General features: G+C 67.3%; 53 protein-coding genes (2 of these 53 only partly in view). 15 read left to right on the top strand and 38 right to left on the bottom strand.

All coding sequences use genetic code 11. The annotated features are described in order from the left end of the window. Positions 1-220 carry the 5' end (the start) of a serine hydrolase domain-containing protein gene (locus tag ABGI63_RS13225; RefSeq protein WP_349742835.1) on the bottom strand. The gene continues 1,475 nt to the left of window position 1, outside the view, so only the first 220 of its 1,695 coding nucleotides appear in the window; its start codon is at positions 218-220; its stop codon lies beyond the left edge, outside the window. Positions 221-422: 202 nt separating this feature from the next. Here ABGI63_RS13225 and ABGI63_RS13220 point away from each other — a divergent pair, with 202 nt between their 5' ends. Both ABGI63_RS13220 and ABGI63_RS13215 read left to right on the top strand, forming a co-directional pair. Further along, positions 423-995, top strand: a complete 573-nt coding sequence (locus tag ABGI63_RS13220) for an RNA polymerase sigma factor (protein ID WP_262971061.1) — start codon at positions 423-425, stop codon at positions 993-995. Beyond that, complete coding sequence (locus ABGI63_RS13215) at positions 992-1,972, top strand: FecR family protein (RefSeq protein ID WP_349742834.1); 981 nt, start codon at positions 992-994, stop codon at positions 1,970-1,972. The genes ABGI63_RS13220 and ABGI63_RS13215 overlap by 4 nt, the downstream gene beginning before the upstream one ends. A 22-nt stretch (positions 1,973-1,994) precedes the next feature. Here ABGI63_RS13215 and ABGI63_RS13210 read toward each other — a convergent pair whose 3' ends face one another. The 5 genes from ABGI63_RS13210 to ABGI63_RS13190 all read right to left on the bottom strand — a co-directional run bounded on the left by ABGI63_RS13210 (position 1,995) and on the right by ABGI63_RS13190 (position 7,708). Beyond that, positions 1,995-2,576 (bottom strand): GNAT family N-acetyltransferase, encoded by a 582-nt coding sequence (locus ABGI63_RS13210; protein ID WP_349742833.1) that lies wholly within the window; start codon positions 2,574-2,576, stop codon positions 1,995-1,997. Between the two features lie 12 nt (positions 2,577-2,588). After that, entirely contained in the window at positions 2,589-3,941 is a 1,353-nt protein-coding gene (locus ABGI63_RS13205; protein ID WP_349742832.1) for an MFS transporter, read from the bottom strand. 271 nt (positions 3,942-4,212) lie between these two features. Next, complete coding sequence (locus ABGI63_RS13200) at positions 4,213-5,046, bottom strand: GNAT family N-acetyltransferase (RefSeq protein WP_349742831.1); 834 nt, start codon at positions 5,044-5,046, stop codon at positions 4,213-4,215. Positions 5,047-5,108: 62 nt separating this feature from the next. Then, entirely contained in the window at positions 5,109-6,734 is a 1,626-nt protein-coding gene (locus tag ABGI63_RS13195) for a gamma-glutamyltransferase family protein (RefSeq protein WP_349742830.1), read from the bottom strand. A 5-nt stretch (positions 6,735-6,739) separates the two neighbouring features. Then, complete coding sequence (locus tag ABGI63_RS13190) at positions 6,740-7,708, bottom strand: Bug family tripartite tricarboxylate transporter substrate binding protein (protein WP_349742829.1); 969 nt, start codon at positions 7,706-7,708, stop codon at positions 6,740-6,742. A 98-nt stretch (positions 7,709-7,806) separates the two neighbouring features. Here ABGI63_RS13190 and ABGI63_RS13185 point away from each other — a divergent pair, with 98 nt between their 5' ends. From ABGI63_RS13185 to ureG, 3 genes are all read left to right on the top strand, one after another. Beyond that, a complete protein-coding gene (locus ABGI63_RS13185) occupies positions 7,807-8,703 on the top strand; it encodes a LysR family transcriptional regulator (protein WP_349742828.1) in 897 nt (298 codons plus the stop codon). Between the two features lie 86 nt (positions 8,704-8,789). Next, positions 8,790-9,128, top strand: coding sequence for a hypothetical protein (locus ABGI63_RS13180; RefSeq protein WP_349742827.1), 339 nt, complete (start codon positions 8,790-8,792; stop codon positions 9,126-9,128). Positions 9,129-9,261: 133 nt separating this feature from the next. After that, a complete protein-coding gene (gene ureG / locus ABGI63_RS13175; RefSeq protein ID WP_349742826.1) occupies positions 9,262-9,909 on the top strand; it encodes an urease accessory protein UreG in 648 nt (215 codons plus the stop codon). Between the two features lie 15 nt (positions 9,910-9,924). Here the strand turns inward: ureG and ABGI63_RS13170 are convergent, their stop codons facing one another. The 5 genes from ABGI63_RS13170 to ABGI63_RS13150 are packed head-to-tail and all read right to left on the bottom strand — an operon-like array spanning position 9,925 to position 14,352. Beyond that, positions 9,925-10,410 carry a DUF6265 family protein gene (locus ABGI63_RS13170; protein ID WP_349742825.1) on the bottom strand — a complete coding sequence of 162 codons (486 nt, stop codon included), beginning with the start codon at positions 10,408-10,410 and terminating at the stop codon, positions 9,925-9,927. 34 nt (positions 10,411-10,444) lie between these two features. Continuing rightward, a complete protein-coding gene (gene leuD, locus ABGI63_RS13165; protein WP_349742824.1) occupies positions 10,445-11,077 on the bottom strand; it encodes a 3-isopropylmalate dehydratase small subunit in 633 nt (210 codons plus the stop codon). Then, entirely contained in the window at positions 11,070-12,473 is a 1,404-nt protein-coding gene (gene leuC, locus ABGI63_RS13160) for a 3-isopropylmalate dehydratase large subunit (RefSeq protein WP_349742823.1), read from the bottom strand. The genes leuD and leuC overlap by 8 nt, the downstream gene beginning before the upstream one ends. A gap of 3 nt (positions 12,474-12,476) precedes the next feature. After that, entirely contained in the window at positions 12,477-13,373 is an 897-nt protein-coding gene (locus ABGI63_RS13155) for an alpha/beta fold hydrolase (protein WP_349742822.1), read from the bottom strand. Between the two features lie 7 nt (positions 13,374-13,380). Then, positions 13,381-14,352 carry a tripartite tricarboxylate transporter substrate binding protein gene (locus tag ABGI63_RS13150; RefSeq protein WP_349742821.1) on the bottom strand — a complete coding sequence of 324 codons (972 nt, stop codon included), beginning with the start codon at positions 14,350-14,352 and terminating at the stop codon, positions 13,381-13,383. A 98-nt stretch (positions 14,353-14,450) separates the two neighbouring features. Here ABGI63_RS13150 and ABGI63_RS13145 point away from each other — a divergent pair, with 98 nt between their 5' ends. Then, positions 14,451-15,362 (top strand): LysR family transcriptional regulator, encoded by a 912-nt coding sequence (locus ABGI63_RS13145; RefSeq protein WP_349742820.1) that lies wholly within the window; start codon positions 14,451-14,453, stop codon positions 15,360-15,362. Between the two features lie 23 nt (positions 15,363-15,385). Here the strand turns inward: ABGI63_RS13145 and ABGI63_RS13140 are convergent, their stop codons facing one another. Both ABGI63_RS13140 and bfr read right to left on the bottom strand, forming a co-directional pair. Then, positions 15,386-15,619, bottom strand: a complete 234-nt coding sequence (locus ABGI63_RS13140) for a (2Fe-2S)-binding protein (RefSeq protein ID WP_262971083.1) — start codon at positions 15,617-15,619, stop codon at positions 15,386-15,388. Between the two features lie 128 nt (positions 15,620-15,747). After that, positions 15,748-16,218 carry a bacterioferritin gene (gene bfr / locus ABGI63_RS13135; protein WP_137942997.1) on the bottom strand — a complete coding sequence of 157 codons (471 nt, stop codon included), beginning with the start codon at positions 16,216-16,218 and terminating at the stop codon, positions 15,748-15,750. 180 nt (positions 16,219-16,398) lie between these two features. Here bfr and hemP point away from each other — a divergent pair, with 180 nt between their 5' ends. The 3 genes from hemP to ABGI63_RS13120 all read left to right on the top strand — a co-directional run bounded on the left by hemP (position 16,399) and on the right by ABGI63_RS13120 (position 19,058). Further along, positions 16,399-16,614 (top strand): hemin uptake protein HemP, encoded by a 216-nt coding sequence (hemP, locus tag ABGI63_RS13130; RefSeq protein ID WP_137942998.1) that lies wholly within the window; start codon positions 16,399-16,401, stop codon positions 16,612-16,614. Between the two features lie 45 nt (positions 16,615-16,659). Continuing rightward, positions 16,660-17,916 carry a DUF2325 domain-containing protein gene (locus ABGI63_RS13125; RefSeq protein WP_349742819.1) on the top strand — a complete coding sequence of 419 codons (1,257 nt, stop codon included), beginning with the start codon at positions 16,660-16,662 and terminating at the stop codon, positions 17,914-17,916. 140 nt (positions 17,917-18,056) lie between these two features. After that, complete coding sequence (locus ABGI63_RS13120) at positions 18,057-19,058, top strand: choice-of-anchor A family protein (RefSeq protein WP_349742818.1); 1,002 nt, start codon at positions 18,057-18,059, stop codon at positions 19,056-19,058. On the opposite strand, the gene ABGI63_RS13115 is transcribed toward ABGI63_RS13120, so the two are convergent. After that, complete coding sequence (locus ABGI63_RS13115) at positions 19,059-19,952, bottom strand: universal stress protein (RefSeq protein WP_349742817.1); 894 nt, start codon at positions 19,950-19,952, stop codon at positions 19,059-19,061. Positions 19,953-20,044: 92 nt separating this feature from the next. Beyond that, complete coding sequence (locus ABGI63_RS13110) at positions 20,045-20,452, bottom strand: GreA/GreB family elongation factor (protein ID WP_349742816.1); 408 nt, start codon at positions 20,450-20,452, stop codon at positions 20,045-20,047. Positions 20,453-20,863: 411 nt separating this feature from the next. Between ABGI63_RS13110 and ABGI63_RS13105 the strand changes: the two genes are divergently transcribed. The 5 genes from ABGI63_RS13105 (at position 20,864) to ABGI63_RS13085 (ending at position 27,521) form a co-directional block, all read left to right on the top strand. Continuing rightward, positions 20,864-23,572, top strand: a complete 2,709-nt coding sequence (locus ABGI63_RS13105; protein ID WP_349742815.1) for a TonB-dependent receptor plug domain-containing protein — start codon at positions 20,864-20,866, stop codon at positions 23,570-23,572. A gap of 165 nt (positions 23,573-23,737) precedes the next feature. Then, entirely contained in the window at positions 23,738-24,754 is a 1,017-nt protein-coding gene (locus ABGI63_RS13100; protein WP_349742814.1) for a choice-of-anchor A family protein, read from the top strand. A 126-nt stretch (positions 24,755-24,880) separates the two neighbouring features. Then, entirely contained in the window at positions 24,881-25,609 is a 729-nt protein-coding gene (locus ABGI63_RS13095) for a type 1 glutamine amidotransferase (RefSeq protein ID WP_349742813.1), read from the top strand. A gap of 296 nt (positions 25,610-25,905) precedes the next feature. Further along, positions 25,906-26,205, top strand: a complete 300-nt coding sequence (locus ABGI63_RS13090) for a helix-turn-helix domain-containing protein (RefSeq protein WP_349742812.1) — start codon at positions 25,906-25,908, stop codon at positions 26,203-26,205. After that, positions 26,202-27,521 carry a type II toxin-antitoxin system HipA family toxin gene (locus tag ABGI63_RS13085; RefSeq protein ID WP_349742811.1) on the top strand — a complete coding sequence of 440 codons (1,320 nt, stop codon included), beginning with the start codon at positions 26,202-26,204 and terminating at the stop codon, positions 27,519-27,521. Before ABGI63_RS13090 ends, ABGI63_RS13085 begins: the two co-directional genes overlap by 4 nt. Positions 27,522-27,556: 35 nt before the next feature. On the opposite strand, the gene ABGI63_RS13080 is transcribed toward ABGI63_RS13085, so the two are convergent. The 13 genes from ABGI63_RS13080 to ABGI63_RS13020 form a co-directional block, all read right to left on the bottom strand. After that, positions 27,557-28,636 (bottom strand): PepSY-associated TM helix domain-containing protein, encoded by a 1,080-nt coding sequence (locus ABGI63_RS13080; protein ID WP_349742810.1) that lies wholly within the window; start codon positions 28,634-28,636, stop codon positions 27,557-27,559. Between the two features lie 5 nt (positions 28,637-28,641). Next, positions 28,642-30,744, bottom strand: a complete 2,103-nt coding sequence (locus tag ABGI63_RS13075; RefSeq protein ID WP_349742809.1) for a TonB-dependent receptor — start codon at positions 30,742-30,744, stop codon at positions 28,642-28,644. Between the two features lie 58 nt (positions 30,745-30,802). Then, the gene (kdpE, locus tag ABGI63_RS13070; protein ID WP_137943009.1) at positions 30,803-31,504 is read right to left on the bottom strand and encodes a two-component system response regulator KdpE; all 702 of its coding nucleotides are present in this window, start codon (positions 31,502-31,504) and stop codon (positions 30,803-30,805) included. Then, the gene (locus tag ABGI63_RS13065) at positions 31,497-34,205 is read right to left on the bottom strand and encodes a DUF4118 domain-containing protein (RefSeq protein WP_349742808.1); all 2,709 of its coding nucleotides are present in this window, start codon (positions 34,203-34,205) and stop codon (positions 31,497-31,499) included. Before ABGI63_RS13065 ends, kdpE begins: the two co-directional genes overlap by 8 nt. Then, positions 34,202-35,167: a magnesium and cobalt transport protein CorA gene (locus ABGI63_RS13060; RefSeq protein ID WP_349742807.1), complete on the bottom strand. Its 966-nt coding sequence runs from the start codon at positions 35,165-35,167 to the stop codon at positions 34,202-34,204. The genes ABGI63_RS13065 and ABGI63_RS13060 overlap by 4 nt, the downstream gene beginning before the upstream one ends. A 16-nt stretch (positions 35,168-35,183) precedes the next feature. Next, positions 35,184-35,756: a potassium-transporting ATPase subunit KdpC gene (gene kdpC, locus ABGI63_RS13055; RefSeq protein WP_349742806.1), complete on the bottom strand. Its 573-nt coding sequence runs from the start codon at positions 35,754-35,756 to the stop codon at positions 35,184-35,186. A 10-nt stretch (positions 35,757-35,766) separates the two neighbouring features. Next, the gene (gene kdpB, locus ABGI63_RS13050) at positions 35,767-37,866 is read right to left on the bottom strand and encodes a potassium-transporting ATPase subunit KdpB (protein WP_349742805.1); all 2,100 of its coding nucleotides are present in this window, start codon (positions 37,864-37,866) and stop codon (positions 35,767-35,769) included. Positions 37,867-37,868: 2 nt separating this feature from the next. Next, positions 37,869-39,647 carry a potassium-transporting ATPase subunit KdpA gene (kdpA, locus tag ABGI63_RS13045; protein ID WP_349742804.1) on the bottom strand — a complete coding sequence of 593 codons (1,779 nt, stop codon included), beginning with the start codon at positions 39,645-39,647 and terminating at the stop codon, positions 37,869-37,871. Between the two features lies 1 nt (position 39,648). After that, entirely contained in the window at positions 39,649-39,738 is a 90-nt protein-coding gene (gene kdpF / locus ABGI63_RS13040; protein WP_349742803.1) for a K(+)-transporting ATPase subunit F, read from the bottom strand. Between the two features lie 252 nt (positions 39,739-39,990). Further along, entirely contained in the window at positions 39,991-41,010 is a 1,020-nt protein-coding gene (locus tag ABGI63_RS13035; protein ID WP_349742802.1) for a S49 family peptidase, read from the bottom strand. Positions 41,011-41,023: 13 nt separating this feature from the next. Beyond that, positions 41,024-41,416, bottom strand: coding sequence for a Rieske (2Fe-2S) protein (locus ABGI63_RS13030; RefSeq protein ID WP_349742801.1), 393 nt, complete (start codon positions 41,414-41,416; stop codon positions 41,024-41,026). Next, on the bottom strand, positions 41,413-42,072 hold the full coding sequence (locus ABGI63_RS13025; protein WP_349742800.1) for an HAD family hydrolase: 660 nt from the start codon (positions 42,070-42,072) through the stop codon (positions 41,413-41,415). Before ABGI63_RS13025 ends, ABGI63_RS13030 begins: the two co-directional genes overlap by 4 nt. Continuing rightward, positions 42,069-43,019 (bottom strand): RluA family pseudouridine synthase, encoded by a 951-nt coding sequence (locus tag ABGI63_RS13020; protein ID WP_349742904.1) that lies wholly within the window; start codon positions 43,017-43,019, stop codon positions 42,069-42,071. Before ABGI63_RS13020 ends, ABGI63_RS13025 begins: the two co-directional genes overlap by 4 nt. A gap of 827 nt (positions 43,020-43,846) precedes the next feature. Between ABGI63_RS13020 and ABGI63_RS13015 the strand changes: the two genes are divergently transcribed. Next, positions 43,847-46,804 carry an Rne/Rng family ribonuclease gene (locus ABGI63_RS13015; RefSeq protein WP_349742799.1) on the top strand — a complete coding sequence of 986 codons (2,958 nt, stop codon included), beginning with the start codon at positions 43,847-43,849 and terminating at the stop codon, positions 46,802-46,804. Positions 46,805-46,894: 90 nt separating this feature from the next. On the opposite strand, the gene nagZ is transcribed toward ABGI63_RS13015, so the two are convergent. The 10 genes from nagZ to ABGI63_RS12965 all read right to left on the bottom strand — a co-directional run. Further along, entirely contained in the window at positions 46,895-47,959 is a 1,065-nt protein-coding gene (gene nagZ / locus ABGI63_RS13010; RefSeq protein WP_349742798.1) for a beta-N-acetylhexosaminidase, read from the bottom strand. Between the two features lie 10 nt (positions 47,960-47,969). Next, positions 47,970-48,365 (bottom strand): holo-ACP synthase, encoded by a 396-nt coding sequence (gene acpS, locus ABGI63_RS13005; protein ID WP_137943022.1) that lies wholly within the window; start codon positions 48,363-48,365, stop codon positions 47,970-47,972. Beyond that, positions 48,362-49,153: a pyridoxine 5'-phosphate synthase gene (locus tag ABGI63_RS13000; RefSeq protein ID WP_349742797.1), complete on the bottom strand. Its 792-nt coding sequence runs from the start codon at positions 49,151-49,153 to the stop codon at positions 48,362-48,364. The genes acpS and ABGI63_RS13000 overlap by 4 nt, the downstream gene beginning before the upstream one ends. Positions 49,154-49,158: 5 nt before the next feature. Further along, positions 49,159-49,938, bottom strand: coding sequence for a DNA repair protein RecO (recO, locus tag ABGI63_RS12995; protein WP_349742796.1), 780 nt, complete (start codon positions 49,936-49,938; stop codon positions 49,159-49,161). Then, positions 49,938-50,978, bottom strand: coding sequence for a GTPase Era (gene era / locus ABGI63_RS12990; RefSeq protein WP_432767411.1), 1,041 nt, complete (start codon positions 50,976-50,978; stop codon positions 49,938-49,940). The genes recO and era overlap by 1 nt, the downstream gene beginning before the upstream one ends. 24 nt (positions 50,979-51,002) lie before the next feature. After that, on the bottom strand, positions 51,003-51,707 hold the full coding sequence (gene rnc, locus ABGI63_RS12985; protein ID WP_272644675.1) for a ribonuclease III: 705 nt from the start codon (positions 51,705-51,707) through the stop codon (positions 51,003-51,005). Positions 51,708-51,721: 14 nt separating this feature from the next. After that, positions 51,722-52,087 carry a DUF4845 domain-containing protein gene (locus tag ABGI63_RS12980; RefSeq protein WP_349742795.1) on the bottom strand — a complete coding sequence of 122 codons (366 nt, stop codon included), beginning with the start codon at positions 52,085-52,087 and terminating at the stop codon, positions 51,722-51,724. 41 nt (positions 52,088-52,128) lie between these two features. Then, a complete protein-coding gene (lepB, locus tag ABGI63_RS12975; protein ID WP_349742794.1) occupies positions 52,129-53,103 on the bottom strand; it encodes a signal peptidase I in 975 nt (324 codons plus the stop codon). A 24-nt stretch (positions 53,104-53,127) separates the two neighbouring features. After that, a complete protein-coding gene (gene lepA / locus ABGI63_RS12970; protein WP_349742793.1) occupies positions 53,128-54,936 on the bottom strand; it encodes a translation elongation factor 4 in 1,809 nt (602 codons plus the stop codon). 506 nt (positions 54,937-55,442) lie between these two features. Beyond that, positions 55,443-56,311, bottom strand: partial view of a DegQ family serine endoprotease gene (locus ABGI63_RS12965; protein WP_349742792.1) — the 3' portion only. 586 nt of this gene lie beyond the right edge of the window; 869 of the gene's 1,455 nt are visible here — the last part of the coding sequence; the start codon falls outside the window, past its right edge; the stop codon is at positions 55,443-55,445.

Below are 56,311 nucleotides of genomic sequence, written 5' to 3'. Positions count from 1 at the left end.
GCTTGCTGGTCGAACCGATGCGCATGCGGGTCCAGGGCGTGTTGGCCACACCTTGCTCGACGCTGGCCAGCCCGATGCCGCGCCGGTAGAGGCTGCGGCCATGCTGAGCCACACCGACGACCAGGCCCGGCGCATCGCAGCGGGCCAGGGGAGTGAACAGGGCGTCGAGGGCGGCGGTGCGGGGATCGGCTTTCTGCGATGAGGACAGGGCTGCGGGCATATCGGATCGGCTCAAGGGCTGTGCTGCAAAACCAAGACGAGGCAGCGACCGAGATCCGCGGAAACCCTGGGTATCTACCAAGGCCGACCCGGCCTGCAAAAAATCTTTGCGCCGCGCGTACCGGATTTCCGCAGCTGCTTCGTCATCAGAAGCAGGCGGGCACCGCGGATCGTGGCAAGCTCCGCCGGCATGAGGAGCCGTGTTGAACACTGAAGAGTTGAACGCCTGGTTCGTGGACCAAGTGCTGCCGCTGGAAGCCATGCTTGAACGCTTTTTGCGGCGCAACTGGCGCGATATGGACGAGATCTCCGACCTGCGTCAGGAGGTTTACGCGCGCGTCTATGACGGCTGTGCACGGGGCCGGCCCGATTCGGCCCAGGCTTTCGTGCTGACCACGGCGCGCAATCTGCTGATCGACCGCGCCCGGCGCGCGCAGATCGTCTCGATCGAGACCTATGCCGATATGGATGCGCTGGCGCCGACGCTGGACGAGCTGAGCCCGGAGCGCCACCTGGCCGCGCGCAGCGAGCTCAAGCTGCTGCAGATCGCGCTGAACCTGCTGCCGGCGCGCTGTCGCGAAGTGATCGAGCTGCGCAAGATCGAGGGCCTGTCGCAGCGCGAGGTGGCCTCACGCATGGGCATCACCGAGGACACGGTGGAGCGCCAGGTCTCCAAGGGCGTGCGCGCCCTGGCGCTGGCGCTGCAGGCAACGGGGCTGGGCAGCGCTGCACGCAGCGTCGCCGCGCCGTTGAGAAAGGGACGGAAAACACAATGAAAAACAAAGCACTGCATGACATCGAGGCCCGCGCGGCCGACTGGATCGCCGAGCGCGACCGCCAGAACGGCCACCTGCCGCCCGAGCGCCAGGCCGAGCTGGACGCCTGGCTGAGCGCGGCGACCGCACACCGTGTCGCCTTTCTCCGCCTGGACCAGGCCTGGCAGCGCGCCGACCGCTTGCGCGCGCTGCAGGGCGCCGCACCGGCCTTCGCGCCGCCGCCGGCGCCGCGCGGCTGGGCCTGGGCCGCACGTCCCCCGCTGCGGCATGCTGCCGCCGGTCTGAGCCTGGCGACGCTGGCCCTGGTGCTGGGCCTGAACTTCGGCAAGCCGGCGCCGACGCAGAACTACGCCACCGAGCGCGGTCAGCGCGAATCGGTCACGCTGACCGACGGCTCAAAGCTGACGCTGAACACCGCCACGCAGCTGCGCACCGAGGTGACGCCACAGGCGCGCCAGGTCTGGCTGGAGCGCGGCGAGGCCTTTTTCGACATCGCCCACGATGCCAAGCGCCCCTTCGTCGTCCATGCGGGCAAGCAGACGGTGACCGTGCTGGGCACCAAGTTCTCGCTCTACCGCGACGGCGACAAGCTGCGCGTGGCCGTGCTCGAAGGGCGGGTGCAGGTGCAGGCCGAGCAGAACCGCCCCGCGGTGCTGACCCGGGCGGACACCGCACTGGCCGACGCCGGCAATCTGCTGCTGACCAAGCTGTCGCCGCAGCAGCTGACGGCCAGCCTCGGCTGGCTGCAGGGCAAGCTGGTCTTCAATGAAGTCAGCCTGGCCGAGGCCGCGCGCCAGTTCAACCGCTACGGCCGCAAGCAGCTGGTCATCAAGGACGACGCCGCCTCGCGCATCGTCATTGGCGGCGTGTTCGATGCCGCCAATGTCGAAGCCTTCGCCCGCCTGCTGCATGCCGGCTTCGGTCTGCAGGTGCAGGTCCAGAACGAGGAGATACAGATTTCCAGCCCGGCGTCCTGAGCCGGACCTGCGCCACCGCTCTTCAGGCGATCCGCGAATACACCCGCGTATCGCGCGGCTCGCCGCTGGGGCTCAAGGCATCGCGCCGCAGCACCCCCTCGAACTCGAAGCCGCAGCGCTCGGCCACCGCGCGGCTGCGCAGATTGCGCTCGTCCATGCGGATCTCGACCCGGCGTGCGCGCAGCTGGTCGAAGGCCATGCAGGCCAGCGCCTGCACCGCTTCCGAGACATAGCCGCGGCCCTGGGCGCTCGTGCGAATCCAGTAGCCGATCTCGAAGCGCCGCAGCGTCCAGTCGAAGCGGTGCAGGCCGGTACCACCCAGCAGGCGGCCGGCCTGCTCGCTGCCTGGCTCGCGCAGATAGAACTGGTAGGTCAGGTCGCTGCGCAGGATGAACCGTGCCAGCTGATGGCGCAGCACGGTCTCGCTCTCCTCGATGCTGGGCGCGGTCTGCGCCCAGGGCATCCAGGGCTTGAGCTCGTCCAGCGACTCGCACACCGCCGCATTCAGCGCCTGACCCAGGCCGGCATGCGGCGCGGCAATCACCAGGCGTTCGGTCAGGAGGCGCTCGGGCACCTGGATCAGCACCGGGTCAGGTGTTGTCATGTCCACACTCCCTCATTTGTTGGGAACCAAATCCGGCACAACGCCCGGTGTCGCTTCGGCGCCCAGTGCCGCCTCGACATCGTCCGGCTTGGGCAGCTCGCGCACCTCGCGTATGGTCGCGTGGCGCCAGGCCAGCAGCGCCAGCAGCAGCGCGCCGCAGCCGGCAAAGGCCAGCGCCGAACGCAGGCCGAAGTGCTCACCCAGCCAGCCGCCCAGCAGCGCGCCGGGGCCTGCCGGGATCAGGATCAGCCAGCGCATCGTGCTGGTCATGCGGCCCAGCATCGGCGCCGGCGTCACCGCCTGGCGCAGCGACAGGAAGTTGATGAAGATCAGCACCGCGCCAATGCCGAAGGTGAACAGCATGAAGGCAAAGGCCGCCACGCCCCAGGCATTGGCGGGCGCGACCGACAGCAGCAGCCAGCCCAGGCCGCAGACCGCGAAGCCCAGCACCAGGCAGGGCCCGGGGCCCAGCCTGCGGCTGATGCGGTGGCCCATCACGCTGGTCAGCACGGTGCCGGCGCCCAGGGCCACATAGGACAGGCCCACGGTCTGACCCGACAGGCCCAGGGTGCGGGTCGCGAACAGGATCTGCACGACGATGGCCGCGTTATGGCAGAGCTGCCAGCAGCCCACGGCCGTGGCCAGGCTGACCAGCAGGCGCTTGTTGCGCACGAAGCGCACACCGGCCTTCAGATCGCGCCAGAAGTCGGCATTCTTGGCCTTGACCGGTTCCTCGTTGACCTTGATGCCGCGCAGTATCAGCGCCGAGATCAGCACCAGCACAGCATCCACCGCCAGCGCCATAGGCGCACCCAGCACCTTGATCAGCGCGCCGGCAAAACCCGGCCCCGCGACCTCGGCGCCGGACGAGGCCAGCGCGTTCTTCGCATGCGCCTCGACCAGGCGCGAGCGCGGCACCACCTGGGTCAGCACGATCTGCGCGGCGCTGCCGGCCGTCGTGTAGACCGTGCCCAGCACAAAGCCGACCACATAAAGCCAGGTCATCGACAGCCAGCCCATCCAGTGCGCCAGCGGCACGGTGGCCACGACAAAGGCCAGCAGGGTCTCGCCCCAGACATAGACCGGCAGCTTGCGCACCCGGTCCAGCCAGACCCCCGAGGGCAGCGAGAACAGCACAAAGGGGGCGATCTCCATCGCCGTCAGCAGACCCATCTGGGTGGGGCTGGCGTTGAGCAGCACGGCCGCCGTCAGCGGCAGGGCCAGCATCGTGATCTGCCCGCCCAGCGAGCTGATCAGGATCGAGGTCCAGAGCCGGCGGTAGACCAGGTCGCGCAGCAGATCGCCGGGCGGCAGGGTCAGGGCTTGTCTGAGCTGGTCAAACCAGGACAGGGGCCGGGTTTGCATAGGATTCTCCAATGAGGGCAGCACCTCGCCCTTGTGGGGCCAGGTCTGAGAAAAACGAATGGATCAGGGAGCGGAGGAAGGCGGGTCAGACCGACGCGCACGGCAGACCGCCAGCACGGACGCGCACGCCCGCGGCACGGTGTGTGCGGGGTCTGCTGCGGTCGAGGAGCTTGGTCATGGGTCTTGCCTGTTTGAGGCGCTCATCGTACAGGCCGGCTTGACGGCGGACAAGCCGTGCCGGCGCGCCGACGAAGCCCAAGCCGGGGACAAATCACGCCAATCGCACATCGTGCGCCGGACGGCGCTGCGCGCCCCAGTAGCGGCCCTCGCGCTGGAAGCCGACGTTCTCGTAGATGCCGATGGCCACATCGTCCGGATCCGCGCACATCACCAGGCGCTGCAAACCCATGCCGGCCAGGCCGTGGCGGCTCACCCCCTGGATCAGCGCGCTGCACAGGCCGCGCCGGCGCCAGGCCGGGTGCGTGCCGACATGCTGGAAGCGGCCCAGCGCGCCATGCCTGAACAGACCGCAGTCGGCCACCAGCTCGCCGCCATGCCAGATGCCGAACCAGGCCCCCAGGCCGGCCGCCTGCATCGCCGCGTAGCGGGCCATCTGGCGCTCGCGGTGCTGGCGGTAGTTGACCGGCTCGAAGCCGCTGTCATTGGACTCGCATTGCAGCGTCACCGCCGCCCGCCGCTGGGCCGGGTCCGCGAGATCGACCTCGGCAAAACGGAATGCACCGGCCAGCATCTTGGCCGGCTCGCGCAGCTGCGGCTCGCTCAGGCTCAGCTGCGCGGTGCCAAAGACCTCGAAACCGGCCGCCAGCCAACCCGGCAGCGCGGCCTGCGGCGCGCGGGTGTCGAAACCGATGGCGACGTGGCCGGACTCGCGCGTGTGCTGCCCCACCTCCTCGTCAAAGCGGGCCAGCCAATGGGGCAAGTCGGCGTCGCGCGGCGCCTCGGGCAGCACGAGGCAGTTGCCCCAGTAGAACAGCGGGTTGGTCGGCGTGCGCACCACTAGGCAATCGGCGCGCTCGATCACCAGGCCGTCGAAGCGCGCAAAGATCAGATCGGTCTGCCAACCGAGGGAGAGAGACTGCAGCATCGTGCTCATCCGCACACGGTAGCAGCCCTCCCCTCAACCCCCAAGTGCCGGAAATAACGGTGTCAGAAGCCCACCGCCGCACCGTCGCGGCGCGGATCACTGGCCGCCACATAGCCGTCCACCGCCGGGTCGCCCTGGCGCCAGATGAACTGGCCGGCACCGAAGTCCTGGTAGCTGTCGTTGATGTCGGCGATCTGGTGGCCCAGCGCGCGCAGGCCGTCGACGGTGTCGGCATCCATCGCCGACTCGACATTCAGCGACAGGCCCTCGTTGTAGCGCCAGCGCGGTGCATCGCAGGCGGCCTGCGGGTTCTGGCCGTAGTCCAGCATGCGCACCAGGGTCTGCATATGGCCCTGCGGCTGCATGTTTCCGCCCATCACGCCGTAGCTCATCACCGGCTGGCCGTCCTTGGTCAGGAAGGCCGGGATGATGGTGTGGAAGGGCCGCTTGCCCGGCGCCACCTGGTTGGCATGGCCCTCTTCCAAGGTGAAGCCATGGCCGCGGTTCTGCAGCGAGACGCCGTAGCCCGGCACGACCAGGCCCGAGCCGAAGCCCATATAGTTGCTCTGGATGAAGCTGACCATCATGCCGCTCTCGTCGGCCGTGGTCAGGTAGATGGTGCCGCCCTTGACCGGGTTGCCGGCCTTGAAGTCCTGGGCCTTCTTCATGTCGATCAGCTTGGCACGCTCGGCCAGATAGGCCGGGTCCAGCATCTGCGCGGCCGTCAGCTTCATATCGCCGGGCTCGGCCACATAGTTGTAGACATCGGCAAAGGCCAGCTTCATCGCCTCGATCTGCAGATGCTGCGAGGCAACGCTGTCGACCTTGTGCGCGGCCACATCCAGATGCTTCAGGATGCCCAGCGCGATCAGCGCGGCGATGCCCTGGCCGTTCGGCGGTATCTCATGCAAGGTGTGGCCGGCATAGTCCTGCGCAATCGGCTCGACCCACTCGGGGCTGTAGCCGGCCAGATCGGCCACGCTCATCGCACCGCCGGTCTGCTGGGCGAAGGCCGCGATCGCCTCGGCCACCTCGCCCTGGTAGAAGGCCTGGCCCTTGGTCTGGCCGATCAGGCGCAGGGTGCGCGCCGCGTCCTTGAACTGGAACAGCTCGCCGACCGCCGGCGCCCGGCCCTTGGGCAGAAAGGCCTGGGCAAAGCCCGGCTGCGAGGTCAGCTCCTGGACCGCCGCGGCCAGCGTCCACTTCTGCTGCACGATCACCGGCACCGCGTAGCCGCGCTCGGCGATCTCGACCGCCGGCGCCATCAGATCGGCAAAAGGCAGCTTGCCGAAGCGCTCGCTCAAGGCCACCCAGCCGGCCACCGCACCGGGCACGGTCACGGCGTCCCAGCCGCGCTTGGGCAGACTCTTGGCCTCGGCGCCGTATTTGCGCCGGAAGTACTCGGGCGTCCAGGCCTGCGGCGCGCGGCCCGAGGCATTCAGGCCATGCAGCTTCTTGCCGTCCCAGAGGATGGCGAAGGCGTCCGAGCCCAGGCCATTGCTGCAGGGCTCGACCAGGGTCATCACCGCCGCCGTCGCAATAGCCGCGTCGACCGCATTGCCGCCCTGCCCCAGGATGCGCAGGCCGGCCTGGGCCGCCAGCGGGTGCGAGGTCGAGACGATGTTGCGGGCAAACACCGGCATGCGCTGGCTGGCGTAGCCGCCGTTCCAATCAAAGCTCTGAGTCATCACATTCACTCCACAGAAATCTTGCGTTCACGAATCAGTCGGCCCCAGCGTTCACTGTCGGACTTGACCATCGCGGCGAACTGGGCCGGGCTGGCATTGCTGACCGGCTCGGCTCCCAGGCGGGCCAGGCGCTCGCGCACCTCGGGCGACTGCATCGCGATGTTCAGCTCGCTGTTGAGCTTGGCCACCACGGCCGGCGGCAAGCCCTTGGGGCCGTAGACGCCGAACCAGGTGATGGACTCGAAACCGGGCAGGCCCGACTCGGCCACCGTCGGCAGCTCCGGCGCCAGCGCCGAGCGGCTCTTGCCGGTGACGGCCAGCGCCTTCAAGCGCCCTTCCTTCACATGCGGCATGCCGGAGACGATGGAGTCGAACAGCAGATGCACATTGCCCACCACCAGGTCCGGCACCGCCAGCCCGGTGCCGCGATAGGGGATATGGGTGATGAAGACATGGGCCTGCGTCTTGAAGGCCTCGCTGGTCAGATGAACGATGGTGCCGTTGCCGCTGGAGGCGTAGTTGTACTGGCCCGGCTTGCTCCTGACCAGCGCGATCAGCTCGCGCACATCCTTGACCGGCAGCGAGTTGGGCACCAGCACCACATTGGCGGCATTGGCCACATGGGCCACCGGCGTGAAGTCCTCGTCGACCTTGTAGGGCAGCCTGGGGTTCAGATGCGGGCCGATGGCATGGGTGGAACTGGTGGTCAGCACCAGGGTGTAGCCATCGGGCGCGGCCTTGGCGCCCTCGGTCGAGCCCAGGCTGCCGCCGGCACCGGCCTTGTTGTCGACCACGACGGTCTGGCCCAGCTGGCTGCCGAGCTTCTGCGAGATCGCGCGCGCCAGCAGATCGGTGGCGCCGCCGGCCGGAAAGGGCACGATCAGGCGGATGGACCGGTGGGGATAGCTCTGGGCCAGCGCGTTCAGGCCGATCAGACCGAAACCCAGGGCCAGGGCCAGGTGGCGAAACTTCATCGTCGCAACTCCATCATCTAGGGGCGCAACGATTGTGTGCCGGCGGCGATGACAAGAAAAGCTAATAATTCTTGGCTTCATCACAAGGAGTACTTGCAATGCCCAGCCTGCGCAGCCTGAAGAGCTTTGTCGCCGTGGCCCGCTGCGGCTCCTTCGCGGCGGCCGCCGCCGAGGTCGCACTGACCCAGGCGGCCGTCAGTCTGCAGATGCGCAATCTGGAGCAGGAGTTCAAGCAGGTCTTGTTCGACCGGGGTGGCCAGGACGGCCAGAGCGGCCGCAAGGCCCAGCTGAACGCGGCCGGCCAGGCCTTGCTGCCCTGGGCCGAGCGCATGCTGGCCCTGGACGCCCAGCTGCACGAGGAGTTGCGCGGCGCGGCCCTGCGCGCCGATCCGATGGCGGGGGCCTACCGCATCGGCGCGGTGGTCTCGGCGGTCGCGCCGCTGGCCCATGCGGTGGTGGCGCTGAAGCAGCAGCATGCGGCGCTGGAGCTCAAACTGGTATCGGCCAAATCGGGCGACCTGGCCGAGATGGTGGAGGCCGGTCAGCTCGACGCGGCCGTGCTGGTGCGCGGCGCCGGCAAGCTGCCGCCGCAGCTGGGCTGGAGCCCGCTCTATGAGGAACCGCTGGTGCTGCTGGCCCATGCCGACAGCAAGCGACGCAGCGCCGCCCAGCTGCTGGCCGAGCAGCCCTTTCTGCGCTTTGACCGCAGCGAGCGCACCGGCGCGCTGCTGGAGCGCGCGCTGCGCCGCCTGCATGTGCCGGTGCGGGAGTTTCTCGAGCTCAACTCGATCGAAGCCTTGGCCGAGCTGGTGCGCCAGCGCGTCGGTGTCAGCCTGCTGCCGCTGCTGCGCCGCGCCAGCTGGGAGCAAGACCTGACCCTGCGTGTGATCGCCTTGCCCGAGCTCGGGCTGGCGCGCAGCATCGGCCTGCTGTACCGGCGCGAGGCGCGCGGCCCGCTGACCGAGGCCGTCGCCCAGCAGCTGCGGCAGGTGTAAGTCATTGCAACGCCCCGCTCCAGGGTCAACGACGCGCAGCAAGGCGTCGTTGAGACACTACCTTTCGCAACCCTGGAGAAATCCTGATGAACGCTCTGAAGACCGCCCTGATCCCCGCGCTGCTGTCCTTGGCCGCCGGCGTTGCATTGGCACAAACCGCGGCCGCTCCGACCGCCGCGCCGGCACCTGCGGCCACCACGGCACCGGCCGTCACGGCAGCGCCCGCCGTCGCCGCCAAGGTGGACGCGAAGGCCGAGGTGAAGGCCGAGGCCAAGCCCGCCGCAGAGGGCAAGCACAAGGCCAAGAAGGCCGCCAAGCCGGCGGCCGCCGACACCAAGGCCGAGGTGAAAACCGACGCGAAGGCCGATGTGAAGGCCGAGGCCGCGGCCAAGGCGGACACCACGACCGCCGCCAAGAAGCCCTGATCCCCGCGAGTCCCTGCTGGCCGCCCCGAGCTGTGCTTGGGGCGGCCTTGTCGTCTGAGCGGCGCCGCAGGCGCGCGGCTGGCACTATGCTTGCATGCTCCGCAGCCATTGACCAACTCAGCGACTCCCCACCATGAGCACTGCCCTTCATTCCATCCCCGGCCGCAGCAAGAAGCTGCCGCCGCTGCGCGTCGGCGTCGGCGGCCCGGTCGGCTCCGGCAAGACCACCCTGGTCGAGGTGCTGTGCAAGAGTTTGCGCGAGCGCTACGACCTGGTGGTGGTCACCAACGACATCTACACCAAGGAAGACCAGCGCCTGCTGACCGTGGCCGGCGCGCTGGAGCCCGAGCGCATCATGGGCGTCGAGACCGGCGGCTGCCCGCACACCGCAATCCGCGAGGACGCCTCGATCAATCTCGAGGCGGTGGACCGCATGCTCAAGCTCTACCCGGATGCCGACATCGTCTTCATCGAGTCCGGCGGCGACAACCTCGCCGCGACCTTCAGCCCGGAGCTGTCGGACCTGACGATCTATGTGATCGATGTCGCCGCCGGCGAGAAGATCCCGCGCAAGGGCGGCCCCGGCATCACCAAGAGCGATCTGTTCGTCATCAACAAGACCGATCTGGCCCCCTATGTCGGTGCCAACTTGGACGTGATGAAGGCTGACACCGAACGCATGCGCGGCTCGCGGCCTTTTGTGATGAGCAATCTCAAGACCGGCGCCGGGCTGGACGAGGTGATCGCCTTCATCGAGACCAAGGGCTTGCTGAAGTCCTGAAGAGCGGGACCGGGCTCAGCCCGGCGCGGCCTCGCAACGGATCCGGCGCATGCTGAAGTCGATGCGCTTGCTGCGGCCCTGGGTCTGCCCCTCGATGCGTGCCTTCAGCATCCCCTGCTCCAGCGCATAGACCACCCGCTGCGGGAAGTCATGCGTCGGGTTCTCGAACTGCACCTCGGTCTCGCTCAGCGAGACCAGCGCGAAGGCCACCGGCTTTTGCTCGCCCACGGTGGCGATAAAGTCGATGCGGCCCGCCGCATTGCGGCGGATCTGCATGAACTCATGGCCAGTGGTGCGGCCTCGCTTGACCGTGCGGCTGAGCCCCAGCAAGGTGTCGCCTGCCAGCGGCAACCAGTGCTCGACCGAACCCGGCTCTGCCCCGTCGGGCGCCCAGCAGCCGGCCAGCCAGGCCAGCTTTTGCAGCTCATGCTCCGGCTGAGCCAGGGTCGGCGCAGCAAAAAAACCCAACAGGGAAGCGAGCAGCAGCGGTGTTTTCAGCATGGCAGCATCCTTGCGGTCTATTGATGCCCGTACTCTAGACCAGGCGCTCGCGCGTCCCGCGCGCCACATCCTGCAGCCAGGGCTGGCGAGCCCAATGCGATCTCGCAAAAGCCTCGATCTGCTCGCGATAGCTCAGCGACAGCCCGATCACATCCAGGCCCTCGACAAACATGCGGCGGTGGCGGGGCGAGAGCTCGAAGCGGGCATCGACCGCCGCGCAGCGCACGCGCATCGCATCGGGGTCGATGCTCAGCGCCTGGCCCGCTTCGGCTTCGGCCATCAGCGCGGCGACTTCCGCCTCGGCCAGCATCACCAGCAGCAGCCGGTTGTTCATCGCGTTCGAGTAGAAGATCTCGCCGAAGCTGCTCGCGATCACCGCCCGGATGCCGAACTGCTGCAGCCCCCAGACCGCATGCTCGCGGCTGGAGCCGCAGCCAAAATTGGCGCCACCCAGCAGGATGGCGGTGCCGGCATGCTCGGGGCGGTTCAGCACAAAGTCGCGACGGGGCTGGCCCTGGGCGTCGAAGCGCAGGTCGTGGAGCAGACCGCGATCCAGGCCCGATTTGTCGATGCCACGCAGGAACTGCTTGGGCATGATCTGGTCGGTGTCCAGATTGTCGATGCGCAGCGCCGCAGCGCGGCCGCTGATCGTGGTCGATTCAGACATGCAGGCTCTCCAGTCGGCGTACATCGGTGATCACACCGGTGACCGCCGCGGCCGCGGCCATCGCCGGGCTCATCAGATGAGTGATGGCGCCGCGCCCCTGGCGGCCCTCGAAATTGCGGTTGGTGGTGGACGCGCAGCGCACGCCCTCGGCCAGCACATCGTCATTCATCGCCAGGCACATCGAGCAGCCCGGCTGGCGCCATTCGAAGCCGGCCGCCTGCAGCAGTGCGGCAATGCCCTCGGCCTCGGCCTGGACCTTCACCGCGCCGGAGCCCGGCACCACCATGGCCCGCACGCCCGGCGCCACCCGGCGGCCGCGCACGACTTCAGCGACGGCCCGCAGGTCCTCGATGCGGGCATTGGTGCAGGAGCCGATGAAGACATGCTGTATCGCCGTGCCCTCGATCGGTGCGCCGGCCTGCAGCCGGGTGTAGCGCAAGGCCTGCTCCGTGCTGCGCCGCTGTGCGCCCTCGGGATACGGCACACGGGCATCGATCGCCACCACCTGATCGGGGCTGGTGCCCCAGCTGACATGCGGCAGCACAGCGCCGGCATCGAAACAATGTTCGACGGCGAATACGGCCTCGGCATCGCTGTGCAAGCCAGCCCAGTGCGCCAGCGCCGCCTCGCGCTGCGCGCCGCCGATGTCCGGCGCACGCGCCAGCACATAGTCGATCGCCACCGCATCCGGTGCAATCAGCGCGCCGCGCGCACCGGCCTCCACGGCCATATTGCACAAGGTGAAGCGCGCCTCGACCGACAGTGCCGTGATGGCCGTTCCGCAGAACTCCACCACATAGCCGCGCGCGCCCTGGGCACCGATGCGGCCGATGATCTTGAGTATCAGGTCCTTGGCCGTCGTGCCCGTCGGCAGTCGACCATCAACGCGAATGCGCATGTCCTCGGCCAGGCGGTAGACCAGGGTCTGGGTCGCCAGCACATGCTCGACCTCGGAGGTGCCGATGCCGAAGCCCAGCGCACCCAGTGCGCCGTAGGTGGTGGTGTGGCTGTCGCCACAGATCACCACCATGCCGGGGCGGATCATGCCGTGCTCGGGCGCGACCACATGCTCGATGCCTTGCAGCGCATCATTGGTGTCGAACAGCGGGATCGCATGGCGATCGCAGTTGCGCTTCAGATTGCTGGCCTGCAAGGCCGAAGCCGGGTCCCGGATGATGCGCAGCTTGTCCGGGTGGGTCGGGATGATGTGGCTGACCACTGCGAGGTTCTGCCCCGGCACCAGCACCTCGCGGCCCTGCGCGTGCAGGCCGGCAAAGGCCTGGGGGCTGGTGTATTCGTTCATCAGGTGCAGGTCACAGAACAGCAGCACGTTCTGCGCATCGAGCACCGCCACCGTGTGCGAATCGATCAGCTTGCGATACAGGGTGCTCGCCATGACTCAGGCCTCCAGCAGGAAGGGCAGCGCCCGCGCCAACAAGGCGTCCGGCGCTTCCTCGGGGATGTAGTGGCCGCAGGGCAAGGCCTCACCACTGACCCGGTCGGCGACTCGGCGCCATTCGTCGAGCGGCTTGAAGCAGCGCTGCACCACGCCCTGCGCACCCCATAGCGCCAGCAACGGCATGGCCAATCGGCGGCCGGCATCACGGTCGGCCCGGTCATGCGCCAGATCGATGCCGGCAGCGGCGCGGTAGTCCTCGCACAGGCCGTGCGCGGTGCCGGGCAGGCTCAGACAGCGCGTGTACTCGGCCAGCGCGTCTGGATCGAACGGCGTCATGCCGGCGCTGCGACCGCCCATCACATCGCGCAGATAGGCGGCCGGATCGGCCGTGATCAGACGCTCGGGCAGCGGCGCGGGCTGGATCAGGAAGAACCAGTGCCAGTAGGCGCGGGCGAAGGCCTCGTGGGTCTGCTCGTACATCGCCAGGGTCGGGGCGATGTCCAGCAGCACCAGGCGCCGCACCAGCTCGCCATGGTCGGCCGCCAGCCGGTGCGCGACGCGCGCGCCGCGGTCGTGGGCCAGCACCGCAAAACGCTCGTGGCCCAGCGTGCGCATCAGCGTCACCAGATCCCGGGCCATCACCCGCTTGCTGTAGTTGGCATGGTCTGCCGCACCGGCCGGCTTGGACGAATCGCCGTAGCCCCGCAGATCGGCCAGCACCAGCGTGAAATGCCGGGCCAGTGCCGGCGCCAGCTTGTGCCAGATCGCATGGGTCTGCGGGTGACCGTGCAGCAGCAGCAAAGGGGGACCTGCGCCGCCCAGGCGGGCATGGATCTGCACGCCGTCCTCGACAGTGATCAGGCGGGACTCGAAACCCGGGAACAGGGAATTTGACATGAGGACCTCAATCCGCGGTGATGCCGCGCTCCTTGATCAGCTTGGCCCATTGCGGCATTTCCTTCTCCAGCCGTGTGCGGGCCTGGGCCGCCGTGCCGGGCAGCGGGTCGAAGCCTTCGCGGATCATGCGCTCCCGAACCGCCGGGCTGTTGAGCGCCAGGTTCAGCGTGTTGTTGAGCTTGTCCAGCACCGGCTTGGGCGTGCCGGCCGGCGCGAACACCATGAACCAGGTTTCGAAGGCATAGTTCGGCAGCCCGGCCTCGGCAATCGTCGGCACGGCCGGCATCAGGGCCGAGCGCTTGGCGCCGGTCACGCCCAGCGCACGCAGCTTGCCGGCCTGCACATGCTGCTGCGCGGCCGAGAGCACCGGAAAGCTCATGTCGACGCTGCCGGCCATCGTGTCGGTCAAGGCCGGGCCACCGCCCCGGTAGGGAATGTGGACGATGGGCAGGCCGGACACGGCCTTGAACAGCTCCGCCGACATATGGAAGGTGCTGCCCGCACCGGCCGAGCCGTAGGTCAGCTTGCCGGGCTGGGCCTTCAGTACGGCCAGCAACTCCTTGATGTCCTTGGCCGGCAGCTTGGGGTTGACCACCAGCACATGCTGGGAGCTCGCCACCATGCCGATCGGGGCCAGGTCCTTCAGGGTGTCGTAAGGCATCTTGGCCGTCAGCGCCGGATTGATCGCCAGCGAGACGGTCTGCAGGCCCACCGTGTAGCCATCGGCCGTCGACTTGGCGACCTGGTCGACGCCCAGATTGCCGCCGGCACCGCCCTTGTTTTCGATGAAGACGCTGCCGCCCAGCTGCTTGCCCCATTCATCGGCGATCAGACGCGCGGCGATATCGGCACTGCCACCCGGTGCATAGGGCACGACCAGCTTGATTGCCCGCTCCGGATAGCTCTGCGCCTGCGCGCTACCGAGGGCCAGCAGGCCCAGCGCGGCAAGCAGGGTGTGGGTGACATGGCGCTTGTTCATCGACGGTCTCCAGATGTGATCTTGTGCACTGATGCTATCCATGAAGTGAAGCAACATAATGTCTGTTTCGACAATTCTTCAAGTCTTCAGATTCATCAATGGACGGTTTCTCCGACCTCGCCTTCTTCTCGCTTCTGATGCGGCACGGCAGCCTGGCGGCGGCGGCCCAGCAGCTGGGCATCACGCCACCGGCCGTCAGCAAGCGTCTGGCCGCGCTGGAGCGACGCCTGGGCGTGCGTCTGCTGCATCGGACCACGCGACGCATCAGCCTGACGCCCGAGGGCGAAACCTATCTGGTCGACGGAGCCCGGGTGCTGGCCGAGCTGGACGCGCTGGAGCGCACGGTCGCCGGCAGCCGCGCCGCACCGATGGGTTTGCTGCGCGTCAGCGCGACGCTGGGCTTCGGCCGCCGCCACATCGTGCCGGCACTGTCGGTGTTTGCGCGCGAGTTTCCCGAGGTCGAGGCCCAGTTGCACCTCAGCGATCGGCCGGTCAATCTGGTCGAGCAGGGTTTCGATATGCAGATCCGCTTCGGCGAACTGCCCGACGCGCGGCTGACGGCCCGGCTGCTGGCGCGCAACCGCCGTCTGCTGTGCGCAGCCCCCGCCTATCTGCAGCGTGCCGGTATGCCCGCAACACCGCGGGAACTGGCCCAGCATGCCTGCATCTTTTTGCGCGAGCGCGACGAGACCTTCGGCACCTGGCATATGAGCCAGGGCGCGCGCCAGGAGACGATCAAGGTGCGTGGCCCGCTGAGCAGCAATGACGGCGAATCAACGCTGGCCTGGGCCCTGGACGGCCATGGCATCTTGCTGCGCTCGCAATGGGACGTGGCCGGGCTGCTGCGCCAGGGCGCGCTGCTGCCAGTGCTGGCCGACTGGTCGCTGCCCTCGGCCGATATCTATGCGGTATTCCCGACCCGCAGCCATCTGTCGGCCAAGACCCGGGCGCTGGTGGATTTTCTGCTGCTGCGTTTCGAACCCCACCGCCGTGAGGACGGCGGCTGGTAGGTCCTGATCAGCGGGCCCAGGCCTCAGCCACGAACCAGCATCACCGGCTGCGCTTCGGCCTGATCGATATGGCACAGCCCCGGGCAGCCGCTCTTGGCCAGCGCCGCGTCGAAGACCTCGCGGGCGCAGTCATGGCAGCAGCCGCAGGCCGAGGCCACCCGGGTCTCGTCCTGCAAGACATCGAAATTGCGGATGCCTGCGTCTACGCTGCGGCGGATATCGCGGTCGGAAACTCGGTGGCAGAGGCAGACGATCATGGAGCACTAGGGCCTGGTCGGGACCGGCACCACGCCGGCTTGCCCCGAACTCTAGCGCAAATGCGAACCCTTCTCAATCATGTTCGCATCAATAACCCCAGCCGGCGGCCGGGATTGCTCGGAAACGCTCAGGACGTCATCTGGGTCTGCAGCCAGTTCTGCTCGCCGACCTGGGCCACCAGCTCGATCTGGGTTTCCAGATGATCGATATGCTCCTCGGTGTCGCTGAGGATGTCTTCCAGCAGCTCGCGCGACACATAGTCGCGTACCGATTCGCAATAGGCGATGGCTTCCTTCAGCAGGCCATGCGAGCCCACCTCGATCTTCAGATCGCAGTGCAGGGTCTCGACGGCGGTCTCGCCGATGAAGAGCTTGCCCAGGTCCTGCAGATTGGGCAGGCCCTCGATCGTCAGGATGCGATCGATCAGGCGATCGGCATGCTTCATCTCCTCGATCGACTCCTCGTACTCATGCTTGGCCAGGCGCTCGTAGCCCCAGCTCTTGAGCATGCGGGCATGCAGGAAATACTGGTTGATCGCGGTCAGCTCATTCTTCAACTGGGCATTCAGGTAGTCCAGAACCTTGGCATCGCCTTTCATGGCATTTCTCCTCTTATTGAATCTGGCGAGCATTGTGCTTGCTGACGGCCAAGCCCGCTGCGCAAACCCGTGAGCTCGCGCTCTGCATACGAAGCGTTCTCAGACGCAATTTGACTATTTGCAGTGCGACCTCATCATTCCTGTTGCTATTGCGAATAGTTCGCATTTAAGATGCAGCACATGAACCCATCCATCCAAACCCTGCCGCGCCCCGCTGTGGCGCACGAGCCCGGCCTGCCGGTTCTGCCCTCCCTGGCTGCGGCCGGTGTGCCGGACCGGCGACGGCTCAGCAGCCAGGCCTTGCTGGGCAATGAGCGCGAGGTCGAGATCGAGCATGGCGGCCAGCTCTACCGCCTGCGCCTGACCTCGCTAGGCAAGCTGATCCTGACCAAGTAAGCAACCGGGCGGCGGCTGCGCCCGCTGGCCACGAGGACCCCGTCGATGTGCGACAAGCCCAATGTCTTCTCCCGCCTGCTGAGCGATGAGCCCACGGTCGCGGGCGCCCTGCCCGCGCCGGTCGGTGACAGCGCCCAGCCCCTGATGCGCGGCTCACGCCGGCGCCGCCTCTGGGAGCTGCCATCGCAGGCGCTGTGCCCGGTGATCGGGGTCTGCCTGCCGATGCCGGTGCTGCGCCGGCGCATCGACAAAAGTCTGGGCGGCAGCACGGTCGCCAGCGACTACGACCTGCACTGCGGCGCCATCAATGAATGCGGCTCGCGCTCGGCCGTGGCCGAGACCTTGCAGCGCGAGCTGGACCAGCGCTACGCGATCGCGCTGCGCCAGTCCGCCCAGCACAAGAGCACCGAGGCCTTGACGCGCTGGTGGGCCGCCGCCCAGCTCAGCAACGATGTGGCCGGCAGCCTGTGGGCGACGCTGACCCATGCGCGCTGCGACGCCGGCCTGCAGGAGCAGGTGCTGCGCGACATCCATATGCTGCAGCACCAGGTCGGCGCCGCCAACCGCGCCGATCTGCAGCGCCTGGAGGCCCTGCTCGACGAGAACCAGATCCTGGGCCGCGAGCTCGCCCAGGCCCAGTCGCGCAGCAGCCGGCTGCTGGCCGAACGCACCGGCCAGATCGAGCGCCTGCAGTCCGAGCAGCTGCGCCTGCGCGGCGAGCTGCTGGGCCGCGACACGGCGATGGCCGGTCTGCGCGAGGACTTGCAACGCCTGGAGGCCGCCGTGCCGGGCCTGCGCAACCGCCAGGAGCAGGCGGACCAGATCCGTCTGCAACAGGGCCGCATCCACGAGCTGGAGCGCGCGCTGCTGGCGGCCCAGCAGCAGGTCGAGCGCGAGCGCCGCCGCGTCGAGGAAACCCGGCAGATGCTGGAGCTGGCACGCGCCCCGCAGCCGGCCCCCGAGCCTGAACTGGCCCTGCCCGAGCTGAGCGAGCGCGCGGTGCTCTGCGTCGGCGGTCGTCAGGCCGTGGTGCCGATCTACCGCCAGCTGATCGAGCGCACCGGCGGGCGCTTTCTGCATCATGACGGCGGCGAGGAAGACGCCGTCGCCAAGCTGGATGCCAGCCTGGCAGCCGCCGATCTGGTGATCTGCCAGACCGGCTGCATCAGCCACGACGCCTACTGGCGGGTCAAGGACCATTGCAAGCGCCACGGCAAGCGCTGCGTCTTCGTCGACAAACCCAGCGCTTCCAGCCTGCAGCGGGCCCTGGGCCACCTGAGCGAGAAGCCGACCGAAGCCTGAATCGCCCGTGCATAGATCACAAACCAGATAGATACCACTTAAGCAAGGGGTAGACCCGGGGATGCCCCCGGGGAAGAATCCGCTCGTTGCCTGCCCACAAGGCAGCCAACCTACACAACACCCATAGCGGAGGATGAGGAATGAACTTGCAGAGAACAGCCCCCAAGACTGGTATCAAACTGGTTATTACCCTGATGGCAGGTCTGATGGTGCAGGCGGCACAAGCCCTGCCGGTCATCGATTTCGGCGTGGCCCAGGGCTACAGCGGTTTCTTCTTCGGTGATGTGAAGGCCCAGAACGATGTCGAGGGCCGGCTGGCCGTCGGCGGCAACTTCAGCGGCAATGGCTCGATCGGCTATCGCGCGCCCCACGGCTCGACCGGCCCCAGCCTGGTGGTCGGTGGCAACGCCCATTTCAACGCCAACGGCGGCATCTTCAACGGCCCCAAGACCCCGGTGGACACCAATGCCACGGTCGGCCCGATCACCGAATACGAGAAGGCCCCGGGCTACGGCGTTTATGGCGGCACGCTCAGCGGCAAGACCCAGGGCATGGATCTGCGCCAGCAAGCCGGCGTGATCGACTTCGCCCAGGCCAAGAACCAGCTCGGCGCCCTGGCGGGCCAGCTGGGTCAGCAGGCCGCCACCGGCACGGTCGCCGCCCCCTGGTCCGACACCACGCTGACCGGCAGCGGCCGCTCCGGTGTGGTCGAGGTCTTCGATCTGAACGCCAAGCTGAACTGGGAAGGCAAGCAAAGCATTGGCACGCTGGAACTCGGCAATGTCGCGGCCGACTCCTGGGTCGTGATCAATGTGCGCAATGCTGGTGACGTGAGTTTCACCGGCGCCTTCCTGGGCCTGTTCGACGATCTGCGCGGCCGTGTGCTGTTCAACTTCGAGAACGCCAGCAATATCGCCGTCAACACCTTCATCGAGGGCAGCATCCTGGCCCCGAAGGCCAACTTCCTGGGCCAGGGCCATGTCGAAGGCACGGTGATCGGCCAGTCGGTGTCGCAGGCCTTCGAGATCGGCCACGAGCCCTTCATCCCGACCTCGCCGGTGCCCGAACCCGAGAGCTATGCGCTGATGCTGGCGGGTCTGGCCGCGATGGGCTTCATCGCACGCCGTCGCCGCCACGCCTGATCAAGACCTCGCCAGGTCCTGACACCAAGACCGCAGCCGCGCCAGTGCGTGGCCTGCGGTTTTTTCTTGCCCGCCACCAGGCGGCATCAGCAACAGATCGCAGCCGGCTTCGGCCAGCAGACGCCCGCGTAAGCCCGGCAAACCGCCCAGCCAGCTGCGCGGCCCGGCCCCGCCCAGCACCATCAGCTCGGCGCCGTTGCGCTGCTGGTGAACCAGCAGTTGGCTGGCGATATCACCGCGCCCGAGTGTGGCCAGCACACGATTGCGACGGCCATCCAGCGAATCGCTGATCTGCAGCAAGCGCTGCTGGGCACGGCTGCGCAGCTCGCGTCGGTAGGCATCGATCAGCGGATGCCGCGAATCGGTGCCGCGCAAAGCCACTTCATTGAAACTGCCGAGCACATGGAACAGCTCGATATGGGCCTGCGGTGCCAGGCTGCAGCTGATGTCGGGCAGTTCGGACCCGGCCTCAGCCAGGTCCAGCGCCACCATCAGGCGCCGGTAGGCGCGCTGCGGCTGGCGCTTGACCACCAGCAGCGGACAAGCGCTGCGGTCCGCCATGCGCGCCAGACTGTGGCCGTAGAGCCAGCGCATCAGCCAGGGTTCGCGCCGGTAGCCCAGCACCAGCAGATCGGCACGGTGCGACAGCGCCACCGGGTCCGGCTGCCGTACGGCCATCTCGGTGCGCACCCGCAGGCCATGGCGCTGCGCCAGCTGGCGGGCAATGCGCTCCAGGCGATCATGCGCATCGGGCGGGCCGTGCTCGCGCGACAGCGGCCTACAAACCACCCACAGCTCGGCAGCCTGTTCGGCGGCCAGCAAGGCAGCACGCTCCATCGCACGGTTGCCGCTCGCTGAAAAATCGCAAAGGGTCAGAATTCTCTTGCAGTGCATCTCGGTGTCCTGAGTGAAGGCGCCACGCCGAGGGGCCAACCGCTCGCCAAAGGCGCGAGCGGGCGGCAACGGCGATGCGGCGCCGGATCGGTCTAGAGCGTGTAGTCGCCGGTGGCTTCGGGCTGGAACAGGATGGCGTCGATCTCGGCCGCGGCCTCGTCGCGATTGGGTGTCTGCCAGCGCGCCAGCGATCCCACCGGCAGGCCCAGCAAGCCCATGCCCACCGGCGACAGCACCGAGACAAAGCCGACGCTGGGCTCCGCGTCATGCGGGTAGCACAGGGTCAGGCGGTGACGCCGCCCGGTCTGGACGCCGACGATCTCCACCTGCGAGTACATCGTGACCACATTGGGCGGCACCTGGCGGGAGTCCACCAGATCGGCGCCGTCGAGCAGCGCCTGCAGCGTCTCATGGGCTTGAGCCTCGAGCAGCTTGCTGAGGCGGCGGTGATCCAGGGCCGTGAGCAGGCGCTCGGGCCTGCCGGTGTTTGGTGTGTGCATGGGGCACTCCGATCGAAGGCAAGCGCGCCGCTTTGAAAAGAGCGGCGCGCGCCGACGCGCTGGGCAGAGGCCCGGCGATCGATGGTGCGCGAAAAGTGAGGAGGGGTGGCGGATCGCCGGGCTTAGAGGGGTGCGGCCGGCTGGGCATGCTGCGCAGCGGCCGCCTGTGCTCGGCAGGCGCACGACTGCAGCGGCGTCGCGAGAGCGGCGCGCTGGGCAGCGAAGCGGGTAGCAAAGACCGGTGCAGACATGAAGGCATTGTAGGCCGGCAGACACGCTTAACCATATGCGCGCTTCTTCCTTGGACCAGCGGGCCGGCTTGCTTACGCTGCGCAGCTCGCTCCCGAAGCCGATCGGCCACAAGCCGCACCACGCTTGCGGGCAAGACCTGACCCCAATATCCGAGCCTCCATGTCGTACCTCCCTGTTTGCCGACCCGCACCGCTGGCGCTGGCCATTCTGCTGGCCTATGCCCTGCCCGCCACCGCTGCCACTGCCGATAGTGCTGCAACCCGCAGCGACATCCAGTCCGCCCCCACCGTGCAGGTCACCGGCTCGCGCATCCTGCGCGCCAAGGCCGAGAGCGCCAACCCGGTCACCGTGATCAAGTCCGAGGACCTGTCCCGCCACGGCTACAAGAATGTCTTCGACGCCCTCAACTCGCTGACCGAGAACACCGGCTTCGTCCAGGGCGCCGACTTCGGCAACACCTTCACGCCGGCCGCCAATGCGATCAGCCTGCGCGGCCTGGGCCCCAACCACACGCTGACGCTGATCAACGGCCGCCGCGTCGCCGACTACCCGACCGCCTACAGCGGCTCGGTCAACTTCGTCGACCTGGCCAACATCCCCTCGGCCCTGATCGACCGCATCGAGATCCTGCATGGCGGCGCATCGGCCGTCTACGGCTCCGACGCGATCGCCGGCGTCGTCAACATCATCCTGAAGAAGCAGACCGACGGCCTGCGCCTGAACCTGAAGGCCGGCGGCACCGAGGACGGCGGCGGCGAGAACGCCCGGCTGCAGCTGACCGGCAATGTGGCCAGCGGCGCGGTCAGCGGCATCTGGGGCCTGGAGCTGAGCAGCCGCCAGCCGATCTGGGCGCGCCAGCGCAGCTTCATGTCCGACAGCACCTTGCAGGGCGCCGCGCCCGCCGTCGTGTTCGGCCGGCGCAACGCCGGCAGCAACTACATCGATCCGGGCGCCGGCACCTGCGAGGCCCTGGGCGGCCTGTTCTCCGGCAGCACCCGGCGCTGGGACAGCAAGACCGGCAGCTTCTGCGCCAGCGGTCGCGCCGGCGCCAACTACTGGACCACCCAGACCGGCAACCGCAGCCTCAACGCCGCCAGCCTGCTGAGCTGGCAGCTCGATGACAGGACCGAGCTGTTCGCCGAAGCGCTGCTGGGCCTGAACCGCACCGAGAACAACACCCGCGGCCCCAGCTGGACCTCGCTGGCCGCCTCCACTGGCTACTTCCGCAATGCAGTGACTGGCAATCTGGAGACCTGGACCCGGCGTATCGCGCCCGAGGAGTTGGGCGGCGTTGATCGCTTCAACCGCGAATGGCGCGACGGCTCGGGCAATCTGGCCCTCGGCGCGCGCGGCGAGCTCGGCGACTGGGGCTATGAGCTGAGCTACAACGCCTCGGTCTACCGCAGCAAGACGCCGGTGCCGCGCTTGCTAGCCAACATCGACGAGTTCTTCCTGGGCAAGCAGCAAGGCGTGGACGCCAAGGGCGTGCCGATCTACGCGCCCGATCCCAAGCGACTGTTCACCGCGCTGACGCCGGCCGAGTACGACAAGCTCAGCGGCAGCAGCGAGGGCCATAGCAAGGCCTGGACCCACGGCCTGAGCCTGAACGTCAACCGCGAGCTGTTCAAGTTGCCGGCCGGCCCGGTGCAGATGGCCGCGCTGGCGGAGATTGGCAGCCAGGGCTTCAGCAACCGCGCTGATCCGCGCCTGGGCCAGGGCGTGTTCTACAACACCACCGAGTCGGCCCTGGTCAAGGGCACGCGCCAACGCACCGCGCTGGGGCTGGAGCTGCAGGCGCCGCTGACCCGGCAGCTCACCGCCACCGTCGCGGGCCGCTACGACGACTACCGCTTTGCCGGCAAGAGCGACGACAAATTCACCTACCAGGGCGGGCTGGAGTTCCGCCCCAACGCCGAGCTGCTGCTGCGCGCCAACCACGCGACCAGCTTCCGCGCGCCGGACATGAACTACATCTACACCGCCGAGTCCAAGGGCTACTACAGTTCCTCGACCGACTACTACGCCTGCGGCCTGAGCGGCCAGCCCCTGGCCACCTGCAGCTTCCGCAATATCTCGCCGGGCTTCAACTACATCAGCAATGGCAGCTCGGATTTGAAGTCCGAGAACGGCCGCAGCCAGGGCCTGGGCCTGGTCTGGTCGCCCAGCACGCAGTTCGATGCCTCGCTGGACTTCTGGAAGATCCATATCGATGACCTGGTCACCAATCTGAGTTCCGACACCTTGCTGCGCGACGAGGCCGACTGCCGCCTGGGCGCCAAGGACATCGGCAGCCCGACCTGCGTGGATGCGATCCGGCGCGTGCGCCGCAATCCAGCCAATGCGGTGGTCCGGCCCGGCGAGGTGCGCGACATCCTGGTCAACCCGATCAATGCGGCGCAGAAAAGCACCCGCGGCTTCGACATCGCCGGTCGCTACAGCTGGCAGACCGTCAGCCTCGGCCAGTTCCAGAGCCGCGTGAAGTACACCAAGGTGCAAAGCTATGTCTACCGCCAGTTCGCCGGCGACGCCGCCAGCAACCAGGTCGGCACGCGCGACTTCGACGACTGGCCCGAGAAGCTGGTCGCCAGCCTGAGCTGGAACCTCGGCCCCTGGTCCAGCACGCTGACCGCGACCCGCAACGGCAAGATCCCCGATGGCGACAAAGGCTGGATCAAGCCCAAGGCCTTGTTCAATATCAGCGGCGGCTACGAGTTCAACGAGAACAGCAAGCTCTCGCTGATCCTCAACAATGTGGCAGGCAGCGTGCCGCTGGACAAGGGCGGCGGCTGGCCCTTCTACCCGACGAGCCGCTACAGCCCGCACGGGCGTCAGGGCTGGATCGAGTTCGAGCACCGCTTCGGCGGTTGAGACAAGCCCGCCCCCTGGAAGCGCTGCGCGCATCCAGGGGGCGGACTTTCTCGGGCAAAGCGTGAGTTAGCGCACGGTACGGCGCCGCGACACCCGGAATCAGGGTTTACGCGGGGCTTTCATGCCAGAAGAATGCGCGCACCCCTTCAAGACAGGATCTCACGCATGCGCCGCTCGACCCCGTTCTCCGCCCTCGCCGCCACCCTGCTGGCGAGCTCGCTGGCCCAGGCGGCGCCGAATGCGCTGGGTCTGGACAAGGGCCTGAACCTGCTGGTGTTCGACAACTTCACCGCCAGCTCCAGCGATGTCGAGGGCCGCGTCGCGGTCGGCGGCAATGCCAAGCTGGGCAGCTACTCGATCAACACCAAGGGCTCGGGCGCGCTGTACGAAGGCATAGGCCTGGCGGTCGGCGGCCATCTGCAGTTCAGCGGCGGCCAGCTGTGGGGCGATACCGTGGTCGGCGGCAATCTGAGCACGCAAAGCGGCGCCAGCTTCATCGGTGATGTGCGGGTGGGCGGCAATCTGAACGCCAACAAGGCCTGGTTGACGGCCGACAGCATCACTTACGGCGGCAGCGCCACCGGCGTGCAGCAATGGCAGAACCCGCTGCCGCAGAAGGCCGCGGCCGGCAGCGCGGTAAAGCTGGGCATCGATTTCGCGGCCGAGCAGGCGCGGCTGAGCAGCTTCTCGCAGCAGCTCGACGGCTTTGCCAACAGCGGCAGCGTTGCCAATGTCTGGGGCAATATGGTGCTGAACGGCCAAGGCGCCGGGCTGGCCGTGTTCGACCTGAATGCCGCCGATGTCGGCAAGAACCTGGAGCTCAGCAATCTGGGCAGCAATGCAACCGTGATCATCAATGTGCACGGCAGCAAGGTCGACTTCGGCAACCACGGCTACACCGGCTTCGACAGTGGCCGCGTGCTGTTCAATCTGGTCGACGCGCAGACGGTCAGCTTCAGCGGCGGCGTCACCGCCTCCTTCCTCGCGCCGCTGGCCAAGTTCACGGCCGGCTCCGGCGTGATCAATGGCCAGGTGATCGCGCAGAGCTGGAGCGGCTCGGTGCAGATCAACGACGCCGCCTTTGCCGGCGCGATCTCGGCCGTGCCCGAGCCCGGCAGCACGGCGATGCTGCTGGCCGGCCTGGGCGTGATCGGCTTCGTGGCGGCGCGCCGCAAGCGCTGAATCAGGTGGCCGCAGTCTTGATGGCGTCTTGACACTGCAGTGCAAAAGCTGGGCGATTTCTTGAGCTGCGGGCCGGGAGACTGAAGGCCTCGCAACAACAGGTCGGCCACGGTGCCGGCCCGGCCCATGCGCCCAGTCGCCATCCTCCAGCACGAGGCCAGCCAAGGCCCCGGCTACCTGCTGGACTTTCTGCAGCAGCAGGACATCCCCTTCCAGATCTTCCATCCTGCCCAGGGTCAGGACTTGCCCCTGCGGGCCAGCGACCACAGCGGCCTGGTGGTGCTGGGCAGCAACCACAGCGCCAATGAAGACCTGCCCTGGATAGCTCAGGAGATCGCGCTGCTGCAGGCGGCGCTGAGCCGCGATGTGCCCGTGCTGGGCCATTGCTTCGGCGGCCAGTTGCTGGCCCGCGCGATGGGTGCCCAGGTGCACCGCAATGCCTGGCCCCATATCGGCTGGAGCCGGCTGGCGGTGACGCCGGCGGCGCGCACGCTATTCGGTGGCGCGAGCCATGCCACGCTGTTCAACTGGCATTACGACAGCTTCGAGATCCCGCGCGGCGCCGCCCGCACGCTGTTCGGCATGCATGGCCTGAACAAGGGCTTCGCCCATGGCAAGCATCTGGGCTTCCAGTCCCATCTGGAGGTCACCGAGGCCAGCGTGCGCGCCTGGTGCGAAGAATCCCGGCAAGAACTGACCCTGGCCCACGGCCCGGCCGTGCAGACCGAGGCGCAGATGCTGCAGGGCCTGCGCGAGCGCACCGCCGAGCTGCACCGGGTGGCGCGCGGCGTCTACCAGCAATGGGCCACAGGCCTGAGCCGCCCGACCCTGGTGCAGCTGCATGGCGGCTGGTGAGGCCTGGGCCGATTCGCTGGCCCACGCATTCGACGACGAGGCGCATGCCAAGACTATGCTCTGTTGCACCGTCGCCATGAGCGATGCCGTATTTGCTATCACTCAGAGTAAGGAAGAGCGTATCTGCAAGCTGTAATCAGCGGACTTTCGTCGACTTCGCATAGCAAATACAGCAATCAATCGCCATGTCGTTAGCAGCAAAAAATGCCTTATTTGCTATAGTCAGGCATACAAGAAGCGTTGTCGCCCGGTGGTGAGAGCGCTTCATGCCACTACCGCGATAGCACATACAGCATATGGACAGCCTTTATTCCCTCGGCCGAGCTGTGGCGCAGCTGAGGCAGGAACACGGGATGACCCAGAAGCAGCTCGCGGCTCTTTGCGGCCTCGGTCAGTCGACCCTGGCCCGCTTTGAGACGGGCGGCGTCGCGGAGTTCGGCTCGCGCAAGCTGCTTCGCCTGCTGGAGGTCCTGGGCCACGAGCTGTCGTTCACGCCAAAGAGCAGCAGCTTCACCCTGGACGATGCCCTGGCGGAACGGCAGCGTCAGGCGCAGGAAACGACTGAGGCCAACGCCTCGGGACGCACCCAGCGATGAAGCTGCACGTCTACGTCCACAACCAAGCTGTCGCCACACTGGAGTCGACGGACGGCTTCCGGCATGTGATGACCTACCACCCGGACGTCCAGCCGGAGCAGTTCGTCTCCCTGCTCATGCCCGTGCGCACGGAGTCCTACGCCTATCCGGAACTGCATCCGCTGTTCCGGATGAACCTGCCCGAGGGCTTTCTGCTCTCCATCCTGCAAGAGCAACTGGGACCGCACGTCGGCGCATCGCCACTGAACCTGCTCTCCGTCGTCGGGCGCAATGCCATCGGGCGGGTCAAGGTGGCCACACCAGGTGCGGACCCAACGCAGCCGCCGGTGCCCTTTGACCTGAACGGCATCCTGCGGGGCGACAACTCGGAAGAGGCCTTTGTTGACCTGGTGCGCCGTCACGCGGCGTCTGGCGTGTCCGGCGTCGTTCCGAAGTTCCTCTCGCCGAACACACTCGGCGAGCACGGCAAGGGCACCCTGGCCACCGAGCGCTACATCGTCAAAGGCACGACCGCTCGGCTGCCCGGCGTGGCCCTCAACGAACACCTGTGCATGGAAGTGTCGCGCCAGGCCGGGTTTCCGACGGCGACGACCGAGGTCTCCGACGACGGACAAGCCCTGGTGGTGCATCGCTTCGACTTCGAGGCCGACGGCACGACCCGCAAGGGCATGGAAGACCTGTGCAGCTTGCTCACGCTGCGGCCCGAGCAGAAGTACGAGTCGACGTGGGAGCGCGTTGTCGGGCGTATCAAGGACGTCACGCCTCAGGCCGAGCAGCAGAACGCGGCGCTCTCGCGTCTCGCCGACCTGCTGCTGCTGACCTACGCGCTGCGCAATGCCGACTGCCACACGAAAAACATCGCCCTGCTCTACAGCTCCCGCGACCACATCGAGCTGGCGCCCGTCTACGACATGCTGACCATCACGGTCTACGACGACTACGCGAAGAATCCACCGGGCATGCCCGTCGATGGGCGCAGCACCTGGATGCCTGGCAAGGCCCTGGAGCGGTTTCTGCAGACGAGATGCAACGTGATGCCGGCGCAAACGCTGGACCGCGTGGAGCGCATCTGCGAGGCCATCGTGCAGGTCACGCCTCAGGTGGTCGCCGCCACGGCGCAGTACCCCGCGTTTTACGAGACGGGCAAGCGCATGCTGCATGCCTGGAACGACGGGATGAACAGCCTGCGTCTTCAGAAAACATGGAGCCTGCCGTCGCTGGACAAGCCCATAGCGGCGGCCAAATTCTCTGACCCCGAGCCCATCAGCCCCACGAAGCCCGAGAAGCTTGGCCGCTCGCCACTGCTGGGGCGCTAATCGCAGCCACGACCACAACGGACTCGCCTGACAGCCTAGCGGCGCCGGCGCCACCACAGCCAGGCACCGCTGAAGCCCAGGCTGAACAGCGTGAGGCCCACCAGGCCGGTGGCCACCTCGTGCAGCGGCCCGCCCAGGGTGCCGGCATGCAGCGGGTAGATCCAGGCGGTGCTGCGCCCGCCCAGGTCGAGCTGGTTCCAGCGCTGCTGGGCCAGGATGCGGCCGTCGACCGGATGCAGCCAGACCGAGGACAGACCGTTGGGATGCGGATCGTCCGGCAGCTTCAGCCGCACGCGCACCGGCCGGTTCTCCGCCGCGCCCAGCTGCACATAGCCGACCATGCCCTCGGGCCAGCGCGCCTGGGCTCGCGCGACGATCTGGTCCAGCGTCAGCTGCGGCCCCTCGGCCTTGCCAACCTTGGGCGGCTTGGGTGGCGTCTCGCCGGCCAGGCTGCTGACCCAGACGGCCATCGGCCGCCAGGCCATCCAGGCCCCGCTGGCTACCGAGACCGCGATCAGCAGACCGATCACGACGCCGCTAGAGCGGTGCAGGTCGAACAGCGCGCGCGTCGTGCCCTTGCCCAGCTTCAGCGCGAAGGCGTGGCGCCAGGCCGCCGCGTTCGTCGGCCACCACAGCACCACCCCGGTCAGCAGCAGGGCCAGGTAGGACAGCGAGACGCCGGCCAGGATGGCCTTGCCGGTATCGCCCAGCAGCAGCTCGCTGTGCAGCTCGAAGATGAAGTTGGCCGCGCCCTCGGCCTCGCCGCGCCGGCCCAGCTCGCGGCCGCTGGCCGGGTCCACATAGACCGTACCGGCCCATTGCGGGCTCCTCAGCACCACGTGCAGCGACTCGCCGGCCTCGCGCGGCGGGCGCAGCGTCAGGCTCGTCTGCGGGCCGAATTCGGCGCTCAGGCGCTGGCGCAGCGGCTCCAGCGCCGCCGGCTCGCCCTGCGTGGTCGCCCGGAACAGCTCAGGGTGCACGACCTGGTCCAGCGGGCGCAGCACCGTCAGCGCCGCGCCCAGCAAGGCGGCCAGCGCCAGCAGCAGGCCCAGGGTCAGCCCGATCCAGCGGTGCAGCCACATCCAGGCGCGGCGCGCCCTCAGCACGAAAGCCATCGGGATCAGAAGTCCAGCTTGGCGGTCACGCGCAGGGTGCGCGGCGCGCCGACGCCCAGCAGGTTGTTCCCGGCGGTGCTCCAGTAGTCCTTGTCGGTCGCGTTCTCCAGATTGGCCTGCAGGCTCAGCGACTGGTTGGCCAGCTTGGTCTGGTAGCGGGCGCCCAGCGAGACCACCTGATAGGACGGGATCCAGGCCTGGTTGCTGTTGTTCACCGCGCGCTTGCCGACGTGATAGACGCCGGCATTGAAGGCCAGGCCCGGCACCATCGGCAGGCGGTACTCGCCGAACAGGCTGAGGGTGTTCTTGGGCGTGTTCTCGGGCGTCTTGCCCAGTTCGGCGGCACTGGCCGCCTTGATGATTTCGGCATCCAGCAGCACGGTGGACGCCACCAGCGCGAAGTCGCGGCCGATCTCGCCGCTGGCAGAGAACTCCAGACCGCGGTAGCGGCTCTGGCCGCCGACCTGGTAGACGTTGGCGATGGTGGTGGCCTGCGCACGCTCGATCTCGAACAGCGCGGTCTGCAGCAGCAGGCTCTGGCCGAGGCGCGCCTTCAGGCCCAGCTCCTTCTGCTTGCTCAAGGCCGGCGGCAGGATGGCGCCGGCGTTGCTGACCGTCAGCGGCGCGGTGCCGGTCTCTTCCAGGCCACGCAGCAGGCTGGCATAGACACTCAGGTTCGTCATCGGCGTCCACATCACCGAGACATTCGGCGTGGTCTTGTCGACCTCGTAGGGCTTGCCGAGGCCGCTGGCGCTGCTGCTCTGGCTGCGGTAGTCGGTGCGGCGCACGCCGGCCAGCAGCTGCCACTGCTCGCCGATCGAGATACGGTCGTAGACGTACAGGCCACGGTCGCGGATCTCGGAGGGGAAGCCGGTCTGCGTCAGCGTCGGGGTGACCGGCGCGACGTCCACCGGCGCATAGAGGTTCTGCGGTGCCGTCGCCGTGCCGCTGCGCCAGCCGGCGCTTTCGCGCAAGTTGTAGCTGCCGCCCAGGGTCAGTTCGTGCTGGACGCCGGCAGTGGCGAAACGGCCGATCGCCTCGATGCGGTGGTTGGTGTTGGTGTAGGCCTGGCCCTTCAGCACATTGATGTTGACCCGCCCGGCACCGGTCTGGTTGTTGTAGTTCTGGAAGGTGTTGAGATTGCGGTCGCGCTTGGTCTCGGCGCGGCCGGTCTCCAGGCTGACGACCCAGTCGTCATTCAAGGCGATATCGCCGCGCACCAGCGCGTTGGTGGCCTCGGCGTCATAACGTGCCCAGTCGGCCGCGAGATTGGTCTTGTTGTCAGGCACGCTCGGCAGGCTGATCGCAGCGTTCACTGCAGCAGGCAGCTGGATCGCGGCCTGCTCGCTGACGTCCTTGCGGTAGTGCTCCAGGTCCACCTTCAGGTTGGCGACCGGCGAGACGCGCCAGTCGTAGGCCAGGGTCAGCAGGCCGCGGTCGCCCTTGAAATTGGCGATGCCGTTCTCTTCCTTGCCGGCCGCAGCGTTCAGGCGGATGCCCATGCTGTCGTCGGCACCGAAGCGCCGGCCCAGGTCCACATGGGCCTTGATGCCGCCGTGATCATTGATCGTCGTCGTCAGCGAGGTGACCGGCTTGAGGCCGGCGCGCTTGGTGACGAAGTTGACGATGCCCGAGGGCGGCACCATGCCGTAGTACATCGACGAGGCGCCCTTCAGCACCTCGACCTGCTCCTTGTTCTCGAGCGGGATGTCGATCAGGTTGATCACCGGCAGGCTGCCGTTGAGCCGGTAGTTGCCGCGGTTCTCGACGATGATGCCGCGGATCGACAGGTTGTCGTAGGTCGAGCCGCTGACCTGGGAGCGGGTCACGCCGGCGGTGTTGCGCAGCGCGTCGAACAGGCCTTGCGCCCCCTGCGCGTCCAGCAGCTCGCGCGACATCACGTTGTTGGTCAGCGGCACGTCCAGCGGGTCCTGGTCGCGGAAGGCGCCGACCTGGACCGAGCTGGGCGCGAAGCTCTTCTGGCGCTCGCCGCTCACGACGACGGTATCGAGCAGGCTGGGCGAAGCGGCCAGCGCGGCCTGGGCGGCGAGCGTCAGCGTGGACAGGGCAAGGCTGCGCCGGGCAGCCGGCAGGCGGAGGGTGGACATGGGCGGGAGAGTTATTTAATGCGAATTGTTCGCATTCTAATCTCAAGCCCTGATTGATTCAGGGCATCAGCCGATAGCCCACCGCCGTCTCGGTCAGCAGATGGCGGGGCTGGGCCGGCTGGTCTTCGAGCTTCTGACGCAGCTGGCCCATATAGACGCGCAGATAGTGGTTGTCCTCGACATGGCTGGGACCCCAGACCGCCTTCAGCAGCTGACGGTGCGTCAGCACCTTGCCGGCGTTGGCGATCAGATGGGTCAGCAGCCGGTACTCGATCGGCGTCAGGTGCACGGCCTGGCCCTCGCGCAGCACGCGCCGTGCTGCCAGGTCCACCTCGACGGCGCCGAAGCGGAACACCGTCTGCGCCGGCTCGCCCGCCGCTGCGGCCGACTGGCTGCGTCGCAGCGCCACCCGCACCCGCGCCATCAGCTCGCCGACGCCGAAGGGCTTGGTCAGATAGTCGTCGGCGCCGGCATCGAGCGCGGCGATCTTGTCGGCCTCGCTGGCGCGCGCGCTCAGCACGATCACCGGCACGCCGGACCAGGCGCGCAGGTCCTTCAGATAGTTGATGCCGTCGTCATCGGGCAGGCCCAGGTCCAGCACGATCAGCTCGGGCCGGCGCGTGCCGGCATCGATCAGGCCCTGGCGCACGGTCTCGCATTCATGCACCTGCCAGCCCTCGGCCTCCAGCGCCATGCGCACGAAACGGCGGATGCTGGGTTCGTCCTCGACGATCAGCGCAACGGGAGAAGGATCACTCATGGTCTTCGATATCGGGGAGCGGCGGCGGGTTGCCCAGCGGCAGGGTCAGCACGAAGGCAGCGCCGCCGCCGGGCACCGGCTCTGCATGGATGCCGCCTTGATGGGCTTGCATGATGGCACGGCAGATCGCCAGCCCGAGGCCGACGCCGGGGGTGCTGCTCTCGCTCTTGGCACGGGCGAATTTCTCGAACAGCGCCTCCTCGCGGCCGGGCGGCAGGCCGGGGCCGTTGTCGGCCACGCGCAGCCACAGCTCGGCCTCGCGCAGCTCGGCCGAGATGCGTATCAGGCTGCCGGCCGGTGTGTACTTGACCGCGTTCTCAAGCAGGTTGCACAGCACCCGCTCGATCAGCACCGCGTCCAGATTGATCATGGGCAGGCCCGGCGACAGCTCGGTCTGCACGCGGTGCGCGACCAGGCTGGCCTGCATGGCCTGCAGCGCGCTGCCCACCACCTCCTCGACCGGCTGCCACTGCAGGCGCAGCTGCACCGCGCCGCTTTGCAGCCGCGCCATGTCCAGCAGGTTGTTGACCATCGCGTTGATGCGCTGCGACTCGCGCTGCAGCGCCTGCGCCATCTCGCGGCCGGCCTCGGGCAGGGCCGGCAGTGCGGCCAAGGTGTCGGCCAGGCCGTAGACCACGGCCAGCGGCGTGCGCAGATCATGCGACAGCGCCGAGAGCAGCGAATTGCGCAGGCGCTCGGATTCGATATGCACCAGCGCGTCCTGCGCCACCTCGACATAGTGCACCCGCTCCAGCGCCTGGCCGATGATGCTGGCATAGGTATCGAGCTGGGCGCGGCGCTCCGGCTGCATCACGCTGGCCAGATCGCGCGGCCGCAGGGCCAGTACACCGCGCGCGCGCATCGGCGCCTGCAGCGGCAGATAGAACCAGGCGCTGCCCGGCAGGGTGTCGGTGGCCAGGCCAGCCGCCTGGCCATGGTCCAGCGCCCAGCGCGCGGTGCCGAGGTCGGGCGGATCGGCCTCGCCCTCGGGCAGCAGCAAGGCGTCTTTCAGATCCAGCACCAGCACCAGGGCCCGGCCATGCAGCTCGCGCGACAGGCTGCTCTGCGCACTCTGCACCACCTGCTCGGTCTGCAGCGCGCCGGACAGCTCGCGGGTCAGCTCGAACAGGGCCCGCGAGCGCGCCTCACGCTCGGCCGCGATCTGGGCCTGGTAGCGCAGATGGGCGGTCAGCTGGCCGGTGATCAGGCCCACGGCCAGCATCACGACAAAGGTCAAGAGGTACTGCACATCCGAGACCGCGAAGCTCAGATGCGGCGCGATGAAAAAGAAGTCGAACAGGCCGACGCTCAGAAAGCTGGCCAGCACCGAAGGGCCGCGCCCCCAGCGCAGCGAGACCCCCAGCACCGTCAGCAGGAAGAGCATGACGATATTGGCCTCGTCGAAGACCGGCTGCAGCGGCAGCGCCAGCGCGGTGGTGCCCACGCAGGCCAGCGCCGCAAAGGCATAGCGCTGCCATTGCCGGCTCCAGACCAGGCCGGGGTCGACGGCCTCCGGCAGCGGCGCCGGCGTGGCCGGCTGGCCGACCTCGATCAGGTCGACATCGCTGGCGCTGTCCGCCAGGCGCTGGTGCAGGCCGGGGCCCCCGAGCAGACGGCGCCAGGCCGGCCGCGGCGCGGCGCGGCCCAACACCAGCTGCGAGAGATTGTTCTCGCGGGCATGGCTCACCAGGGCCGGAGCCGGGTCTTGCGCCTGCAAGACGGCGGTGACCGCACCCAGATCATGGGCCAGGCGCACCACCCGCAGAATGCGCTCGCGCTGCGCGTCGGGCAGGCGCCGCAGCGCCGGCGTCTCGACGTAGACCGCATGCCAGGACACATTGAGCTGTTGGGCCAGGCGCGCGGCCGCGCGCACCACATGCTCGGCCCCCGAGCCATTGGATTCAGGGCCGATCGCACAAAGGATGGCGGCCTCGGTCTTCCAGACCTGGGCTATTGACTGCTTGCTGCGCCAGGCCTGCACATCATCCTCGACGCGGTCGGCGGTGCGGCGCAGCGCCAGCTCGCGCAAGGCCATCAGATTGCCCTTGCGGAAGAAGTTCCTGGCCGCGCGCTCAGCCTGGGCCGGCATATAGACCTTGCCGGCGCTCAGGCGCGCCAGCAACTCGTCGGCCGGCGTGTCCACCATCACGACCTCGTCGGCGGCATCGAAGAAGGTGTCCGGCAGGGTCTCCTGCACACGCACACCGGTGATGCCGCCCACCACATCGTTGAGGCTTTCCAGATGCTGGACGTTCAGCGTCGTGTAGACATCGATGCCATGGGCCAGCAGTTCCTCGACATCCTGCCAGCGCTTCGGATGCCGCGAGCCGGCCACATTGCTGTGGGCCAACTCGTCGACCAGGATCAGCGCGGGCTGCCTCGCCAGCGCGCCATCGAGATCGAACTCGGGCAGGGTCTTGCCGCGGTACTCGACCTGGCGCGGCGGCAGGATCTCCAGGCCCTCGGTCAGCGCCATGGTCTCGCTGCGGCCATGGGTCTCGACCACGCCGACCAGCGGCGCCCGCCCCTCGGCCCTCCATTCGGCACTCAGCTTGCGGGCCGCCTGCAACATCGCATAGGTCTTGCCGACGCCGGCCGAGGAGCCGAAGTAGATGCGCAGCTTGCCTCGCGCGGCTTTCTCTTCCTCTTCGCGCAGCTGCTCCAGCAGCGCGTCGGGGTCGGGGCGCTGATCGTCGCTCATAGCCACCCTGCCCGTTTGAAGCGATACCAAAGACCGACGCAGCCCGTGGTGATCAGGCCCAGCGCGGCCGGATAACCCCATTGCCATTTCAGCTCGGGCATCCCCTCGAAGTTCATGCCCCAGATGCCGGCAAAGGCGGTGGCTGCGGCAAAGATGCCGGCCCAGGCGGCCAGGCGCTTGGTCACATCGCTGTCCTCGATGGCCACCATCGACAGATTGGCCTGGATGGCCGTGCCTATGGTCTCGCGCACCGACTCGATCGCGCCGTGGATGCGCGCCAGATGGTCGGCCACATCGCGGAAGTAGTCCTCGGACTTCGCACAGATCGGCGGCGTGCGGCCGCCATGCAGCTTGGACAGCATTTCCAGCATCGGCGCCACGGCCCGGCGCAGCAGCATCAGGCGGCGCTTCAAGGCATAGAGCCGCTGGATGTTGTCGCGCGCCGCACCGCTGGTGAAGATGCTTTGCTCGATCTCCTCCAGCTCCGACTCCAGCAGATCGACGATGGGGAAATAGCGATCCACCACCGCATCCATCAGCGCATACAGCACGAAGCTGGGGCCCTGGCGCAAGAGCTCGGGCTCGCGCTCGCAGCGCTCGCGCACGCCAAGGAAATCCAGCTTGCTGCCCTTGCGCACCGACAGCACATGGTTGCGGCCGACAAAGACCATCACCTCGCCGAGCTGCAGTTCGCCGCCGACCCAGTCGATCAGGTGCATCACGACGAAGAGATCGTCGCCATACTCCTCGACCTTGGGTCGCTGGTGGCCATGGCTGGCGTCCTCGACCGCCAGGCTGTGCAGATTGAAGAGCCGCCGGTAGCTCTCCAGCTCGGCGGCATCGCTGTCGCGCAGCGCCACCCAGACGAAGGTGTCCGGCTGGTCCAGATAGGCCCCCAGCTCCTCGGGGGCCAGGTCGGCCACCTTGTGGCCTTCGCGATAGGCGGCGCAGTTGATCAGCATCGTCGCATTGTCGGGCTCAGCGCGGCGCGTCCAGCGCCAGATTCAGCTTCAGCACATGGACGCGCGGCTCGCCCAGCACCGCCAGGTCGCGGCCCTCGGTATTGGCCGCGATCAGGCGCTGCACCTCGGCCAGCGGCAGGCCGCGCTCGCGCGCGACGCGGGCGGCCTGGTAGCGCGCGGCGGCCATCGAGATGTGCGGATCCAGGCCGCTGGCCGAGGCCGTGACCAGGTCGGCCGGTACCGCCGCCGTGTTGCCCGGATCGGCGGCGCGCAGCGCGGCAATACGGGCCTTGACGGCGTCGGCCAGCGCCGGGTTCATCGGCCCCTGGTTGGAGCCGCCGGAGCCGGCCGCGTTATTGGCCATAGGCCCGGTGGCCGAGGGACGGCCCCAGAAGTACTTGGGCGATGTGAAGCTCTGACCGATCAGCTCGGAGCCGACGGCCTTGCCCCCGTGCTCGATCAGGCTGCCGGCGGCCTGTTTGGGGAACAGCGACTGGCCGACGCCGGTGACGGCCAGCGGATAGAGCAGGCCCGTGATGGCCGATAGCAGCACGAAGCTGACAATGGCAGGACGAAGATGGGCTTTCATGACAAGCTCCTTAGATCAGATGGGTGGCGACCAGGAACAGGTCGATCGCCTTGATGCCGACAAAGGGCACGATCAGGCCGCCGAGGCCGTAGATCGCCAGATTGCGGCGCAGCAGCGCGGCGGCGCCGATGGCGCGGTAAGGCACGCCCTTCAGGGCCAGCGGGATCAGCGCGATGATGATCAGCGCGTTGAAGATCACCGCCGACAGGATGGCCGAGCTGGGGCTGTGCAGGCCCATCACGTTCAGGCTGGCCAGCTGCGGATAGACGCCGACAAACATCGCCGGGATGATGGCGAAGTACTTGGCCACATCGTTGGCGATCGAGAAGGTGGTCAGCGAGCCGCGCGTCATCAAGAGCTGCTTGCCGGTCTCGACGATCTCCAGCAGCTTGGTGGGGTTGGAGTCCAGGTCCACCATATTGCCGGCCTCCTTGGCGGCCTGCGTGCCGGTGTTCATCGCCACGGCAACATCGGCCTGGGCCAGCGCGGGGGCATCGTTGGTGCCGTCGCCGGTCATCGCCACCAGGCGGCCTTCGCCCTGGTAGTCGCGGATCAGCTTGAGCTTGGCCTCGGGCGTGGCCTCGGCCAGGAAGTCGTCGACGCCGGCCTCGGCCGCGATCGCTGCGGCGGTCAGCTTGTTGTCGCCGGTGATCATCACGGTCTTGATGCCCATGCGGCGCAGCTCGGCAAAGCGCTCCTTGATGCCGCCCTTGACGATGTCCTTCAGCTCGACGGCGCCCATCACCTTGGCACCATCAGCCACCACCAGCGGCGTGCTGCCGCACCGCGCGATCTCGTCGATGGCCTGGCTGACTTCCTTCGGGAAGCTGCCACCCAGGGCCTCGACATGGCGGCGGATCGCATCGCCGGCGCCCTTGCGGATCTGGCGCTGTTGCTGCGCATGCGAGCCGAGGTCGACGCCGCTCATGCGGGTCTGCGCGGTGAAGGGAACGAATTGCGCGTCCAGGCCCGAGAGCTCGCGCTCGCGCAGATTGAAGCGGGTCTTGGCCAGCACCACGATGCTGCGGCCTTCCGGCGTCTCGTCGGCCAGCGAGGCCAGCTGGGCCGCATCGGCCAGCTGCAACTCCGTCACGCCTGGCGCTGGCAGCATGCTTGCTGCCTGCCTGTTCCCCAGGGTGATGGTGCCGGTCTTGTCCAGCATCAGCACATCCACATCGCCGGCCGCCTCGACCGCACGGCCCGAGGTCGCGATCACATTGGCCTGCATCATGCGGCTCATGCCGGCCACACCGATGGCCGACAGCAGGCCACCGATGGTGGTCGGGATCAGGCACACCAGCAGCGCGATCAGCGCGGTGATCGACACCACGGAGCCCGCGCCAGCCGCCTCGACGCTGAAGATCGAATAGGGCAGCAGGGTCACGGTGACGACCAGGAAGACCAGGGTCAGCGCCACCAGCAGAATCGTCAGCGCGATCTCGTTGGGCGTCTTCTGGCGCTTGGCGCCCTCCACCATCGCGATCATGCGGTCGAGGAAGGACTCACCTGGATTGACGGCGATGCGCAGCACCAGCCAGTCGGACAGCACGCGGGTACCGCCGGTGACCGAGGAGAAGTCGCCGCCCGATTCGCGGATGACCGGAGCCGATTCGCCGGTGATCGCGCTCTCGTCCACCGAGGCCACACCCTCGATCACCTCGCCGTCCAGCGGGATCAGGTCACCGGCCTCGACCAGCACGACCGCGCCCTTGCGCAACTCATCGGACTGCAGCGGATGCCATTGGGCGCCATGCCTGGGTTCTTCCAGCTTCTTGGCCCAGGTCTTGGTCTTCAGGCCGCGCAGCGACGCGGCCTGCGCCTTGCTGCGGCCCTCGGCCATCGCCTCGGCGAAGTTCGCGAACAGCACGGTGAACCACAGCCACAGCGCGATGGCCAGCATGAAGCCGGATCCCTCGGTGCCGGCGACGGCCGGGTCCTTAAGGCTGGCCAGCCACAGCGCGCTGGTCAGGATGCTGCCGACGTAGACGACGAACATCACCGGGTTGCGCCACTGCGTGCGCGGATCCAGCTTGCCAAAGGAGGCCGCGACGGCCGGCTTCAGCAAGGCAGGGTCGAGGAAAGAGAGTTTGTTGTTGTCTTGTGTCGTCATGATCAAACTCCCCACAGCATCAGATGCTCGGCAATCGGCCCGAGCGCCAGTGCAGGGACATAGTTCAGCAAGCCCACCAGCAGCACCGTGCCGATCAGCAGCACGATGAACAGGGGGCCGTGCGTGGGCATCGAGCCGCTGGTCTGCGGGATGCGCTTCTTGGCGGCCAGGCTGCCGGCAATCGCCAGCACCGGCACGATCACGCCGAATCGGCCCAGCCACATCGCGACACCCAGCAGCGTGTTGTAGAAGGGCGTGTTGGCCGACAGGCCGGCGAAGGCGCTGCCGTTGTTGTTGGCGGCCGAGGTCAGTGCATACAGCACCTCGGAGAAACCATGGGCGCCCGGGTTCAGGATGCCGGCCCTGCCCGCCGTGGCCAGCACCGCGATGGCCGTGCCGACCAGCACGACGACAGGCGTGATCAGGATGGCGATCGACACCATCTTCATCTCGTGCGGCTCGATCTTCTTGCCCAGGTACTCGGGCGTGCGGCCAATCATCAGGCCGGCGATGAAGACGGCCAGCAGCGCGAACACCAGCATGCCGTACAGACCGGTGCCGACGCCGCCGAACACCACCTCGCCCAGCTGCATCATCACCAGCGGCACCATGCCGCCCAGCGGCGTCATCGAATCGTGCATCGAGTTGACCGCGCCACAGGAGGCGGCCGTCGTGACCACCGCGAACAGGCTGCTGGCATTGATGCCGAAGCGGGCCTCCTTGCCCTCCATATTGCCGGCGCCGGCCTCGACGCCCAGGGCCGTCAGCGCCGGGTTGCCGGCCTGCTCGGCGCTGGTCGCCGCGAACACCGCCGCGACAAACATCAGGCTCATCGCCGCCAGCACGGCCACACCCTGGCGCGTGTCCCCCACCATGCGGCCGAACATGAAGCACAGCGCCGCCGGGATCAGGAAGATCGCCAGCATCTGGGCCAGGTTGGACAGCGCGGTCGGATTCTCGAAGGGATGGGCCGAGTTGGCATTGAAGAAGCCGCCGCCGTTGGTGCCCAGCATCTTGATCGCCTCCTGGGAAGCGACCGGGCCCATCGCCAGGGTCTGGGTCGTGCTTTGGACATCGTCCATCAAGACCTGACCCTGCTCGTCCTTCAGCGGCTGACCGTCGGCGCCGAGCTTGGGCGTCTGGTAGCTGGTGGCCTCCACGGTGCTCACTTCCTTGTAGGCGTCAAAGTTCTGGATCACGCCCTGGCCAACGAAGAAAATCGCCAGCACAAAGCTGATCGGCAGCAGCACCCACAGCGTGATGCGGCTCAGATCGGCCCAGAAGTTGCCGATGGTGGCCAGGCTCTTTCCAGCGAAACCGCGGATCAGCGCGAACACCACGGCAATGCCGGTGGCGGCCGAGACGAAGTTCTGCACCGTCAGCGCCAGCATCTGGCTCAGGTAGCTCATCGCGGACTCGCCGCCATAGCCCTGCCAGTTGGTGTTGGTGACAAAGCTGATCGCGGTGTTGAAGGCCGAGTCGGGCGTGATCGCCGCCATGCCCTGCGGATTCAGCGGCAGCAGCCCCTGAAAGCGCTGCAGCGCATAGACCGCCAGCACGCCGATGAAGTTGAACAGCAGCAGCGCGATCGCATACTGCTTCCAGTGCATGCCCTCGGCCGGCTTGACGCCGGCCAGGCGGAACAGCCCCCCTTCGACCGCGCCCATCCAGCGCGGCAGGCGGCCCTCGGCCACCCGGTGCAGCCAGCGCGCCAGCGGCCAGGCCGCCAGCAGCAGCAGGGCCATGAACAGGCCCAAATTGATCCATGCCAGGGAATTCATCTCAGAACTCCTCGGCTCGGACCAGGGCCACGACCAGATAGACAAACAAGCCAGCGGCCACCAGGCCGCTGACGATATAGAGCCCGCTCATTGCTTGCCGCCCTCCAGCCTGTGGCTGGCAGCGGCCAGGCCGAGGGCCAAGCCGAACAGCGCCAGGCTCAAGCCCAGAAATACCCAATCCATCATCTTGTGCTCACACGCTCAGTTGAGATGTGCAGAGCTTAGGAATTGGGGCCTCAGCTTGTCGTAGAAGCTGGGGCAGGCGGTATCAAGATCGTATAAAGATGGCGCCAAGCAAAAGAGGCCCGAAGGCCTCTTGTCAGGGTACGAACGCCGGCAGCCTTCAGCGGATCGGCGCCAGCGAGCGGAAGGCCTTGACCGCGCCTTCGCCCATCGCGGCGCCGAAGCGCTTGGCCAGACGCTCGGCGACGTTGTCGCGCGGCGTGTAGTCGATCACCTCCTCGGCCTTGATGACCTCGCGGGCCACATAGTCGAGGCTGCCCAGATGATCGGCCAGGCCCAGCTTGATGGCCTCCTCGCCGTTCCAGAACAGGCCCGAGAAGGTCTCCGGGGTTTCCTTCAGGCGCTTGCCGCGACCGTCCTTGACGATCTTGATGAACTGGCGATGGATCTGGTCCAGCATGGCCTGGGCATAGGCGCGCTGGGCCTCGTTCTCGGGCGAGAAGGGGTCCAGCATGCCCTTGTTGGCGCCGGCCGTGATCAGGCGGCGCTCGACGCCCAGCTTGTCCATCAATCCGGTGAAGCCGAAGCCGTCCATCAGTACGCCGATGGAGCCGACCACCGAGGCCTTGTCCACATAGATCTCGTCGGCGGCGGCGGCGATGTAGTAGGCGCCGGAGGCGCAGATCTCCTCGACCACCGCATAGACTTTTTTGCCATGCTTGGCCTTCAACCTCACGATCTCGTCATAGACGATGCCGGCCTGCACCGGGCTGCCGCCCGGCGAGTTGATGCGCAGCACCACGGCCTGGGCACCCTGGTCCTCGAAGGCGCTTTTCAGCGCCGACAGCATCAGCTCGGCGCTGGCCTCGGTGTCGACGGCGATCTCGCCGCGCACCTCGACCAGGGCGGTGTGCGGCGTGTTCGGCGCGGTGCCGACCTGGCGCTGCGCCAGCAGCAGCCACAGCACCGCGACGACCAGCGCCAGCCAGGCCAGGCGGAAGAACACGCGCCAGCGGCGCTCGCTGCGGCGGTCGCGCAGATAGTCGCGGGCGAACTGGGCCAGCACCGCTTCCTGGCTGCCGGGCAGGCCGGATATCGCGGCCGCGCTGGACTGCGGGGCCGGCGCCGGGCTGCCGATCGGATCGGGAATGGCCTGTGGCAAGTCGTCGTTGGGGTTCATGCAGATCTTCTTCTTACTCGTCAAAAGCCGGTTTGGTGTCGCGGGAAGGATACCAATAGACCTGTCCCTGGCGCTCCTCGACCTCGATCTTGGTCAGCCCCATGCGGCCGCACATGCCGGTCACGCAGCGGCCGGTCAGCGGGTCGTAGACCGCGCCATGGATGGAGCACATGATGTATTGCTTGTCGCCATCGAGGAACTCGCCCTCCTGCCAGTCCATCTCGGTCGGCACATGGGCGCAGCGGTTCAGATAGGCCACCACCTGGCCGTCGAAGCGCAGCGCGAAGGCGCGCGCCGGCTCGCGCCATTGCAGCACATCGAAGCTGTGGGCGCGGCCGCGCTCCTGCAGTTCGTCGGAGCTGCATAGCGGCAGCGGATCGGGCTTGGTCGTCGGGCTATCGCTCATGCGTTCTTGATCAGCCAGTCATGCAGATCGGGCACCGAATGCGCGATGTGCAAGGGTTTGAAGGCCTCGAAGGTCTCGTGGTCGTGGGCGCCGTAGCTGACGCCGACGCTGGCCGTGCCGGCATTCAGCGCCATCTGCAGGTCATGGCTGGTGTCGCCTATCATCAGCGTGCGCTCGGGCTCGGCGCCGAACTCGCGCATCAGTTCATGAAGCATCTGCGGATTGGGCTTGCCGGCGGTCTCGTCGGCGGTGCGGCTGCCGTCGAACAGACCTTGCAGTTCAACCACCTTCAGCGCCTCGTCCAGGCCACGGCGGCTTTTGCCGGTCGCGACGGTCAGCCAGTGATGGCGCGCCTTCAGCGCCGCCAGCATCTCCAGCGTGCCCTTGAACAGCGTGACCTCGTGCTGGGCCGCGAAGTAATGGTGGCGATAGCGCAGGCCCAGCTCAGGGTAGCGCGCCGGCGCCAGGCCCGGCACCGCATGGGCCAGCGCCTCCTGCAAGCCCATGCCGATCACATAGCTGGCATCGGCATCGCTGGGCCTCTCCAGGCCCAGATCAACGGCCGCCGCCTGGATGCAGCGGGTGATCAGCGCGGTGGAGTCGAACAGGGTGCCGTCCCAGTCGAAGGCGATCAGGTCAAAACGTTGCGGTCTCATCGTGGCGGGCTCAGGTCTTTCAACAGCTTCTCACACTCGGGCGGCAACGGCGCCAGCAGCTCGATCTCGGCGCCGCTGGCGGGGTGGCTGAACTTCAGCCGTTGGGCATGCAAAAACATGCGCTCGAACTTCAGCGCGCCACGTGCGATGAGCCGGTTGACCTCGAAGTCGCCGTATTTCGGGTCGCCAACGATCGGATGGCCAGCATGCTGCAGATGCACCCGGATCTGGTGCGTGCGGCCGGTCTTGATGGTCACATCAAGCAGGCTGTAACCCGGCAGCCGGCGCGCCACCTTGACCAGGCTGATCGAGCGCTTGGCCTGGTCGGCCTGCGGGTCGTGCGAATTCTCGACCGCACGCACCCAGCGCTCGCCGTCCGAACCGGTGAACTTCAGCAGCGCCACATCGATGACCTTCTTGTTGTCGGCCCACTCACCGATCACCAGGGCCGCATAGGTCTTGCCGGTCTCACGTTCGCGGAACTGGTCCTGCAAGGCGGTCAGCGCGCTGCGCTTCTTCGCGATCAGCAGCAGGCCCGAGGTTTCCTTGTCGAGCCGGTGCACCAGTTCGAGAAACTTGGCCTCGGGCCGGGCCCGGCGCAGCTGCTCGATGACGCCGAAGCTGACCCCGGAGCCGCCATGCACCGCGACACCGGCTGGCTTGTTGACGGCCATCAGGTGCTCGTCCTCGTAGACGACGGGGAATTCCTTGGCCGGCACATAGTCGACCGGGGCGGTGACCCGCTCGGGCAGGCGCACCGGCGGCACCCGCACCTCGTCGCCCAGTTCCAGCCGGGTGTCGGCATGGGCCCGGCCCTTGTTGACGCGCACCTCGCCGGCCCGGATCACCCGGTAGACATGGGTCTTGGGCACGCCCTTGAGCTCGCGCAAGAGGAAGTTGTCCAGGCGCTGGCCGGCCGAGTTCTCGTCGATCAGCACACGGCGCACGGCCGGCGCAGGTGCCGGCTCGACGGCGACCGGCTGCGGCTTGGCCGGCGCGGTGTTGAGCGGCTTAGTGGGCACGCGCTCACCGCGCGACGCCGGCCCATGGGCGGGCCTCCTGGTTTGTGCTGAGGCGGCTGTGGCGGGCTTGCCAGCGGGCCTGGCTTTATTAGCCCTTATAATGTTCCGAACCACAATTGCGCCGTAAGTGTTTGATTTGCCTGATTTTAGCGGGCACGGCAGCGAAAGGCGCGGGTGTGGTGGCGCGGCGATGAGCCGGGCCAACAATCGGTGATGCAACGCGCAGGGCAATAAGCGGGCCCCATCCCCAAGTGAGGGGGCGGCTTCGAGTCCTGTGTGGAAGCGCAGACGTAGAAAGAACCACGCCGTCTCAGGCCCCCGAATTTCGGGCGCAAGAGCCGGCACAAGACAAGGTTTACACCGCGCAAGGCCCGTCGATCCAGCATCTGACGACCTTGTGCCAGCGTTCCAGTAGTCCTCGCGGATGAGCCCTCTGACCTCCCCTACCCCCCACCGCTCGCAAGCGCTGCCCCGGCATCATGCCGCTGAGGCCGGACTGCGCAGCCGTGGCCGGGCCGCGCTATCAGCGCGTCCAGGGGCCAGAGGTGATGCACCGCCTGCTGCCACGCGCGCGCCAACGCTGCTGGTTTGATCGCTCACGATCACCAGCAGTCCAGGGCGATTCCTTCCTCGGTTCCTCCACGTTTGTACGTGCATCGAAGAGTCGCCCACTGACAGGGTCAGGGGCGACGTGGATGATGCTGCGCGTTTGAAGGTCCTCCAAAGACCAGGAACGCGCCAGGAGTGACGACATGAAACGCATGCTGATCAATGCGACGCAGCCGGAAGAGCGGCGCCTCGCGATCGTTGATGGCCAGAAACTGCTGGACTTCGAGACCGAAATCGAGGGCCGCGAGCAGCGCAAGGGCAATATCTATATGGCCGTGGTGACGCGGGTCGAGCCTTCGCTCGAAGCCTGCTTCGTCGACTACGGCGAAGACCGCCATGGTTTCCTGCCCTTCAAGGAAATCTCGCGCCAGTACTTCCGCGACGGCACCGATGTGCGCGCCGCCAAGATCCAGGACGCGATCCGCGAAGGCGACCAGCTGCTGGTCCAGGTCGAGAAGGAAGAGCGCGGCAACAAGGGCGCGGCGCTGACCACCTTTGTCTCGCTGGCCGGCCGCTACCTGGTGCTGATGCCCAACAACCCGCGCGGCGGCGGCGTCAGCCGTCGCATCGAGGGCGAAGACCGCGAAGAGCTGAAGGAAAACCTCGACCAGCTCGAGTACCCCAAGGGCATGAGCCTGATCGCCCGCACCGCCGGCATCGGCCGCTCGGCTGCCGAGCTGCAGTGGGACCTGAACTACATGCTGAAGCTGTGGAGCGCGATCGACGACGCCTCCAAGGGCGGCAAGGGCGCCTTCCTGATCTACCAGGAATCCAGCCTGGTTATCCGCGCGATCCGCGACTACTTCACCGCCGATATCGGTGAGATCCTGATCGACACCGACGACCTGTACGACCAGGCCCAGCAGTTCATGAACCACGTGATGCCCGACCAGGGCCATCGCGTGAAGCGCTACCGCGACGACGCGCCGCTGTTCAGCCGCTTCCAGATCGAACACCAGATCGAAACCGCCTTCAGCCGCACGGTCAACCTGCCCTCGGGCGGCGCCATCGTGATCGACCACACCGAGGCCCTGGTCTCGGTGGACGTCAACTCGGCCCGCGCCACCCGCGGCGGCGACATCGAGGAAACCGCCACCCGCACCAATCTGGAAGCAGCCGACGAGATCGCGCGCCAGATGCGTCTGCGTGACCTGGGCGGCCTGATCGTGGTCGACTTCATCGACATGGAAGAGTCGAAGAACCGCCGCGAGGTCGAACAACGCCTGCGCGACGCGCTGCGCCAGGACCGCGCCCGCGTGCAGTTCAGCTCGATCAGCAAGTTCGGCCTGCTGGAACTGAGCCGCCAGCGCCTGCGCCCGGCGTTGAGCGAAGGCAGCCACATCACCTGCCCGCGTTGCAACGGCACCGGCCACATCCGCGACACCGAGTCCAGCGCGCTGCAGATCCTGCGCATGGTCCAGGAAGAGTCGATGAAGGACAACACCGCCGCCGTCCATGTGCAGGTGCCGGTGGAAGTGACCTCCTTCCTGCTGAACGAGAAGCGCACCGAGATCACCAAGATCGAGCTGAAGCAGCGCGTCACCGTGCTGCTGGTGCCCAACAAGCACCTCGACACGCCCAACTACAAGCTGGAGCGCCTGCGCCACGACGACCCGCGTCTGGAGAATCTGCAGGCCAGCTACACGATGATCGAGGAAGCCACCGACGAGGTGGGCATCACCCGCCGCGACGCGGGTGACAAGAAGAACAAGCAGGAGCCGGTCATCAAGGGCATCCTGCCCGAGCAGCCGGCCCCGGTGGCCGCACCCAAGCCCGAGCCGGTCAAGGTAGCCGCACCGGTGGCAGCGGCCCCGGTGGCCGCTGCCGATGCTGGCGGCGGTTTCTTCGGCTGGATCAAGAAGCTGTTCGGCGGCGCCGAGCCGGTGGCACCGACGCCGGCCAAGACCGAGACCAAGCCCGCCGCCGAGGGCGGCGAGCGCAAGCCGCGTGAAGGTCGCGAAGGTGGCCGCGAGGGCCGTGACGGTCGTCGCCGTGGCGGTGATCGTGGCGACCGGGGTGAGCGTGGCGCCAAGAGCGAAGGTGGTCGTGAGGGCAAGCGCGAAGGCGGTGGCCGCAACGAGCCGCGCGAGAGTCGTGAAGGCAATCGTGGCGACAGCCGCCGCCGCAACGAGCCGCGTGCCGACAAGCCGGCGGAGGGGGCCGAGGCCACCCGTCCGGAACGTGCAGAGCGTCCCGAGCGCGGCGAGCGCCCGGAACGTGGTGAGCGCCCAGAGCGCGCCGAACGTGGCGAGCGTGGCGAACGGGGTGCCGAAGGCAACCGCCGCCCGCGTGGTGAGCGTGGCGAGCGCCAGGAACGCGGCGAGCGTGTGGTCGAGAAGGCTGAGGAGCTGAACACAGCGCCGCTGCAAGCCAGCCTGGACATGCCCGAACAAGCGGCAGCGCTGCTGCCGGTGGCCGAGCAGACCGCCGGTGATGAGGCGGGCAATGACGAGCGCCCGGGCCGCCGCCGCCGCCGCCGTGGCGGGCGCGATCGCGACGACAGCCGTGGCGTCAATGGTGAGGACGTGGCGGGCGTCGAAACGCCGGCCGAACCGGTGGCCGAGGCTGTGGTCGAAGGGCTTGCCGACGCCGCAGCGGGCGACACCCCGCCGCCCGCCGGCGAGGAAGCCGAAGGTGGCGAAGGACGCCGTCGTCGCAGCCGTGATCGTTATCGCCGCGAGCGCCGTGACGACCTGCCGGCCGATGAGCAGGCCGCAGCGCCGGCCGACGCGCCTGTTGTCGACGCAACGCCGGCCCCGGTCGAGCCCGTGACCGCTGCCGCGCCCGCTGCAGCGCCAGTCGCTGCGCCGGTCGCTGTGGCCGCAGTCGCCGCGCCGGTCGCTGCCCCGGCAGTGCCCGTCGTGCCCGCTTTCGAGCTGGCCATCGGTGATCTGCAGAACATCGCCGAGACCGCCGGCCTGCAATGGGTGAACTCCGACGCCGACAAGATCCGCGCCGTGCAAGCCGCCATCGCCGCCGAGCCCAAGCCGGTGCATGTGCCGCGCGAACCCAAACCGGTGGTCGTGGTCGATGAAGGCCCGCTGGTGCTGGTCGAGACCCGCAAGGATCTGAGCCAGACCAAGCTGCCGTTCGAGCACTGAAAGCCAGGGTGGCCTGCGGGCCACCCAACATAAAGAAACGCCGCGCCGGGTTGCCCCGGGGCGGCGTTTTTCATTGGAGCTGGGTGTGGATCAGGCCAGGCGCTCGACCGCCGCCAGATAGCGCGGGTTGCGCATCAGCTCGTCCCAGGTCAGCGGCACGGTCTGCGGCAGCAGGTCCAGGCGGCGCGATTCGCTATCGGGCTCGGGCGTCCATTGGCCCTGGGCCTGGGCGGCCGTCAGGCCCTCCAGCAACTCGTCGATGGCCTCACCCTGGCCCACATTCGACTGGTTGCACAAGAGCACCAGATCGCAGCCGGCCGTCAGCGCGGCCAGTGCCGCCTCGGTGAAGCCGACCGGGCGGCCTTCGATCACGCGGGCGCCGGCCATGCCCAGGTCGTCGCTGAAGATCGCACCGCCAAAGCCCAGGCGCTCGCGCAGGATCTCTTGCAGCCAGCGCGGGCTGAAGCCGGCCGGACGCGCATCGACCTTGGGATAGATCACATGGGCCGGCATCACCGCCGACAGGCTCAGGCCCAGCCATTCATAGGGCTTCGCGTCCTCGGCCAGGATGGCCTTGAGGCTGCGCTTGTCCACGGGAATCGCCACATGGCTGTCGGCCTTCACGAAACCATGGCCGGGGAAATGCTTGCCGCAGCTGCTCATGCCGGCCAGCAGCAGGCCTTGCATCAGGCTCTTGGCCAAGAGGCTGACAACGCGCGGGTCGCGGTGGAAGCTGCGCTCGCCGATCACACTGCTCTCACCGTAATCGAGGTCCAGCACCGGCGTGAAGCTGAAGTCGACGCCACAGGCGCGCAACTCGGCGGCCAGCACAAAGCCGGTGGCCGTGGCCGCGTCGGTAGCACGCAAGGCGTCCGTCATCCACAGCTCGCCGAGTGTGCGCATGGCCGCCAGCTGGGTGAAGCCATCGGTCTTGAAGCGCTGCACCCGGCCGCCTTCATGGTCGACCGCGATCAGCACATCGGGGCGGATGGCCTTGATCTCGGCGCACAGCGAGGTCAGCTGAGCGCGGCTCTCGAAATTGCGGCCAAACAGGATCAGGCCACCGACCAGCGGATGGGCCAGGCGGCGGCGGTCGTTGGCGTCCAGGCTCAGGCCGGCCACATCCAGCACCACGGGAGCATGCATTTCGTTCATCGTCAGGTCTTCACTCTTTGGTTTCGACCACCACGAAGGCGGCCGCGTATTCGGTCTCGTCGGTGACGGTCACATGGGCTTTGAGGCCCTTGGCCTCGAACCACGCAGCCAGCTCGCCATGCAGGCGGATCTCGGGCTTGCCACTCGCAGCCTTGACGATCTCGCAGGCGCGCCAGGTCATCGGCATGCGCATGCCCATCCCGATGGCCTTGGAGAAGGCTTCCTTGGCCGAGAAGCGGGTGGCCAGGTAGGCCACCCCGCGCGCCTCGACCTTGGCGCGGCGTTCCCGAAACACCGCCATCTCATGCGGGCCCAGCACCTTCTCGGCAAAGCGCTCGCCGCGCCGGGCCAGGGTGTCGCGGATGCGGCGGATGTCGCAGATGTCGGTACCGATGCCGTAAATCATGAGGAGGCGTAGGCCTTCTGGATCGCGCGCTGGTAGTCGCGCACGGTTTCGGTATAGCCCAGCTCCAGCGCATCGGCGATCAGCGCGTGGCCGATCGATACCTCCTGCACGCCGGGCACGGCGCGCAGGAAGCTCGTCAGGTTGTCGCGGCTCAGGTCGTGGCCCGCGTTGATGCCAAGGCCCACGGCCAGCGCGGCCTCGGCCGTGCGCGTGAACCCGGCCAGCACGGCGGCCTGGCGTTCGGTGCCAAAGGCGCTGGCATAGGTCTCGGTATAGAGCTCGATGCGCTCGGCGCCCAGCTCGGCCACCAACGGCATGGCCTCGGGACTCGGATCCATGAAGAGGCTGACGCGCACGCCCAGGCTCTTGCACTCATCGATCAGCGGGCGCAGCCGCGCCATATCGGCGGGCAGGCTCCAGCCATGGTCCGAGGTGAACTGGTCCTCGCTGTCGGGCACGAAGGTGACCTGATGCGGACGCAGCTGGCGCACGAAGTCCATCAGATTCTGGGTCGGATTGCCCTCGATGTTGTACTCGGCCTGGGGCCAGGTCTTGAGCAGCTCGGCCAGCTCGTGCACATCAGCGGTTCGGATATGGCGGCCATCGGGCCGCGGATGCACCGTGATGCCCTGGGCACCGGCCAGCAGGCACAGCTCGGCCGCGCGCGTGACGCTGGGGAGCCCCAAGTGCCGGGTGTTGCGCAGCAAGGCCACCTTGTTGACATTGACCGACAGCGCGCAGCGCGCAGCGTGGTGCGAAGAGGATTCGGGAGCAACCAAAGGGTTCATCGTCTTCAATCCAGCAGTTTCTGCACGTCCAGCATGACCTGGCGCGTGCGCAGGGGTTTGTGACCCAGATGATAGTGAAGCAAGGCACGCAGCCCGGTCTTGAGCGCCGGCAAGACCGGCGCACAGGACTGCTGCAGCGCGGCCATGCTGCCGTGCAGCAGCGCCGCCTGCAGCTGGACCAGGGTGGCGCCGGTGAAGCTCGCCGAATCGGCTGCGGGCACGACCACGCCGGACTCGGGCGACAACATGTAATGCCGCTGCAGGTCCAGTGGCGCCTGCGTGAGGCTGGACAGGCTCAGGTCCGGCAACAGGCCCAGCTCCATCAGCAGGCGCAGCTCGAAGGCACGCAAGGCCGCCTGCGACTGCGCATCCTCGCGGGCATGCAGCTGCGGCAGGGTCTGGGCATAGGCATCGAACAGCGCCGGATGCGGGTCCTGGCGGGCCAGCAGTTTCAGCAGCAGCTCGTTGAGGTAGTAGCCGGAGAACAGTGCCGCGCCGGCCGGCATCGTCGCGCCGCCGGCCCACTCGGCACCGCGCAGGGTCACGACCTCGGCCGCGCCCTCGGTGCCCTTGGCCGGCTTGGACAGGCTGACCTGGATGCGCTGGAAGGGCAGCAGCACGGCGCGCAGCTGCGAATAGGGGCGCTTGGCACCCTTGGCCACCACGGCCAGCCGGCCTTGCTCACGGGTGAAGAGGTCCAGCACCAGGCTGGTTTCGCTCCAGTCGTAATGGTGCAGGACGAAGGCCTGCTGGACGGCCGGAACGCGCGGGCCTCGGGGAGGCATTACTCGTAGCCGTAGGAGCGCAGATGCTCTTCGCTATCGGCCCAGCCCGAGCGCACCTTGACCCACAGCTCCAGGAAGACACGGCCCTCCATCAGGTGCTCGAGCTCCTGGCGCGATTCGGAGCCGATGCGCTTGAGCAGCTCGCCGCCCTGGCCGATCACCATGCCTTTGTGGGCATCGCGCTCGACAACGATGGAGGCCGAGATGCGGCGCAGCGCGCCCTCGTCTTCCCATTTGTCGATCACCACGGTCGAGGTGTAGGGCAGTTCGTCGCCGGTCAGGCGGAACAGCTTCTCGCGGATGATCTCGCTGGCCAGGAACTTCTCCGAGCGGTCGGTCAGCGCGTCCTCGTCGTAGAACCATTCCTGCTCGGGCAGATAGGGCTTGAGGATCTTGAACAGACGTTGCACATCGCTTTGCTTCTTGGCCGAGATCGGGATGAACTCGCTGAAGTTGCGGCGCTCCTGCATGCTCTTGAGCCAGGGCGCGAGTTCGGCGCGGCGGTGCACGGCGTCGAGCTTGTTGGCGATCAGCACGACCGGCTTGTCCTCGGGCAGCAGGGACAGCACCTTGGCATCGTCCAGGCCGAAACGGCCGGCCTCGACGACGAACAGCACCAGGTCCACATCGGACAGCACACCGTGCACGGTGCGGTTCAGATTGCGGTTCAGCGCGGCGTTGTGCTTGGTCTGGAAACCGGGCGTGTCGACAAAGACGAACTGGGCCTCCTCGACCGTGCGCACGCCGGTGATGCGGTGGCGCGTGGTCTGGGCCTTGTTGGAGGTGATGCTGACCTTCTGACCCACCAGCGCATTCAGCAGGGTGGACTTGCCGACATTGGGGCGGCCGACGATGGCGATCAGGCCGCAGCGCTGGGCCGTGCCGTCGGGCATCTTGCCACCGCTAGGCTTGGGGGCGGCATCGGTGGACAGCGAGGTCGCGCCCGAGCCGGCGGCCGGTATCGGCGGGAGGGTGTAGCCGGTCGCAGGCGGCTTGCCCTCGGACGCGGAGTCGTCCGGGGGCGTGGTGTTGTCGGTCATGGGGTGTCGGCGCGAGGCCGCTCCTTAGTCGCGCAAGCCAGAGCCTGGCTTGTCGCGGGCAATCAGTTCGTCGAGCAGTCGACGGGCGGCATCTTGTTCGGCGGCGCGGCGCGAACGCCCTTCGCCACGCTTGGCCAGGCTCAGTGCGGGCACTGCGCACTCGACCTCGAAGGTCTGGGCATGGGCCTGGCCGCGGGTTTCGGTGATGCGGTAGGTCGGCACGGCCAGGCGGCGCGCCTGCAGCCACTCCTGCAAGGCGGTCTTCGCGTCCTTGCCCCAGTTGTCGGTGCCCGAGTTCGCGATCAGCTCGCCAAACAGGCCACGCACCACCTCCAGCGCGGCCGGATAGCCGCCATCGACAAAGGCCGCGCCGATCACCGCTTCCAGCGCATCGGCCAGGATCGACGGGCGCTGCGCGCCGCCTCCCTTGGCCTCGCCCTCGGACATGCGCAGCACTGCCGGCAGCCCCAGCTGGACGGCCAGCTTGTGCAGGCTGTCCTCGCGCACCAGGTGCGCGCGCACGCGAGTCAGATCGCCCTCGTCCGAACCGGCGAATCGCTCGTACAGCAGGCTGGAAACGGCCAGGCTCAGCACCGCGTCGCCGAGGAACTCCAGGCGTTCGTTATGGTCGGCGCCAAAGCTGCGATGCGTCAGCGCGCGTGCGAGCAGACCGACTTCGGCGAAGTGGTAGCCCAGGCGTTGCTGCAATGACTGGTGGGTCGGATTCATGCGCGAGCTCTGGCTTACTTCGACTGGCCCTGGTACTTCAGCAGCAGGAAGGCAGGGCCGGCCAGTTCGATCTCCTTCTCGTAGGAGAAGGAGATCTGCACCCGGTCATTGTCCTTGCTGACCACCAGGTCCGAGCCACTGATGCTGACGATCGAATACTCGACCTGCTTGACGCGGTCAAACTCCTGGCGCACCGCCGGCACGGTGGCCGGATTGCCCTTGGCAATGCGGGTGATCACGCCCTGTATCGTGTAGTACTCGAGCACGCTGGGAAACACCCGCATGCCGACCACGGCCGTGCAAGCGATCAACACGCCCCAGAACAAGAGGCCGAACAGGCTGATACCGCGTTGCTGATTTCTTGTGGCTGGCTGGCGCATCGATCTTCTTCCCTTGTCGTTGTGGTTCAAGCCGCAGCGCCTCAGAACGAGGTACCGACGCGCTTGAGGTTACCGAAATTCATCCAAACCACAAAGGCCTTGCCGACGATGTTCTCGTCCGGCACAAAGCCCCAGAAGCGCGAATCGCGCGAGTTGTCGCGGTTGTCGCCCAGCACGTAGTAGTGGCCGGCCGGCACCTTGCAAGTCACGCCCTCGGGGCTGTACTTGCAATTGTCCTGGAACGGGAACGGACCATCGCGGCGGTCGGCCCGGAACAGCGGCGAGCGCTTCGGGTCAACCAGGATCTGGTGCTCCTTGTCGCCGAGCTTCTCCATGAAGCGCGCGCGATAGGCCAGGCTGTCCTCGTCGTAGTAGTCGCCCTGGGGCTGGACCGGGGCCAGTTGGCCGTTGATATAGAGCTTCTGGTTCAGGTAGCTGACCTCGTCGCCAGGGATGGCGGCGACGCGCTTGATGAAGTCCAGGCTGGTGTCCTCGGGGTAGCGGAACACCATCACATCGCCGCGCTTCACGTCGTTGTTGGCGATGATCTTCTTGTTCAGCACCGGCAGGCGCACGCCGTAATGGAACTTGTTGACCAGGATCAGGTCACCCACCAGCAGGGTCGGCACCATCGAGCCGGACGGGATCTTGAAGGGCTCGAACAGGAAGGAGCGCAGCAGGAACACCATCAGGATCACCGGGAACAGGCCGGCGGTCCAGTCCAGCCACCAGGGCTGGCGCAGCACGGCCTCGCGCGCGCTGCTGACATCGCTGTCGACCCGGGTGATGCCCTGGCCGGCCAGCTTCTCGCGGCGCTGCGCGTCGGCCTCCAGCAGCTGGGCCGCCGCACGCTCGCGCGCGGGCTGGAAATGGAAGCGCTCGGCCAGCCAATAGGCCATCGTCACGCTGGTCAGGATGAAGAGCAGCAGCGCGAAGTTGCCGCTCCAGTAGCCGGTGTACCAGCCGCCCAGATAGGCGATCAGGGCGGCATAGAGAATTCCGGTCAGAGCACTCATTGATCGTCGGTCGCTTCTAATTAATCAGTCTTCAACTTGGAGAATGGCCAGGAAGGCTTCTTGCGGCACCTCGACCGAGCCGATCTGCTTCATGCGCTTCTTGCCGGCCTTCTGCTTTTCGAGCAGCTTGCGTTTGCGGCTGATGTCGCCGCCGTAGCATTTTGCCAGCACGTTCTTGCGCATCGCCTTGATGTTCTCGCGGGCGATGATGTTGGAGCCGATGGCCGCCTGGATCACCACGTCATACATCTGGCGCGGAATGTGCTCGCGCATCTTGGCGGCCACGCCGCGGCCGCGGAACTGGCTCTGCACCCGGTGCACGATGATGGACAGCGCGTCGACCTTGTCGCCGTTGATCAGGATGTCGACCTTGACGACGTCGGAGGCACGGTACTCCTTGAACTCGTAGTCCATCGAGGCATAGCCACGCGAGACCGACTTCAGCTTGTCGAAGAAGTCCAGCACGATCTCGGCCAGCGGCATCTCGTAGGTCAGCATGACCTGGCGGCCGTGGTAGGCCATATTGATCTGGTTGCCGCGCTTCTGGTTGGCCAAGGTCATCACAGGGCCGACATAGTCCTGCGGCATGTACAGGTGCACGGTGACGATGGGCTCGCGAATCTCCTGCAGCAGACCCAGGTCAGGCATCTTGGACGGGTTCTCGACCTCGATCACCGTGCCGTCATTGAGCAGCACCTCGTAGACCACGCTGGGCGCGGTGGTGATCAGGTCCTGGTCGAACTCGCGCTCCAGCCGCTCCTGCACGATCTCCATATGCAGCAGGCCCAGGAAGCCGCAGCGGAAGCCAAAGCCCAGCGCCTGGCTGACCTCAGGCTCGTAGCGCAGCGAGGAGTCGTTGAGCTTGAGCTTCTCCAGCGCGTCGCGCAGCTGGTCATACTCGCTGGCCTCGGTCGGATAAAGGCCGGCAAACACCTGGGGCTGGATCTCCTTGAAGCCGGGCAAGGCCTGCTCGGCCGGACCGAGGTTGTTCGGCAGCTTCTTTTCCAGCGTGATGGTGTCGCCCACCTTGGCCGCCTGCAGCTCCTTGATGCCGGCGATGACGAAACCCACCTCGCCGGCGTTGAGCTGCTCGCGCTTCTCGGACTTGGGCGCGAACACGCCCAGGTGTTCGGCCGGGTAGACCGCGTTCGACGCCATCATGCGGATGCGCTCGCCCTTGCGGAGCGTGCCGTCGACCACGCGCACCAGCATCACGACGCCCACATAGGCGTCGTACCAGCTGTCGATGATCATTGCCCGCAGCGGCGCATCAAACACACCCTTGGGCGGAGGCATGCGCGCGATCACCGCCTCGATGATCTCGTCGATGCCCATGCCGGTCTTGGCGCTGCAGGGAATCGCGTCGGTCGCGTCGATGCCGATCACATCCTCGATCTCGGCCTTGGCGTTGTCGGGATCGGCGCTGGGCAGATCCATCTTGTTGAGCACCGGCACCACCTCGACGCCCAGATCCAGCGCGGTGTAGCAGTTGGCCACGGTCTGTGCCTCGACACCCTGGCTGGCATCGACCACCAGCAGCGCGCCCTCGCAGGCCGACAGCGAGCGGCTGACCTCGTAGGAGAAGTCCACATGCCCGGGCGTGTCGATCAGGTTCAGGTTGTAGGTCTTGCCATCCTTGGCGGTGTACTGCAGCGCCGCGGTCTGGGCCTTGATCGTGATGCCGCGCTCGCGCTCGATGTCCATCGAGTCCAGCACCTGCGCCTCCATCTCCCGGTCCGAGAGCCCCCCGCAACGTTGAATGATGCGATCCGCCAGCGTGCTCTTGCCGTGGTCGATGTGGGCGATGATGGAGAAATTGCGGATGTGGTTCATGGACTCAATCTCGGCCTCGAGCGGCCGAAGCTTCAACGGCGCAGCCGTTGCATGGAAGGCTCATATCGCGAAGCGATGTGAAGGCCCGCGAGGGCCGTGCCGGACATAAAAAAAAGGCACGTCGAAACGGTGACGCGCCTTCCAACAAAACTTATGGCAACTGCTTGTTGGGCTTTCATTGTAGCCAAAAGCCCCCGGCTGAAAACCGCGGCGTCCCCGGATTTGCTGCCGTTGCGGTCCGCCAACATCAAATTATCAACAGCTTATCCACAAGATGCTGTGGATGGCCTGGGGATAGTTTGAGCCAGCTCGCGTTTGCATTGTGCGGCGCGCACAAAGCCCGCCGGACAAGGCTTGATTCTATCTGACCAGCTCCGCAATCGAGCCTCGAGCAGGAAAAGTTAGCAAGCGCCAACCCATCATGTCCACACAGCAAGCCCTGTCGCGATTCCACCAAGTGGAAAGACCCGGCGCCGCTGTCGGGCGCCGGGCCAGCGGCCGCAGGCTCAACGACCGGGTTTGACCAGCACGAAGTTGACCGCGCCGCCCCGACGCACCAGCATGGTGATCTGCTTGGCCTTCTCCAGCTTGGCGACCACGGCCTGGAACTGCTTGACACTGCTGATCTCGGTGTTGTCCACAGACAGGATCAGATCGCCCTCACGCAAACCGGCGCGCGCCGCCGCTCCCTCGACCGCTTCGACGCGCACGCCGTTGCGCAGCTTCAGCTCGCGTTTCTGGGCCTCGGTCAGCTCGACCACGGTCAGCCCCAGGGTCGGCGTGGGCTTGGCGCTGGGCTCGGCGGCGCGGCGCGGGCTGTCATCCTCCAGCTCGGCCACCGTGATGCTGAGATCCTTGTAGGCACCGCGGCGGAACACCTGCATCGTGACCTTGCTGCCGGGCTTGGTGGCACCGACCACGCGGCGCAGATCGCTGGCCTTCTCGACCGCCTTGCCGTCAAACTTGACGATCACATCGCCACCCTCCAGACCGGCCTTCTCGGCCGGGCTGTCCTCGACGATGTTCTGCACCAGCGCACCCTGCGGTTTGCCCAGGCCGATGGCCTCGGCCACCTCCTTGCTGACATCGGTGGGCTGCACGCCGATACGCCCGCGTATCACCCGGCCCGCGCTACGCAGTTGGTCGGAGACGCGGATGGCCTCGTCGATCGGGATCGCGAACGAGATGCCCATGAAGCCGCCCGAGCGGCTGTAGATCTGCGAGTTGATGCCTATCACCTCGCCGCGCATATTCAGCAAGGGGCCGCCCGAATTGCCCGGGTTGATGGCCACATCGGTCTGGATGAAGCGCAGGAAGTCACCGGTGTCGCGCGCCTTGGCGCTGACGATGCCAGCCGTCACCGTGCTGTCGAAGC

The sequence above is a fragment of the Roseateles cavernae genome (assembly GCF_040187885.1).
Classification (GTDB): Bacteria; Pseudomonadota; Gammaproteobacteria; order Burkholderiales; family Burkholderiaceae_C; genus Roseateles_E; species Roseateles_E cavernae.
This window is presented reverse-complemented; position numbering and strand designations above follow the sequence as displayed.

Coding starts and splice junctions, on each gene's coding strand:
- ABGI63_RS13030 (WP_349742801.1), bottom strand. CDS start 41,416: ATGAGCGATAGCCCGACGACCAAGCCCGATCCGCTGCCGCTATGCAGC.
- ABGI63_RS13150 (WP_349742821.1), bottom strand. CDS start 14,352: ATGAACAAGCGCCATGTCACCCACACCCTGCTTGCCGCGCTGGGCCTG.
- ABGI63_RS13090 (WP_349742812.1), top strand. CDS start 25,906: ATGGACAGCCTTTATTCCCTCGGCCGAGCTGTGGCGCAGCTGAGGCAG.
- ABGI63_RS13105 (WP_349742815.1), top strand. CDS start 20,864: ATGTCGTACCTCCCTGTTTGCCGACCCGCACCGCTGGCGCTGGCCATT.
- ABGI63_RS13060 (WP_349742807.1), bottom strand. CDS start 35,167: ATGCTGATCAACTGCGCCGCCTATCGCGAAGGCCACAAGGTGGCCGAC.
- leuC (WP_349742823.1), bottom strand. CDS start 12,473: ATGGCGAGCACCCTGTATCGCAAGCTGATCGATTCGCACACGGTGGCG.
- lepA (WP_349742793.1), bottom strand. CDS start 54,936: ATGAACCACATCCGCAATTTCTCCATCATCGCCCACATCGACCACGGC.
- ABGI63_RS12980 (WP_349742795.1), bottom strand. CDS start 52,087: ATGCGCCAGCCAGCCACAAGAAATCAGCAACGCGGTATCAGCCTGTTC.
- kdpC (WP_349742806.1), bottom strand. CDS start 35,756: ATGAAAGCCCATCTTCGTCCTGCCATTGTCAGCTTCGTGCTGCTATCG.
- ureG (WP_349742826.1), top strand. CDS start 9,262: ATGAGCACTGCCCTTCATTCCATCCCCGGCCGCAGCAAGAAGCTGCCG.
- ABGI63_RS13170 (WP_349742825.1), bottom strand. CDS start 10,410: ATGCTGAAAACACCGCTGCTGCTCGCTTCCCTGTTGGGTTTTTTTGCT.
- ABGI63_RS13215 (WP_349742834.1), top strand. CDS start 992: ATGAAAAACAAAGCACTGCATGACATCGAGGCCCGCGCGGCCGACTGG.
- era (WP_432767411.1), bottom strand. CDS start 50,978: ATGACCGACAACACCACGCCCCCGGACGACTCCGCGTCCGAGGGCAAG.
- ABGI63_RS13210 (WP_349742833.1), bottom strand. CDS start 2,576: ATGACAACACCTGACCCGGTGCTGATCCAGGTGCCCGAGCGCCTCCTG.
- leuD (WP_349742824.1), bottom strand. CDS start 11,077: ATGTCTGAATCGACCACGATCAGCGGCCGCGCTGCGGCGCTGCGCATC.
- ABGI63_RS13185 (WP_349742828.1), top strand. CDS start 7,807: ATGCCCAGCCTGCGCAGCCTGAAGAGCTTTGTCGCCGTGGCCCGCTGC.
- kdpE (WP_137943009.1), bottom strand. CDS start 31,504: ATGAGTGATCCTTCTCCCGTTGCGCTGATCGTCGAGGACGAACCCAGC.
- ABGI63_RS13095 (WP_349742813.1), top strand. CDS start 24,881: ATGCGCCCAGTCGCCATCCTCCAGCACGAGGCCAGCCAAGGCCCCGGC.
- lepB (WP_349742794.1), bottom strand. CDS start 53,103: ATGAGTGCTCTGACCGGAATTCTCTATGCCGCCCTGATCGCCTATCTG.
- ABGI63_RS13195 (WP_349742830.1), bottom strand. CDS start 6,734: ATGACTCAGAGCTTTGATTGGAACGGCGGCTACGCCAGCCAGCGCATG.
- kdpA (WP_349742804.1), bottom strand. CDS start 39,647: ATGAATTCCCTGGCATGGATCAATTTGGGCCTGTTCATGGCCCTGCTG.
- kdpF (WP_349742803.1), bottom strand. CDS start 39,738: ATGAGCGGGCTCTATATCGTCAGCGGCCTGGTGGCCGCTGGCTTGTTT.
- bfr (WP_137942997.1), bottom strand. CDS start 16,218: ATGAAAGGCGATGCCAAGGTTCTGGACTACCTGAATGCCCAGTTGAAG.
- ABGI63_RS13180 (WP_349742827.1), top strand. CDS start 8,790: ATGAACGCTCTGAAGACCGCCCTGATCCCCGCGCTGCTGTCCTTGGCC.
- recO (WP_349742796.1), bottom strand. CDS start 49,938: ATGCCTCCCCGAGGCCCGCGCGTTCCGGCCGTCCAGCAGGCCTTCGTC.
- ABGI63_RS13145 (WP_349742820.1), top strand. CDS start 14,451: ATGGACGGTTTCTCCGACCTCGCCTTCTTCTCGCTTCTGATGCGGCAC.
- ABGI63_RS13155 (WP_349742822.1), bottom strand. CDS start 13,373: ATGTCAAATTCCCTGTTCCCGGGTTTCGAGTCCCGCCTGATCACTGTC.
- ABGI63_RS13015 (WP_349742799.1), top strand. CDS start 43,847: ATGAAACGCATGCTGATCAATGCGACGCAGCCGGAAGAGCGGCGCCTC.
- hemP (WP_137942998.1), top strand. CDS start 16,399: ATGAACCCATCCATCCAAACCCTGCCGCGCCCCGCTGTGGCGCACGAG.
- ABGI63_RS13190 (WP_349742829.1), bottom strand. CDS start 7,708: ATGAAGTTTCGCCACCTGGCCCTGGCCCTGGGTTTCGGTCTGATCGGC.
- ABGI63_RS13075 (WP_349742809.1), bottom strand. CDS start 30,744: ATGTCCACCCTCCGCCTGCCGGCTGCCCGGCGCAGCCTTGCCCTGTCC.
- ABGI63_RS13125 (WP_349742819.1), top strand. CDS start 16,660: ATGTGCGACAAGCCCAATGTCTTCTCCCGCCTGCTGAGCGATGAGCCC.
- ABGI63_RS13115 (WP_349742817.1), bottom strand. CDS start 19,952: ATGCACTGCAAGAGAATTCTGACCCTTTGCGATTTTTCAGCGAGCGGC.
- ABGI63_RS13200 (WP_349742831.1), bottom strand. CDS start 5,046: ATGCTGCAGTCTCTCTCCCTCGGTTGGCAGACCGATCTGATCTTTGCG.
- ABGI63_RS13000 (WP_349742797.1), bottom strand. CDS start 49,153: ATGAACCCTTTGGTTGCTCCCGAATCCTCTTCGCACCACGCTGCGCGC.
- ABGI63_RS13025 (WP_349742800.1), bottom strand. CDS start 42,072: ATGAGACCGCAACGTTTTGACCTGATCGCCTTCGACTGGGACGGCACC.
- ABGI63_RS13205 (WP_349742832.1), bottom strand. CDS start 3,941: ATGCAAACCCGGCCCCTGTCCTGGTTTGACCAGCTCAGACAAGCCCTG.
- ABGI63_RS13065 (WP_349742808.1), bottom strand. CDS start 34,205: ATGAGCGACGATCAGCGCCCCGACCCCGACGCGCTGCTGGAGCAGCTG.
- ABGI63_RS13140 (WP_262971083.1), bottom strand. CDS start 15,619: ATGATCGTCTGCCTCTGCCACCGAGTTTCCGACCGCGATATCCGCCGC.
- ABGI63_RS13035 (WP_349742802.1), bottom strand. CDS start 41,010: ATGAACCCCAACGACGACTTGCCACAGGCCATTCCCGATCCGATCGGC.
- acpS (WP_137943022.1), bottom strand. CDS start 48,365: ATGATTTACGGCATCGGTACCGACATCTGCGACATCCGCCGCATCCGC.
- rnc (WP_272644675.1), bottom strand. CDS start 51,707: ATGAATCCGACCCACCAGTCATTGCAGCAACGCCTGGGCTACCACTTC.
- ABGI63_RS13085 (WP_349742811.1), top strand. CDS start 26,202: ATGAAGCTGCACGTCTACGTCCACAACCAAGCTGTCGCCACACTGGAG.
- nagZ (WP_349742798.1), bottom strand. CDS start 47,959: ATGAACGAAATGCATGCTCCCGTGGTGCTGGATGTGGCCGGCCTGAGC.
- ABGI63_RS13100 (WP_349742814.1), top strand. CDS start 23,738: ATGCGCCGCTCGACCCCGTTCTCCGCCCTCGCCGCCACCCTGCTGGCG.
- ABGI63_RS13110 (WP_349742816.1), bottom strand. CDS start 20,452: ATGCACACACCAAACACCGGCAGGCCCGAGCGCCTGCTCACGGCCCTG.
- ABGI63_RS13080 (WP_349742810.1), bottom strand. CDS start 28,636: ATGGCTTTCGTGCTGAGGGCGCGCCGCGCCTGGATGTGGCTGCACCGC.
- kdpB (WP_349742805.1), bottom strand. CDS start 37,866: ATGACGACACAAGACAACAACAAACTCTCTTTCCTCGACCCTGCCTTG.
- ABGI63_RS13120 (WP_349742818.1), top strand. CDS start 18,057: ATGAACTTGCAGAGAACAGCCCCCAAGACTGGTATCAAACTGGTTATT.